42 protein-coding genes (2 of these 42 cut by a window edge) are annotated in these 57,671 nt (G+C 60.9%); 32 read left to right on the forward strand and 10 right to left on the reverse strand.

Going from position 1 to position 57,671, the window contains the following annotated elements; translation table 11 throughout:
- A protein-coding gene (locus tag AC1DXO_RS10660) for a M13 family metallopeptidase (protein WP_476978118.1) crosses the window boundary here: on the reverse strand, window positions 1-488 show its 5' portion. Its footprint begins 1,633 nt before the window's first position; the window shows 488 of its 2,121 coding nt (coding positions 1-488); the start codon lies at window positions 486-488; its stop codon lies off the left edge, out of view.
- 574 nt (window positions 489-1,062) lie between these two features.
- Here AC1DXO_RS10660 and AC1DXO_RS10665 point away from each other — a divergent pair.
- Entirely contained in the window at window positions 1,063-2,943 is a 1,881-nt protein-coding gene (locus tag AC1DXO_RS10665) for a cation:proton antiporter domain-containing protein (protein WP_476978119.1), read from the forward strand.
- 102 nt (window positions 2,944-3,045) lie between these two features.
- Here the strand turns inward: AC1DXO_RS10665 and AC1DXO_RS10670 are convergent, their stop codons facing one another.
- Window positions 3,046-3,414 carry a hypothetical protein gene (locus AC1DXO_RS10670; protein ID WP_476978120.1) on the reverse strand — a complete coding sequence of 123 codons (369 nt, stop codon included), beginning with the start codon at window positions 3,412-3,414 and terminating at the stop codon, window positions 3,046-3,048.
- A gap of 143 nt (window positions 3,415-3,557) precedes the next feature.
- Here AC1DXO_RS10670 and AC1DXO_RS10675 point away from each other — a divergent pair, with 143 nt between their 5' ends.
- The 4 genes from AC1DXO_RS10675 to AC1DXO_RS10690 all read left to right on the forward strand — a co-directional run bounded on the left by AC1DXO_RS10675 (window position 3,558) and on the right by AC1DXO_RS10690 (window position 10,090).
- The gene (locus AC1DXO_RS10675; RefSeq protein WP_476978121.1) at window positions 3,558-4,793 is read left to right on the forward strand and encodes a glycosyltransferase family 4 protein; all 1,236 of its coding nucleotides are present in this window, start codon (window positions 3,558-3,560) and stop codon (window positions 4,791-4,793) included.
- Window positions 4,794-5,123: 330 nt separating this feature from the next.
- The gene (locus tag AC1DXO_RS10680) at window positions 5,124-5,939 is read left to right on the forward strand and encodes an SDR family NAD(P)-dependent oxidoreductase (RefSeq protein ID WP_476978122.1); all 816 of its coding nucleotides are present in this window, start codon (window positions 5,124-5,126) and stop codon (window positions 5,937-5,939) included.
- Between the two features lie 53 nt (window positions 5,940-5,992).
- On the forward strand, window positions 5,993-8,308 hold the full coding sequence (locus AC1DXO_RS10685) for a TonB-dependent receptor (protein WP_476978123.1): 2,316 nt from the start codon (window positions 5,993-5,995) through the stop codon (window positions 8,306-8,308).
- A 513-nt stretch (window positions 8,309-8,821) separates the two neighbouring features.
- Window positions 8,822-10,090: a spinster family MFS transporter gene (locus tag AC1DXO_RS10690; protein ID WP_476978124.1), complete on the forward strand. Its 1,269-nt coding sequence runs from the start codon at window positions 8,822-8,824 to the stop codon at window positions 10,088-10,090.
- A gap of 51 nt (window positions 10,091-10,141) precedes the next feature.
- Here the strand turns inward: AC1DXO_RS10690 and AC1DXO_RS10695 are convergent, their stop codons facing one another.
- Window positions 10,142-11,611: an erythromycin esterase family protein gene (locus tag AC1DXO_RS10695; protein WP_476978125.1), complete on the reverse strand. Its 1,470-nt coding sequence runs from the start codon at window positions 11,609-11,611 to the stop codon at window positions 10,142-10,144.
- An 83-nt stretch (window positions 11,612-11,694) separates the two neighbouring features.
- Between AC1DXO_RS10695 and AC1DXO_RS10700 the strand changes: the two genes are divergently transcribed.
- Window positions 11,695-12,585, forward strand: a complete 891-nt coding sequence (locus tag AC1DXO_RS10700) for a LysR substrate-binding domain-containing protein (protein WP_476978126.1) — start codon at window positions 11,695-11,697, stop codon at window positions 12,583-12,585.
- A gap of 139 nt (window positions 12,586-12,724) precedes the next feature.
- Window positions 12,725-13,573 carry a hypothetical protein gene (locus AC1DXO_RS10705; protein WP_476978127.1) on the forward strand — a complete coding sequence of 283 codons (849 nt, stop codon included), beginning with the start codon at window positions 12,725-12,727 and terminating at the stop codon, window positions 13,571-13,573.
- A 21-nt stretch (window positions 13,574-13,594) separates the two neighbouring features.
- Here the strand turns inward: AC1DXO_RS10705 and AC1DXO_RS10710 are convergent, their stop codons facing one another.
- Window positions 13,595-14,908, reverse strand: coding sequence for an alpha/beta hydrolase family protein (locus AC1DXO_RS10710; protein ID WP_476978128.1), 1,314 nt, complete (start codon window positions 14,906-14,908; stop codon window positions 13,595-13,597).
- A 35-nt stretch (window positions 14,909-14,943) separates the two neighbouring features.
- Window positions 14,944-16,482: an amidohydrolase family protein gene (locus AC1DXO_RS10715; protein WP_476978129.1), complete on the reverse strand. Its 1,539-nt coding sequence runs from the start codon at window positions 16,480-16,482 to the stop codon at window positions 14,944-14,946.
- Between the two features lie 872 nt (window positions 16,483-17,354).
- Here AC1DXO_RS10715 and AC1DXO_RS10720 point away from each other — a divergent pair.
- Window positions 17,355-17,717 (forward strand): helix-turn-helix domain-containing protein, encoded by a 363-nt coding sequence (locus tag AC1DXO_RS10720; protein ID WP_476978130.1) that lies wholly within the window; start codon window positions 17,355-17,357, stop codon window positions 17,715-17,717.
- Complete coding sequence (locus AC1DXO_RS10725) at window positions 17,714-19,564, forward strand: HipA domain-containing protein (RefSeq protein WP_476978131.1); 1,851 nt, start codon at window positions 17,714-17,716, stop codon at window positions 19,562-19,564. Before AC1DXO_RS10720 ends, AC1DXO_RS10725 begins: the two co-directional genes overlap by 4 nt.
- 37 nt (window positions 19,565-19,601) lie before the next feature.
- Here the strand turns inward: AC1DXO_RS10725 and AC1DXO_RS10730 are convergent, their stop codons facing one another.
- Complete coding sequence (locus AC1DXO_RS10730) at window positions 19,602-20,480, reverse strand: hypothetical protein (RefSeq protein ID WP_476978132.1); 879 nt, start codon at window positions 20,478-20,480, stop codon at window positions 19,602-19,604.
- A gap of 384 nt (window positions 20,481-20,864) precedes the next feature.
- Here AC1DXO_RS10730 and AC1DXO_RS10735 point away from each other — a divergent pair, with 384 nt between their 5' ends.
- The 3 genes from AC1DXO_RS10735 (at window position 20,865) to AC1DXO_RS10745 (ending at window position 37,404) form a co-directional block, all read left to right on the forward strand.
- Window positions 20,865-36,158 carry a beta strand repeat-containing protein gene (locus tag AC1DXO_RS10735; protein WP_476978133.1) on the forward strand — a complete coding sequence of 5,098 codons (15,294 nt, stop codon included), beginning with the start codon at window positions 20,865-20,867 and terminating at the stop codon, window positions 36,156-36,158.
- 168 nt (window positions 36,159-36,326) lie between these two features.
- Entirely contained in the window at window positions 36,327-36,725 is a 399-nt protein-coding gene (locus tag AC1DXO_RS10740; RefSeq protein WP_476978134.1) for a YidB family protein, read from the forward strand.
- A 421-nt stretch (window positions 36,726-37,146) separates the two neighbouring features.
- On the forward strand, window positions 37,147-37,404 hold the full coding sequence (locus tag AC1DXO_RS10745) for a hypothetical protein (protein ID WP_476978135.1): 258 nt from the start codon (window positions 37,147-37,149) through the stop codon (window positions 37,402-37,404).
- A gap of 69 nt (window positions 37,405-37,473) precedes the next feature.
- Here the strand turns inward: AC1DXO_RS10745 and AC1DXO_RS10750 are convergent, their stop codons facing one another.
- Window positions 37,474-37,899 carry a helix-turn-helix domain-containing protein gene (locus AC1DXO_RS10750; RefSeq protein ID WP_476978136.1) on the reverse strand — a complete coding sequence of 142 codons (426 nt, stop codon included), beginning with the start codon at window positions 37,897-37,899 and terminating at the stop codon, window positions 37,474-37,476.
- 314 nt (window positions 37,900-38,213) lie between these two features.
- Between AC1DXO_RS10750 and AC1DXO_RS10755 the strand changes: the two genes are divergently transcribed.
- From AC1DXO_RS10755 to AC1DXO_RS10790, 8 genes are all read left to right on the forward strand, one after another.
- Window positions 38,214-38,843, forward strand: a complete 630-nt coding sequence (locus tag AC1DXO_RS10755; RefSeq protein ID WP_476978137.1) for a hypothetical protein — start codon at window positions 38,214-38,216, stop codon at window positions 38,841-38,843.
- A 66-nt stretch (window positions 38,844-38,909) separates the two neighbouring features.
- Window positions 38,910-39,242, forward strand: coding sequence for a transcriptional regulator (locus AC1DXO_RS10760; protein WP_476978138.1), 333 nt, complete (start codon window positions 38,910-38,912; stop codon window positions 39,240-39,242).
- A 361-nt stretch (window positions 39,243-39,603) separates the two neighbouring features.
- Window positions 39,604-40,485, forward strand: coding sequence for a TOMM precursor leader peptide-binding protein (locus tag AC1DXO_RS10765; RefSeq protein WP_476978139.1), 882 nt, complete (start codon window positions 39,604-39,606; stop codon window positions 40,483-40,485).
- Window positions 40,482-41,765 (forward strand): YcaO-like family protein, encoded by a 1,284-nt coding sequence (locus tag AC1DXO_RS10770; RefSeq protein WP_476978140.1) that lies wholly within the window; start codon window positions 40,482-40,484, stop codon window positions 41,763-41,765. The genes AC1DXO_RS10765 and AC1DXO_RS10770 overlap by 4 nt, the downstream gene beginning before the upstream one ends.
- A 10-nt stretch (window positions 41,766-41,775) precedes the next feature.
- Complete coding sequence (locus AC1DXO_RS10775) at window positions 41,776-42,624, forward strand: SagB/ThcOx family dehydrogenase (RefSeq protein ID WP_476978141.1); 849 nt, start codon at window positions 41,776-41,778, stop codon at window positions 42,622-42,624.
- A 15-nt stretch (window positions 42,625-42,639) separates the two neighbouring features.
- The gene (locus tag AC1DXO_RS10780; protein WP_476978142.1) at window positions 42,640-42,861 is read left to right on the forward strand and encodes a hypothetical protein; all 222 of its coding nucleotides are present in this window, start codon (window positions 42,640-42,642) and stop codon (window positions 42,859-42,861) included.
- Window positions 42,862-42,982: 121 nt separating this feature from the next.
- Window positions 42,983-43,615, forward strand: coding sequence for a hypothetical protein (locus tag AC1DXO_RS10785; protein ID WP_476978143.1), 633 nt, complete (start codon window positions 42,983-42,985; stop codon window positions 43,613-43,615).
- Window positions 43,612-43,950, forward strand: coding sequence for a transcriptional regulator (locus AC1DXO_RS10790; protein WP_476978144.1), 339 nt, complete (start codon window positions 43,612-43,614; stop codon window positions 43,948-43,950). The genes AC1DXO_RS10785 and AC1DXO_RS10790 overlap by 4 nt, the downstream gene beginning before the upstream one ends.
- A gap of 391 nt (window positions 43,951-44,341) precedes the next feature.
- On the opposite strand, the gene AC1DXO_RS10795 is transcribed toward AC1DXO_RS10790, so the two are convergent.
- Both AC1DXO_RS10795 and AC1DXO_RS10800 read right to left on the reverse strand, forming a co-directional pair.
- Window positions 44,342-44,524, reverse strand: a complete 183-nt coding sequence (locus tag AC1DXO_RS10795) for a YegP family protein (protein WP_476978145.1) — start codon at window positions 44,522-44,524, stop codon at window positions 44,342-44,344.
- Window positions 44,525-44,692: 168 nt separating this feature from the next.
- Window positions 44,693-45,055, reverse strand: a complete 363-nt coding sequence (locus AC1DXO_RS10800) for a DUF983 domain-containing protein (RefSeq protein WP_476978146.1) — start codon at window positions 45,053-45,055, stop codon at window positions 44,693-44,695.
- 137 nt (window positions 45,056-45,192) lie between these two features.
- On the opposite strand from AC1DXO_RS10800, the gene AC1DXO_RS10805 reads away from it, so the two are divergent.
- From AC1DXO_RS10805 to AC1DXO_RS10860, 12 genes are all read left to right on the forward strand, one after another.
- Entirely contained in the window at window positions 45,193-46,170 is a 978-nt protein-coding gene (locus AC1DXO_RS10805) for an ArsR/SmtB family transcription factor (RefSeq protein WP_476978147.1), read from the forward strand.
- On the forward strand, window positions 46,167-47,078 hold the full coding sequence (gene metF / locus AC1DXO_RS10810; protein WP_476978148.1) for a methylenetetrahydrofolate reductase [NAD(P)H]: 912 nt from the start codon (window positions 46,167-46,169) through the stop codon (window positions 47,076-47,078). Before AC1DXO_RS10805 ends, metF begins: the two co-directional genes overlap by 4 nt.
- Entirely contained in the window at window positions 47,075-48,037 is a 963-nt protein-coding gene (bla, locus tag AC1DXO_RS10815) for a subclass B3 metallo-beta-lactamase (protein WP_476978149.1), read from the forward strand. The genes metF and bla overlap by 4 nt, the downstream gene beginning before the upstream one ends.
- Complete coding sequence (locus AC1DXO_RS10820; protein ID WP_476978150.1) at window positions 48,034-49,098, forward strand: homocysteine S-methyltransferase family protein; 1,065 nt, start codon at window positions 48,034-48,036, stop codon at window positions 49,096-49,098. The genes bla and AC1DXO_RS10820 overlap by 4 nt, the downstream gene beginning before the upstream one ends.
- Window positions 49,099-49,199: 101 nt before the next feature.
- Window positions 49,200-50,753, forward strand: coding sequence for a flavin monoamine oxidase family protein (locus AC1DXO_RS10825; RefSeq protein ID WP_476978151.1), 1,554 nt, complete (start codon window positions 49,200-49,202; stop codon window positions 50,751-50,753).
- Window positions 50,754-50,820: 67 nt separating this feature from the next.
- Complete coding sequence (locus tag AC1DXO_RS10830) at window positions 50,821-51,810, forward strand: D-alanine--D-alanine ligase family protein (RefSeq protein ID WP_476978152.1); 990 nt, start codon at window positions 50,821-50,823, stop codon at window positions 51,808-51,810.
- Complete coding sequence (locus tag AC1DXO_RS10835) at window positions 51,807-52,205, forward strand: hypothetical protein (RefSeq protein ID WP_476978153.1); 399 nt, start codon at window positions 51,807-51,809, stop codon at window positions 52,203-52,205. The genes AC1DXO_RS10830 and AC1DXO_RS10835 overlap by 4 nt, the downstream gene beginning before the upstream one ends.
- Complete coding sequence (locus tag AC1DXO_RS10840) at window positions 52,202-52,801, forward strand: hypothetical protein (protein WP_476978154.1); 600 nt, start codon at window positions 52,202-52,204, stop codon at window positions 52,799-52,801. The genes AC1DXO_RS10835 and AC1DXO_RS10840 overlap by 4 nt, the downstream gene beginning before the upstream one ends.
- Window positions 52,802-52,836: 35 nt before the next feature.
- Window positions 52,837-55,497, forward strand: coding sequence for a methionine synthase (metH, locus tag AC1DXO_RS10845; protein WP_476978155.1), 2,661 nt, complete (start codon window positions 52,837-52,839; stop codon window positions 55,495-55,497).
- Between the two features lie 9 nt (window positions 55,498-55,506).
- Entirely contained in the window at window positions 55,507-56,031 is a 525-nt protein-coding gene (locus AC1DXO_RS10850) for a PH domain-containing protein (protein ID WP_476978156.1), read from the forward strand.
- Window positions 56,032-56,125: 94 nt separating this feature from the next.
- Complete coding sequence (locus AC1DXO_RS10855) at window positions 56,126-56,359, forward strand: CopG family ribbon-helix-helix protein (protein WP_476978157.1); 234 nt, start codon at window positions 56,126-56,128, stop codon at window positions 56,357-56,359.
- A gap of 3 nt (window positions 56,360-56,362) precedes the next feature.
- Window positions 56,363-56,638 carry a type II toxin-antitoxin system RelE/ParE family toxin gene (locus tag AC1DXO_RS10860; protein WP_476978158.1) on the forward strand — a complete coding sequence of 92 codons (276 nt, stop codon included), beginning with the start codon at window positions 56,363-56,365 and terminating at the stop codon, window positions 56,636-56,638.
- On the opposite strand, the gene AC1DXO_RS10865 is transcribed toward AC1DXO_RS10860, so the two are convergent.
- Window positions 56,639-57,671 carry the final stretch of a bifunctional diguanylate cyclase/phosphodiesterase gene (locus AC1DXO_RS10865; protein ID WP_476978159.1) on the reverse strand. Its footprint extends 1,367 nt past the window's final position, so 1,033 of the gene's 2,400 nt are visible here — the last part of the coding sequence; its start codon lies beyond the right edge, outside the window; its stop codon occupies window positions 56,639-56,641. It lies immediately after the preceding gene.

Below are 57,671 nucleotides of genomic sequence, written 5' to 3' on the forward strand. Positions count from 1 at the left end.
CCGATCAGGTTGGGCGCCAGGGGGGCGACGTCGCGCGCCTCGACCGTCTTCGTATCCATCATCGAGTTGTATAGCGCGCCGATCTTGACGTCGTCACCATCGAGGTCCGTGCGTCCGGCAAGGCTTTCGACGATCGCCTTCGAGCGCGCATCGGCCAGGTCGACCAGTTGCCGCGCCACGCCGGCTGACGTCTTGTCGGCCGGAATGGTCATGTTTTTCAAGGCGTTGCCGTTGACATACTGAAAGAAGTTGTCGCCCGGATTGACCGATTTATCGATGCCGTCGAGATCGACGCCCCAGGCGCCGAAACGCGGCGCCGCGGTGATGTCGGTCGCTGCAACATCGTCGCCGGCACCGAGAAAATCATCGAAACTTTCCAGCGACAGTATGGTGCAGCCGGCGTCGAGGCAACGATCGGCGGCCAGAGCCGGCACCGCCAGCAGGGCGCTCGCCGCCGTGGCCAGCAGAAGGGTTTTGAAAACGCGCATGAAGGCCCCACCTCATCGGGATCTCTGTCCCGGTTGAATATGAAACCATCACCCTATCCGCTTTTTGGCCAAGCGAACGTGAAATTTTGTTCATGAATCCGTCATCGAAAAAAACTTATACCGCCCCGTTACGCGGGGCGGGGGACCGCCCGAGTGAAGACCGCTCGGCGCGTTAGCGGCGTGCGAAGTCTTCGCATCGGGTGGTGGTGGGGGTCTTCCATAAGGCTGTGCGCGCCTGTCAGATGAAGTCGAAACACGGATTATACCTGGCATCTTGCTGGTGGTTGTCGCTTGGTAGACAAGCCTGTAAGGCCCCCACCACCACCCGATGCAAAGACAGGCGCCGTAGCTCTCGCTACGGCTTAGTCTTCACTCGGGCGGTCCCCCGCCCCGTTCACGGGGCGGTATAGATTTTGCGATTTGCCAGTCTTCAGGTTTCAAAAACGGTGGATTTCTTGCCTTCTTTGGCCTCTAAAGGCATGTTTTTGCGAAAATTCGTGTTTTTGGGGTTACATCCTCTACCGCCATCCCCCATAGTCTGCTCTTCCACGGAAACGATATTGAAAGATTGCGCATGAATTCTCCCGTCCAGAACCTGTCCGACATGACCACCAACGAAGTGGTTGCGGCCGGCCATTCGGCGGAGACGGGGGCCTATTATATCTTCATCATCGTCTTCCTGCTGGCCTCGGCGGTCATCGTGCCGCTGTTCCAGCGCTTCAAGGTGTCGAGCGTCCTGGGTTTTCTGCTGGTCGGCGTGGCGCTGGGGCCCGATGTCTTCGGCCGCTTTTCGTCGCATATTTCCTGGCTCGACGATTTTTCGATCATGCGCTCGCACGCCATCCATCAACTGGCCGAGCTGGGCGTGGTCTTCCTGATGTTCTCCATCGGGCTGGAGCTGACGTTTGAGCGCCTGAAGTCCATGCGCCGGCTGATCTTCGGCCTTGGCGCGGCCCAGATTATCCTGTGCGCGATCGTGCTGACTTTCGTCTTTATCTTCATGCAGCAGGGCGTGATCGCCGCGACCATGCTGGGCATGGCGCTCGCCCTGTCCTCGACGGCGGTGGTCATCCCGGTCCTGGCCGATCGCAAGGCGCTGAAAACGGCGTCGGGCCGTTCGGTCTTCGCCATCCTGCTGGCCCAGGATCTCAGCGTTGCGCCCATCATGATTACCGTGGTCATGCTGGCCGGCGCCGCCAAGGGCACCACCCAGGGCCTGGGCGGTCTGCTGGCTCTGATTCCGGCCCTGATCGGCATGGCCATACTGGTCATCGGCGGCCGCTGGCTGCTGCGCCCGTTGTTCAATACCGCCGCCTTTTCGAAGAGCCGGGAACTGTTCATGGCGGCCTGCCTGCTTGTCGTTGTCCTGTCGGGACAGGTCGCGGTGATGGCCGGGATGAGCATGGCGCTGGGCGCCTTTGTCGCCGGCGTGCTGCTGGCCGAAACCGAATACCGCCGCGAGATCGAGGTGATGATCGATCCGTTCAAGGGCCTGCTGCTCGGCCTGTTTTTCGTCACGGTCGGCGCCCGGCTCGAATTCTCGACCGTCCTGGCCAATCCGTCCCTGGTGTTCGGCATTGTGGTCGCGTTGATCGCCATCAAGGCCGCCCTGGTCTATCCCCTGGCCCGCGCCTTCGGCATCAGCCCGCGTAGCGCCATCGAAACGGCGGCGGTCCTTGGGCCGGCGGGGGAATTCGCCTTCGTCATCATCGATGACGCCATCGGGCACAAGATCCTGCACGCCGGCTTCGGCCAGGCGGTCATCCTCGCCGCCATCATCTCGATGTTCTGCATTCCCTTCCTCGCCGCCTTCGCCGGTCGCCTGGGCAAGGAGGTCAATCGCGCCATGCCGACGACCGAGGCGCCCGAGGTGGTGGCAGCGCTCGCCGCCGATGGTGAAGCCGCGGTGGCCAAGGTGATCGTGGTTGGTTTCGGCCGCGTCGGCGCCCTGGTCGCGGACATGCTGAAGATCCACCAGATTCCCTTTACCGTGGTCGACTTCAACCCCCAGGTCACCCATCGTGCCCGTGCCCAGGGCATCGAGGCCTGGTATGGCGACGCCTCGGTCGTCGATTTCCTGATGCGCATGGGGATCGACAAGGCGCGCGCCGTCGTCGTCACAGCCTCCAATCCGGCCTTTACCGACCGGTGCGTGGAGACCATCCGTTCCCTGCGCGACGACATCCATATCATCGCCCGCGCCCGCGACGCCCAGCACGCCCAGCGCCTGTACCAGATGGGCGCGACGGACGCCGTCCCTGAAACCATCGAGGCTTCGTTGCAACTGGCCGAAAACACGTTGATCGACTTAGGCGTGCCGATGGGCCTGGTCCTGGCGTCGGTGCATGAACGTCGCGACGTCTTCCGCCAGATGTTCGGCATTCGCGGCTCAGCCTCGGGCTCCATCCTCCGGGCCACCGCCGCCAAGATAGCGGCATCGGGTGAGCCGGTCTGACGGCTTCGCCTTTGTTTCAGCTCAAACGCCGCATGGCTCCTCGCATAAGCTCGGGCGGGCAGTCGCCCTTGCCAAGCGTGATGACTCGTCATCGCGCTTGGATCAGGCGCAGCGAGCGTTAAGCTGGATTTGCATCCGGTTGCGCATGTCGGTGTACACTTCCTTCATCGTCTGGATGTCGGCCAGATCCTCGTCACGCTGAGCCGGGCTTGCTGTGGCGTCGTTGCGGACCAGGTTCTCGTCCTCATCGATCAGCTCGAGCACGGTATTCATATCGTCACGTGCCGCATTCAGGGCCGCACAGCCGGTTGCGTTGTTGCCCGCCTTGAGATCGTCGAGCGCGGCCGAGATATGCTCCTTGCCTTGGCGGGCGGCATCAAGCATACGGCTCTCGACATCGGCGCGGTCACCCGCAAGGACGGGACCGGCTGCCAGAGCCGCGGCAATGACAAGGAACAGGATGGATTTCACGGCGGCCTCCCCGGCGCATTTGCTGTGTCGGCCTTAGCTTATCAGCCATCGTGTCCCTCAACTAATGACAAACCCTGTAATCCCGGCGGGAATGCGCCGGCGCACTTGACAAGGCGGATGCAGACCACGCTATCTCATGCCGCATGAAACTGCTCTTCATCCACCAGAACATGCCGGGTCAGTTCAAGCACCTGGTGCCGCTTCTGGCCGATGCCGGTCATGAAATCGTCTTTCTCACCAAGCAAAAAACCGTCAATATTCCGGGTGTCCGCAAGCTGGTCTATACCCCGCACCGCCAGGTCAGGCCGTCGACCCACCACTATATGCGCCAGTTCGAGAACGGCCTTCTGCACGGTCAGGGCGTGGCGCGGCTGTGCCAGCAACTGGTCCAGGAACGCTTCCGTCCCGACCTGATCATCGCCCATCCTGGCTGGGGCGAGACGCTGTTCGTCAAGGAAACCTTTCCCCATACGCCGCTGCTCAGCTATTGCGAGTTCTACTATTCGGCCACCGGTGCCGATTTCGGCTTCGATCCGTCGGTCGAAGTCACCTTTGACGATCAATGCCGGATACGGGCGCGCAACGCTCACCTGCTGCTCAGTCTTGATCTGTGCGATCGCGGCTGGAGCCCGACCCAGTGGCAGAAATCGCGCCACCCCGCCGCCTATCTCGACCGCATCGACGTCATGTTCGACGGTGTCGACACCTACAAGGCGCGGCCGAATCCAAAAGCCGCTTTCGCCCTGCCTGACGGCCGCATACTGACCCCGAAGGACGAGGTCATCACCTATGTGGCGCGCAATCTCGAACCCTATCGCGGCTTTCCGACCTTCATGCGCGCCTTGCCAAACCTGTTGAAGGCGCGTCCGAACGCCCAGGTCCTGATCGCCGGCGCGACCGGTGTGTCCTACGGTTCGGCGCCGAAGGAAGGCGGCACCTGGAAGGATGTTCTGCTGAAGGAAACAGGTGTTGTGTCGGACCGGGTACATTTTCTAGGGCACTTACCTTATGATCGCTTTATCGCCCTGCTGCAGGTCTCAACGGCCCATATCTACCTGACCTATCCCTTCGTGCTGTCGTGGTCGTTCATGGAGGCCATGGCCTCGGGCTGCCTGATGATCGGATCGGACACGGCCCCCGTGCGCGAGGTCCTGAAACACGGTGAAAACGGCTGGCTGACCGATTTCTTTGACCCGCACCAACTGGTCGAGACCGTGGTGCGCGCGATGGAAGACCGCGATGTCGTACGCCTGCGCAACGCCGCGCGCGCTACCATCGTTGGCCGCTACGACCTGCAGACCTGCCTGCCGCAGCAATTGAAACTGATCGAGCAGATGAGCGGCAAACCGATTCTGCCGCCGAAAGCCGCGTTAGCCTAGCCTTTCCAGACGGTATTCCGCTGACGTTTTCCCCGCTACAAAAAGCACACCCATTTTAAAATTCAACGACTGTTGAAACTATTCATTGACTTTCAACGTCCGTTGAAAAATTATGAATGAAAATACGCAAGCCGAATTTACCATGATCCGGCAGCATGGAGCCCAGGACTACGGTGACGCCTTTTCCAAGGCGCGCCACCAGCCTGCCTCCCGGAAAAGACAGGGCGCAGTGGCAGGGACGGACTTTCAGGATGTGGCGTACTCGAGCGCGGATGGGCGGCTAAAGCTCTATGCGCCCGCCGTTACGCGCTGCCTTGCCACGGTGACATCATGACCGGCGCTGGCGGCTACCTTACCGGCCGAACGGCTCTGGTCACCGGCTCGGTCTCCGGGATCGGCCTGGCCGTCGCCCGCGCCCTGGCCTGCGCCGGTGTCCGCGTCGCCGTCCACGGACCGGCCGAAGCCGACTCGAGCGAAGCTTTGGCGGCAGTTTCCGGAACCCCGGTTTCGGGGCGCGCTTTCGAGGCCGACATGCGCGACCGTACCCAGGTCGCCGGCCTGATGAGGGCGGTAGATGAGTGGAGCGGCGGCGGACTGGACATCCTGGTCAACAATGCCGGCGTGCAGGCGACGAGCGCCTTTGCCGACATCGTCGACGAGACCTGGGACGATATCCTGGCCGTCAACCTGACCGGCGCCATGCTGACCATGCGGCACGTCCTGCCGCGCATGGCGGCGCGCGGTTATGGCCGGGTCATCAACATCGCCTCGGTCCACGGCCTGGTCGCCTCGGCCGAAAAGGGGCCTTACGTCGCCTCGAAGTTCGGCCTGGTCGGCCTGTCGCGCGTCGCCGCCCTCGAATACGCCGCCGTCGGCACCCGCGAAAGCGGTGGTGTCACGGTCAACTGCATTTGCCCTGGCTGGACCCAAACTGCCTTGATCGAGCCGCAGATAACGGCCCGTGCGGCGGGTCATGGCGGCGACCGCGCCGCCGGTATCGCCAGCCTGCTGGGCGACAAGCAACCGAGCCGCCGCATGTCGTCACCCGACGAGATCGGTCTGCTCGCCCTGTGGCTGGCCTCTCCGCTGGCGCACAACATTACCGGTGCAGCCCTGCCGATAGATGGAGCCTGGACCGCCCAATAAGCCTGAAGCGTCAATCCAAAGAAACAATGCCAACACATCTAGGGAGAACAACTATGAAAACATCCACCCGACTTAAGCTACTCACCGGCGCCGCACTCGGTGTCTTCGGCGTCGCGCCCGGGGTCTTCGCGTCAGGGGCCTTCGCGCAGGAAACCGCGGCGCCGGCGGCCCAGTCCCAGGACCAGGTCGAAGTTGTCATCACGGCCCGTCGCCGCGAGGAAACGCTGAAGGACGTGCCGATCGCCGTCACCACATATTCGGCGGAAAAGCTCGGACGTAACGGCGCGCCGGACATTACGTCGCTGCAGCAGACGACACCTAACCTGACGCTGCAGGTGGCGCGCGGCTCGAACTCGACCCTGATTGCCTTTATCCGCGGCGTCGGCCAGCAGGATCCGCTGTGGGGCTTCGAACCGGGCGTCGGTCTCTATGTCGACGACGTCTATATTGCCCGCCCCCAGGGCGCCGTGCTCGATCTGTATGACGTGCAGCGCGTCGAAGTCCTGCGCGGTCCTCAGGGCACACTTTACGGCCGTAACACCATCGGCGGCGCGGTCAAATATGTCACCAAGCCGTTGAACCCGAATGCGCCGGAGTTCGAGGCCAAGGCCAATCTTGGGTCCTACAACAACCAGGACCTCATCCTGTCGGGCTCGGTTCCGCTGGGCAGCACGTTTGCCATCGGTGGCGCGGTTGCCAGCGAAAAGCATGACGGCTACGGCAAGAACCTCTATACCGGTGCTGAGCACTACGACAAGGACGTCCTGGCCTACCGCCTCAACGCCGACTGGCATCCGAACGACGCCTTTTCGGCACGCATGGCCTATGACAACTTCACTGACAATTCCAATCCGCGCCACGGCCATCGCGAAACCGTCGCCAAGGATGCTTTCGGCGCCACCCTCTATACCGGCGCCAATGCCAAATATGGTCTGCCGACCGACGATGTCTACGACACCTATGCCGGTATCGGCGACAAGAACAGCGTCAAGACCGAAGGCGCTTCGGCGACGCTCGCCTACACGATCAGCGACAGCCTGACGGTGAAGTCGATCACGGCTGTCCGCAAGGGGCGCACCGATACCGTTATCGATTTTGACGGCACGCCCCGCGATGCCCTGGATGTTCGCGCCTGGTACGGTGACAGCCAGGCGACGCAGGAATTGCAGCTCCTGTATAGCGGCGAACACTGGAACACGACGGCGGGTCTGTACTACCTCAATTCGGCTTCCGCCGGCGCCTTCGATACCAGCCTGGGCACCTATGATGCCTATGCCGCTTTCGGCGGGGCGTTTGTAAAATACGCCAACGGCCTGACCGCCCTGACCAAGGGAAAGGTGACGACCCAATCCTGGGCCGCCTTCTTCGACTCGAACCTGAAGGTCAATGACAAGCTCAGCCTGTCGTTCGGCGGCCGCTACACCGAGGACCACAAGACCGGCACGGTGTACAAGGCCAACTATTATGGCCGTCACAGCCCGGAATTCGGCGGCACTGTCTTCCTGACGGCGGCGCCCGACCTGAAAACCAACTACGTCAATGATCGCACCTTCTCGGCCTTTACGCCGCGCGCCTCCATCTCCTATGCCTTTACGAAGAATGTCACCGGCTACGGCTCGATTTCGACCGGCTTCAAGTCGGGTGGCTTCGACATGCGCGGCGACGCTTCGGTGACGCCAAGCACGGTCAAGGGCTACGCACCGGAAAGCGTCAACACCATGGAGCTCGGCTTGAAAGGCAGCCTGTTTGACAAGCGCCTGAGCTTCGCCACCGACGTCTTTTCGTCGAAATATACCGACGTCCAGATCACCCGCCAGACCACGGTCGGATCGACGGTTGCGTCACAGGTCGAAAACGCCGGCAAGGCGCATATGGACGGCTTCGAGTTCGAAGGCACGCTGAAGATCACGCCATCGCTGAGCCTGAACAGCACCATCGGCTACATCAAGGCCACCTATGACGAGTTCAACAGCTACAACGTAACGACCGGCGTCACGACCAATATCGCGGCCAATGCCAAGTTCCAGAACACGCCGGAATGGTCCAACAGCTTCGGCCTCAACTGGCGCGGTGAAGTGGCCGGCGGCACCCTGGTTATCACGCCCCAGGCCAGCTACCGCTCGGATATGCAGATGTTCGAATTTGCCGTGCCGCTGCTCGATCAGAAGGCCTTTTGGCTCTACAACCTGGGTGGCAGCTGGACGTCGCCGCAAGGCCATTACAAGCTTGGCGTCTATGGCCGCAACCTGAGCGACGAACGCTACAAGGTCGGCGGCTACAACTTCCCGACCAACGGCTTCGGCAATTCGGTGACGTCGTTCTACGGCCCGCCAAAGACCTGGACCGTGTCGCTTAGCTACAAGTACTAGGGTTAAACCTGTGCAGGGCGGCGGTGAGGAACCTCACCGCCGCCTTCTGCGTCAATGTCCTACGTTCGCTGGTAGTCGATTTCCCTAAGGGGTTCACCCCGGGAGAGCGTGTACAAAACACAGGCTTGGAACGGTTTATCGCCCTCCTCCCTGTGCGAAGCAAGGGGAGGTGGCGGCGCAGCCGCCGGAGGGGTCACTTCATCGACCTGTCAGCTGTTCAGGCATTGCGACATGCTCAACTGACAAGTTCATGTATCGAAACCTGAGAAAACCTAAGCTTCAAGAAATACCCCTCCGTGGGCTGCGCCGCCACCTCCCCATCTTCGCTTCGCTCGACAAGGAGGAGGGAGACAACCTTGCTGGCCCCTGTTGCTGGGTCAAATGTCGAGAGATGTTTGAACATGATGGCCCCGTTTTCGGCGCGGACCGCGAAGCGTGGCTACTGCCGGGACTGGGCGGGCTCTTTGGTTACAGTCAAGATCAGCTGCCGCTATAGTAAAAATGAGGAAAACCATGTCCGACCCAGTCCCAGCCCCGTCCATCACACCGCCCGCCGCGACCGGACGCTGGTTTATCCTGTTCCTGTTGATCCTCGTCTATACGCTGAACTTCCTCGACCGCCAGATTCTCAGCATCCTGGCCGTGCCGATCAAGGCGGAGTTCCACCTCACCGATACGCAGCTCGGCCTGCTGGGCGGGCTGATGTTCGGTCTTGTCTATTCCGTCCTCGCCATACCGGCCGCCTGGCTGGCCGACCGTTTTTCGCGTGTCTGGATCATGACGGGCGCCCTGGCTCTGTGGTCAGGCTTTACGGCATTTTGTGGCATGGCGACCAGCTTCCCGCAGCTATGTATGGCGCGCATGGGTGTCGGTATCGGCGAGGCCGGTGGTGTGGCGCCGGCCTACAGCCTGATCTCCGATTATTTCCCACCCAAGTCCCGCGCCCGCGCGCTGGCCGTCTATTCGTTCGGCATACCTCTGGGCAGCGCCGCCGGCATCCTCTTCGGCGGCCTGGTTGCCAGCCGGATTGACTGGCGCTTCGCCTTCATCGCCATAGGCGCTGCCGGCGTCCTGCTGGCACCGATTTTCCGCCTGCTGGTGCGCGAACCCGTCCGGGCCAAGTCCGTCGTCGCGGCGCCCGGCATTGCGACCACTGCTGGTTTGGTGTTCAAAAAACCGGCCTTCTGGTTCCTCTCCTTCGGCGCCGGCTGTTCGTCCCTGGTCGGCTACGGCCTGATGTTCTGGTTGCCGTCCTTCCTGGTGCGCACACTGGGCCTCGGCCTGGCCGACACATCGAAATTCCTGGCGGCGGTGCTGTTTTTCGGCGGCATCGTCGGCATGTCGCTGGGCGGCTGGCTGGCCGATGCCCTGGGGCAGAACCGCCGCGCCGTCTATCCGCTGATCCCGGCTGTGTCGTTCCTGATCTCCGCCCCGCTCTATGTCTGGGCGGTCATGGCGCACCCGTCACCGAACAATTTCTGGCTGTTCGTTATCCCCCAGGCCCTGGGCCTGGTCTGGCTTGGGCCGGTTCTGACGGCCGTTCAGCATCTGGGACCGGCCAATGCGCGCAGCCAGGTTTCGGCCCTCTTCCTGCTGATCAACAACCTGATCGGCCTGGGCCTGGGGCCCTTCTTCTTCGGCAAGATGTCGGACGTGCTGACGCCGCATTTCGGCGCAGAAGCTATGAAATACAGCTTTATCTCCGGCCTTGCCTTCTATCTTATGGCGGCCCTGCTGCTCATCGCTGCGTCCACGCGCATGAAGAAAGACTGGCACGACTGACGCTATTCTGGAAATTTGTTACACGCCTTAACAGCAAACGCCGATACTCTATCAAGACGGTATTAGCGTAGCTCGTGCCATGTGAGCGATAAAGAAAAGGCCATCATAAAGGCGGGGCGGATAGGGAATGTCATTCTCATCGTACTTCGGCGCCCTCATTGTCTGTGGGCCGCGCAGCTCATTGCTGCCGCCATGGAGGTCGACAAAGGCGTAAGCGTAGCCAAGCGAATTTATTTCGTCTTCAATACTACCAACGCGCGCCGCCGGTATGGGCGAGGTCCAAATGCCTTGCCACCCATCTTCGCCAACATAGGCGGTAAAACCGATCGTATAGAGTTCCCGCCCAAGCCAATCGGCGAGGAACACTCCATGCGGCTTCATTGTATTTGGCGACGGACTGAGCCGGATCGTCTTCCATGCGGGAGCTTCATAGTAGGCGTTCATCACATGGGCATTGTGCGCCCAGATGACAATCTTGCGCCCGGGGTAGCCTTGCTCGATTAGCCAGCGCAGGTTTTCGGCATTGCAGGCATCGCGCCGGTTCTGCATAGAAAGGCCTCCGTCGGTTGACGGTGTTACATCCGTGCCAAACCTTTCGTAAAGATCGGCACCGCGCGCGGCGAGGCTCTCAACCACGCGCTCCATAAAGCCGCTGCGTCGGGCTCCGACGATGTTCGAGAGTTCCGTCTTGTGAGCGCGTAGGAACTCCGCCGCCCTGGATTGCGCCGCTTCAAATCGCGTCAGCGTCTGGTGGTTGGGACGTAACGCCGCGCCGACTTCAGTCTCCCATCGCGCAACTGCGTCCTCATGCGCCTTCCCGAGTATTTCTGTAAGCTCAATCTCGAGCGCGTCGCGGGCTTCGGCATAACTTGTGAGTGGAATGAAAGACTGGATCAACGCCTCTGTTATTTTTTCTCCCTGCCTCCTCAGACTCTTGCGCTTGAGTGAGGCAATGTAGGTTCGGAGCTCGGCGGCAAAGTTCGTGAACGGAGATGACATTGCGGAATCGAATCCGGCCATAGCGATGGGGCGGGTCGTTGCGTGACTCTGCTGCGCATAGGAAAAGAGCGGGCGACACTCCTGGCTCCCCGACCAGTTGCGCATAATGCCGCGTTGCGCCGCCGCTGCTGGCTCCTCACCTGCGCGCAGGGCGGCCTCGACAAGCTCAACGTCATAAATTCCTGATTCCCAGATCACGACCTCGAAACTGAGTCGTTGGTGGAGAAACTTAATTATCCGGGCCTTTGCAGCGAAACAGCTTCCCGCGTTGTGGCTGGGTTCGCCCAATTGGACGACGCGGGCATTTCCTATCGCTGCCGCGAGAGGCTCTAGATCACCGAAGTCCTCATCCAGAGGATCAATTGTCCCGACAGCTTTTGCGTTAGTTACAAGCCAGTCTCGAAGCGAATATGTTGATTGCGACGCAGAGGGCGAGGCAAATCCAGATGCTCCCATCAGTGCAGTAGCGCTGATCCGGGCTATAATGGCACGTCGGTTCAAGGGGGCGGTAGAACGGGTCATGGGCATAAGGTAGGGGTGAATGGCAGGACGTAGCCAACGATTTTTTATTTCGGAAAGTTGTTAGAAATGCTAACAACTAAGGCATGCCAACCTTACCGCCCCTCGTAGCTTTTCGCGCCCTGGAAGCGGCGGTGCGGCATCGTAGCTATAGTCGCGCTGCAGACGAGCTGAATGTCACCCATGGCGCAATCAGCCAACAAATACGCCGGTTGGAGGAGCAATTGGCGGTACCTCTTTTCCAGAGGCGAGGCAACGAAATGGAGCCGCTGCCGGCAGCTTCCAGAATTGCGGTAGGCGTTGCGGCTGCCCTCGTTTTGCTCGGGCGCGTGATTGAGGAGGCAGGGCCAGGTCAGGGCCGCGAGCCTTTGGTTATCTCGCTGGAGCAGGGCTTCGCCCGGCGGTGGCTTTTGCCCCGCCTGATGCGCTTGTCCGCGGAGACGGGCGAACACGATCTCGATTTACGCCTTGAAAATCGGCTCGAGAACTTTGTTGGTGACGGTATCGACGGTGCGATACGTTACGGCGAAGGATCCTGGCCAGGACTTAAAGCCGAGCGCCTGTTTCCCGTCCGATTTTTCCCGGTGTGTAGTCGTGCGTTCATGCGATCCCGTCCGTTGGCGCACATTACGGATCTTTATAACTTGCCGCTTCTGCGGCACACACATCCTCTATGGTCATGGTCGCACTGGTTCCACGCGCTCGGATATCCGCCGGCCGCTAACGAGGGGATGATGTTCGACGATTCCTCCTTAATGCTCGACGCGGCGGCTGAGGGCGCTGGCGTAGCGTTGGCGCGCGATATTCTGGTTGAGGACGATCTAAAGAGCGGCCGACTGATCCGACCGCTCGGCGCGGAGGTAGAGAGCCCGTGGAGTTATTTCTTCGTTTGGCATGCCGATCGGCCGCGGTTGAGCAGAACGCTATGCCTGCGGGACTGGTTGCTTGACGAGGTTTCGCACGACCAAAATGTCTAGGGCGAAATGACTGTATCGAACCCCTTAACAGATATTGCCTTCGTCCGCTCGACGCGTTTAATTTTGCAATTCTGATGGCGTTACTGATAGTCTCTGACAGCGCCGGACACAAAAGCAAGCGAAAGAGGAGGACGTGCTCATGGATTTCCGCCTTATCAGGCCCGCGCTGCGACAGGCGATCGGTGCCGTGCCCTACGCGGTCATGATCGCTGTCTCCGTCCTGGCCACAAGCGTCGATGCCGCCGACCCACCCCCAGCCGCATCGCCCGGCCAGGCGCCGGCCTGGGCCCAGCCTGGCTCGGCCACGCATGTGCAGGTGGCACCCCCCGGCGACTTTCACCGGCCCACGACGACGGTCATGGAACCGATCGGCATTTTCGACGGGCAGTCGGATGTCGGAGGCCCCATGGTGGCCGGCAGCGCCAGCTTTGATCCGGTTGCAAAGGCCTATTCGATCACCTCGGCCGGCTACAATATCTGGTATACGCGTGACGAGTTCCATTATCTGTGGAAACCCATGTCGGGCGACGTGTCTCTGGCCGCCGATATCGCCTTCCCGAATCCGGGCTATGAGGACCGCAAGGCCGTCCTGATCATTCGCCAGAGCCTGGATGACGACTCGAAAGAGGCCATTGTCGCGTTGCACGGTGGCGGCATGATCCATCTGGCGCAACGTCCCGAAAAGGGCGCGCGCGTCAAGGACATGGAATATCGCATCGGCGGTCGCGGCCGCCCCGGCGGCGCCAGCCCCGATAGCCTCGTCCTCGTCACGGCGAAGCGCATCGGCATCGAAAAACACGGCGATTCCTTTGCGCTTTTTGTCAGCCTTGAAGGCGAACCGATGCACCAGTTCGGTCCACCGATCACGCTTCATATGGACGGGCCCTTCTATGTCGGCATCGGCTTCTGTTCGCACCTGCCCGACACAGCCGACTCAGCCGTGCTGTCCGAGGTGGTGCTCGACAATGCCGCCGGCAAGCTGAAATAGCGCCCGCCGTCTGTTTCCGTTTTACTCTTGTTTGCCGGACAGCGAACGACCACGCCCGTAAGGACCCTCTGTCCTGCCAATTATCCAGTCGCCTATGAGCCTGAAATACCCGTCCGTGACGCGCGTGTTGCTGCGGCTTCCGTCAGGTTTTTCAACAAACTCATACATGCCGTGGTCGGTGTCCGGGAACACGTAAACGTCGAACGGCTTCCCCTGTTTTTGGAATCCCCTCAACGAAGCCACCGTCTCATTTATTGGCGCTTCCCGATCTTTCTCGGCGATCGTCCAGAGCAGGGGAGTTTTCAACTGGTTCAAAACGGATGTTGAATCGTAGTTCCATATGATCTCCAGATTATCGAATACAGCGCGGCCAACGCGACGAAGATCGTTGTCGCTCATTCGCAGCATGTCTCCGCTATATTCCCCGTTGACCAGGCGGGCCCATTTTTCGACGCCGGCTTCCTTGCGCAGTTTATCCAGCACCTCGAAGCCAGATGTGAAATGTGACGAAACGATCTTTGCCGTGGCTTGCGACAATCGTTTTATCTGCGCTTTGTCGTGGTCGTTGAGCCCCAGGGTTTGCGCTTCCAAAAGCATTTGGTCGAGATCCTCGTCGATCGGCGAGGAGACCAGGCCAAATCCGACAGCGACAAAGTCGACCTTCGACCGCGTCGCTGCCAGGGGCGCCACCCAGCCACCCTGGCTTTGCCCCCAATATCCGGACCTGTCGAAGCGACCGCCGGCCAGGGTTTGGGCATGCTTCATCGCCGCCGCGGCGTCGTCAGCCAGCAGCTCGAAATTTTGCGTGTAAAACCCGCCGGATTGCCCGGTGCCCCTTTTATCATAGGTGAAGACCGTCACCCCTTGCGCCGCCAGCAAATAGGCGCGGTTATTGTCGATCGCCGGTTCGGTTTCCGAGCCATGGACCATCACGACCAGAGGCCGGACAGGGTGAGTACCTTGCCCCACCGGCTCAAGCAAATTCCCGACAAGAACGGCACCGGCCACCGGAATCTCTTCGCGCGTCCGTTTGAAATCTCTCTTCTCAAGGCGGATCTGTTCAGCGTTTTCGGTCTTCAGGACAACATATCCCGCCCCGCACGTGACGGGACTCGCTGGGGACAGCGTACTTCCGTACCGACCGTCCAAAATCAGATAGCCCATCCCAGGGGACGCTATCCAGTCCTTTGGCTCCAGTACCACAATATCCTGATCCGGCGCTCCGTAGGCGCCGGCTTCGCAATCAGCCCCGGCTGAGTGCGCCGGTGTGGCGGCTGCCAGGATGAGCAGTGCGGCTGTTATGACATGGCGCATGTTTTTTATTGAATGGCGCAAGATAGAATACTCCCCCGATCTTTTCTTTTGGCGCTCTAATTAACGAGCGAGTCCTTCGCCACCCTGGCAAGCCGCATATGTAAATCGTCGGCTGAGTACCATTCCCCATGGGTAAACACGCCGCGCACATCTGCCGCATTCTGGATATCGTCAAGTGGGTTTGCGCCAAGCAGAATAAAGTCGGCGCGTTTGCCGACTTCCACGGTGCCGGCGTGATCGTATTCTCCCAGGTATTTGGCTGGGTTGACCGTCGCCGCCTGCAGGGTTTCATAAGGCGTCAGGCCGGCTTTGACAAAGAGTTCCATTTCCTGGTGCTGGGCAAATCCCGGAACCAGTGCGCCGAAAGCGTCGGAACCGACCAGAAGGGGAACGCCTGCGTCGTGAAGCTCCTTGGTCAAGGTGAGCAGGCTCGAAATGTTATGATCGAAATGCGCCTTCAAACTTGAATGATCGCCTACGGACTGAAGGAAGGTCGAAAAAACAGGGACGAGACCGACGCGGTATTCATTCTTGTCTTTGTCCAGGCTTTCGCGACGCATGCTTTCCGGCAGATATTTGAGCCGCGGATCGTTGGCGAGCGCCGCAAAGGACTCATCCGAAATATAGGTCGGGATTATGGAATAGATGACGATTGTCGGGTCCCAATATACACCGGATTTGGCAACATCCTTCACGACTTCAGCGCGGTAAGCATGGTCTTCCAGGCGGGAAATATTGTGATAGTAGGCCGTCAGGAAATGATTGATATTTCCGGGTTCTTCCACACCGAATTTCGCCTCTTCGCCGAAAGTCGCATCGCGCGATATGTAGAGCAATTCCTCGATATGCTCGACGCAATCCATGCGAAGCGTTTGGGACAGTGGCATCATATGCTGGCCATGCCCCCGTATACGGAAGCCGCGTTGGCGTGCGCCGGTGATCAGGGCGTCATAGAGCTCCGGTGAAAAATCACCGTGAATCTTGATGGCGTCGAAGTGGCGTTCAGTGGCTTCCTGCAAGGTCTTGTTGACGTCATCCAGTGACTTGACGTTCCAGCTTTCAAGTTGCGGGCCGCTGACCAGATAACGAGGACCATCCATAGTTCCCGCCGCCAGGCTGGCGCGCAGGGCGAGGTGGTCAATTTTGCCGTCACCGTCGGCCAATCCCATATTGAAGACGGTTGTGACGCCGGACGCCAGGTTGAGGTCGAAAAAATCTTGCGGCGGCATGCGCAGATGGACGTGCATATCCGACAATCCGGGCATCAGATATTTTCCGCTGCCGTCGATATGTTTTGCGGACCGGTAACGGCTGGCTTTGCGGCCCTTTACGATCGCAACTATTGTGCCGTCGCGCACCACGACAGACATATCGGGTTGCGCGATTTCCCGGGTCATCGGGATGACGGTGACGTGGTCAAAAACGAAATCCGCATGCTTTTGCGGAGCTGCGTGAACGCCGCCTGGCAGGCCTCCGACCATAAGAAAAAGCAATGCAATGCGTAGCGTTTGTAACATGAATATCCAGCCCCTCGATCTTGTATGAAGTTCGTCCGGTTGGTTCCAATTTACTGAAACCTGCAGTTGCTCGACCATCCGTACGCCTTCTTGCATATTGAAGAGGCGACAACGGGCCATATCGGATGCAAAAAAAAGTATTAAACTTTTGTAATTTCACGATTTGATCGCCCCCGGCACATCGAATGCCTACGAAACGGGGCCTTGCGGAGTAGCGGTATTATTGCCGCGGGGGTCGTGATCCCTGGCAATGTCGTGGACGCCGGCATCACAATTTTGGCTTGCATTTTCTTTCGTGAAGAGTCGGTGACGGCATACCAGGCTTTTCGTGACCAGATGCGATCGGACCCGGATGTCCTGCAATGCTATTCCGTCGCGGGGCAGTATGATTTGTGATGGTCGTCACGGCACCGTCTCTGGAGGCCTATGAGACGTTGGGAGAGGCCGTACTTACGTCAAATCCGGCTCTGCGCCGGTACGATAGCTATGTGACATGGTCTACCGTCAAGTTTACGACGCAACGGCCCGTCTTCGCTACGCCCTAGAGTCTGGATGCGTTTGACCGCGTTTCATCAGCACGAAATCCAGGTCGATTGACCGGATTAATTTTGCAATCCTTATGGCGTCACCGAAATTTGCGTTCCTCTATATCGAACGTAAGACGAAATATTTGCGTGTGCATTGGCATATCGCTCGATTTCACCGATGAGGCCCATGTCACCGGCGATGACGGAACAGGGCTCAGCGGCTAGGGTCCTCGCTGTGAAATGCCTGTAGTTTAATGTGTCAAATATGGCATCTTAAGCGATGAATTTGAGCTTAACGTGCCATTATTGGCGTGTTATATGCGTTATAGAGGTTCGCTTCCTTCACCGGCTGTTATCATATCTTGCATATAAGATGTCAAATGTGGCATGTTAATGCCCAAAATTCCCTCTAATGTGCCAGATATGTCCACTAATCCAGACCGCATCATTGAAAGCGTAAGCCACCTGGAAGCGCAGCTCGGCGAGCGTCTTGCCAGGCTACGGCTAAGCCGCAACCTGACGCGCGACCAACTCGCAAAGGTAACCGGGGCGTCGTCTCGAACCCTTGCCCGGCTGGAAGCCGGCGAAGGCGCTTCCCTCGACTCCTTTATCCGGGTGCTCCTGGCCCTCAATATGGAATCGAACCTTCTGGCCATGCTGCCAGACCCGGTCGTCCGACCGATCGAACGGGTCAAGCTGCAGGGGCGTGAACGTCAACGCGCGCGGCCCATACAGGCCGAGACCAAGCCCGCTTCCGAATGGGCATGGGGAGATGATGACGAATGACCGACGCCCACGTCCGCCTATGGGGCAAGAATATCGGTGCAGTCAGTTGGCTCAGCGATCGTCAGATCGGTGTCTTTCAGTATGAACCCAACTTCCTAGCCAGCGGCATCCAGCTTGCGCCGGTGACGATGCCGCTGATCGCCGATCCTTACGAGTTTCCGAGCTTGTCGCGGGATGCTTTCAAGGGACTGCCCGGCATGCTCGCAGACTCCTTACCTGATAAGTTCGGAAACGCTCTGATTGATGCGTGGCTTGCCCAGCAAAGCCGCTCTGCCGCCAGTTTCAATCCGGTCGAACGCCTTTGCTACATAGGAACGCGCGGCATGGGTGCTCTTGAGTTCCACCCGGTCATTGCCCAGGACCAAAAGGGGTCGCGCGCCGTCGAGATCGATGCCCTGGTCACCCTCGCCAACCTGGTCCTGAACAACCGGCAGCAATTGTCCGGCGTGCTCACCGGCAAGGACGACCATGAAACCTTGCAGGACATCCTGCGTGTCGGCACCTCCGCCGGCGGCGCAAGAGCGAAGGCCGTACTCGCCTGGAACCCCAAGAGCGGGGAGTTTCGGTCCGGACAGATCGAGGCCGGCGAGGGCTTCACCTACTGGCTTGTGAAGTTCGACGGCATCAGCAACAACAAGGACAAGGAACTAGCCGATCCTCAGGGCTTCGGGCGGATCGAATACAGCTTCTATCTCCTGGCCAAGGCCGCCGGCATCGACATGACCGAGTGTCGCCTACATCTGGAAGGGGGGCGCGCCCACTTCATGACCCACCGGTTCGACAGGGCCGAGACTGGCCAGAAGATCCACATGCAATCCCTGGCGGCCATGCGCCACTACGACTTCAATGCGGCCGGCGCCTATTCTTATGAGCAGGCTGTTGAAACCATCCGCATGCTTGCCCTGCCGCAGTACGATATCGAGCAGCAATTCCGTCGCGCTGTGTTCAACATCCTCATCCGAAATCAGGATGACCACGTCAAGAACATCGCCTTCCTGATGAACCGGAAAGGCGAGTGGCGTTTGTCGCCGGCCTTTGATATCTGCTACGCCTATAATCCGTCCGGCCCCTGGACCAGCATGCACCAGATGAGTCTCAACGGAAAACGTGACGGCTTCCATCTGAGCGACCTGCTCGATTTCGGCGAATTCTGCGGCTTGAAGCGGCCGCCCGCCGAAAAGCTGGTCCGCGAGCTTCATGACGTGGTGGAAACCTGGCCCGATCTGGCGCGTCAGGCCGGCGTCGATGACGACAGCCTCCGGCGCATACGCAACACAATGCGCCGCGAACTGGTGCTACCGATTCCGGGCGAACGACAGGCGCGCCGGGGAAAGGCACTTGAAGCCTTCGCTTTGTCGGTACGTGACACCAGCGGAAGGCCTGTTGTCGGGGCGGAGGTTGTACTTCAAGCCGGCAATGGCACGACGATCGAAGGGACAACCAATGCTTTGGGCCTTTGTCAGATAGATGTGCCGACCAAGGGCCCCTTTACCCTTCTCATCGCCCATGGAAATCATCCGGGCGAGATCGTCGATAGGGTCGACCCAAATTTGCCTGTATCGATCGTCGTCCGGGATGAGGCGGGCACCGGTTCGCTGATCGTCCATTCGACCGGCAACATACCGGGCCTGGCCGGTCGGCTGAACCCTATCCTGGATACAAGCAATCGCACCTATCTCTATGCCGACAACATAGCGATCGACAGCGGAAAGCCTCAGCCGACACCGTTTACAGTGGACGAGCCCATCGAGTTGGAAGATGCGTCAGGCGAGCATATGCGCGTCACCGTCCGACATATCGCCAGCCGGACCGCGCTGTTGGACTATATGCGCCACGACGGCGAATAGTCTTGGTCGTTTGAAAGACAGATAGGGCCCGCAGCATTCAATTGAACGTATCCGATTCCGCGTTCGGACGGGCTATATGTTGGGGCTTGCCGTTGTGCATGACGACAAGTTCCACCTTAGTCGGCTCGGGCAAGACCAACCGCATGACGCCCCGGCTTCCGGACTTTTCACTCGTCCATCGAAAGGCGCCACTATTCAATGTCAGAGCGGGTGCTTCTTCATCACGGTAGTGATAGCTGACACCGAGCGAAACCTGTTCCGGAGCGAACCCGCTCCGAGTCCTAATTTCAATCTCGGCCCCCGCCTGTTTCTTGTCATGGCGCGTCAATTCCGCGATCGGCAACCTTACGAACCAGACCAGGGCCGCGCCAAAATCCTGGACCGGACCTTCGGCTCTCAAACCGTAAAGTCGGAGCAATTTGTCCAGGCTGCCATGAAAATCAGTCACGCCTTTCAGGTCGAGTTTGACCGCCGAATAGTCGATCACCTTGTGGTCCTGCTGTCCGGCGATCTGCAATCTGTGCTCGACCGTTTGGTTCAGACTGTTCCCGTTGAAGTCGGGCCTGTCGAAAACCGTGTGGTGCGATCCGTCGCCCTTGGCGAATTCATAATCGCCGTCGGGGAGGGAGAGGGCGTCCGCGAACAATTGATCCAACAGCGCCTCAGGCGTGACCCCAATGTCGCGAAGATTGATCGTCCCGGAACGTACAAAATCGGAAGCTATGCGTGGCGGTTCAGTCTGCCGGGGCACGGGATTGAAATCGAGCCGGCCACGGTACAAGTGCCATGTCTCCCCCTTCTTCAGTGCCACATAGGAGAAACGTAACAGCTCGGCTGTCCGGTCGATCTCCGTAAGGGCAGCGAAGAAGGCGGCAACCTGACTGAGGTTGTGATCCGGTTGAATGATGGCGTTCATTGGCGATCCGTCTCGGGACACCTCCGTTGCCCTTAAACTCGTGGGCGACACGAGTCTAACGGAGTGGGAAGTTTGCCCGACATACTTACGGGGACCATTACTTGGAAAGGCCAAACCGTCAACCTGATACCGAATATGAACCGGATCAGCTATAAGTAGCGACAGTTGCTGAAAAACCCCTGACAGCCATTACGTCCATACCCCCCTGTTCGGGGGTTGTCGGATCTTCATATTACAGCATTTGTAAATATTAACCCGTTGTTAATACGGCTAAAACCGACGGGGCTGGGGGAATTCCCATCTGACAATAGGTAATAAATTACCTTTGGATTCGGCGGCGTGGGGCTGCCGGATCCTTGTGGCATAAGGCAACAGGGACGTATTATGGTCGATTATAATGGCAGTGGCTCCAACGACACCCTGAGCGGCACGTCGGAAGACGACAACATCCGCGGCAATGGCGGCAACGACCAACTGTCAGGCAGCGGGGGCGACGACAGTTTCATTTTTGCCGTCGGCGACGGCAATGACGTGATCATCGTCCAGGACTTTGACGCCGGCGACCATGACGGCATCGTTATCGAAGGCGACCTGACCCTCGACGATGTCTGGATGGAACGCGTCGTCAGCTACGATCCCTATTACGGCTACTGGCATAACGACCTGGTCATCCATTACGGCGACCAGGGCGACAGCATCACCCTGCGCTATCAGTTCCGTAATGACGCACTGGGCTCCACGGCGTGGAACTATATCCGCAACCTTACGGTCGGCGGCGTCACCTACGACATGGCCGACGGCCTCAACCTGCGCGGTGACGGCAATGGCCAGGAGATCCTCGGCCAGAACGGCGACGACACCATCTCGGGCCTGGGCGGCGGCGATAATCTGTACGGCTATGGCGGCGACGACTCGCTCGATGGCGGCGCCGGCAACGATAACCTGTACGGTCACGGCGGCAACGACACCCTGATCGGTGGCACGGGCAATGACCAGCTGAATGGCGGGGCCGGCAATGACCGTTTTCTCGTCTCGGTCGGTGATGGCGCCGATGTGGTCAATGTCCAGGACGCCGACGGCACCGACATCGACGTGGTCGAGATCCTGGGCAGCCTGACCCTCGCTGACGTCTGGTTCCAGCGCACCTATTCCTACGACCCCTATTATGGCTACGGCTATAACGACCTGACCATCCATTACGGGCCGAACGACGACACCGTCACCCTGCGTTACCATTTCCGCAACCAGATGCTGGGCAGCTCGGCCTATAACGAGATCCGCACCCTCGTCGTCGGCGGCCAGTCCTACAGCCTGACGGATGCGCTCAATTTGCGCGGGACAGATAACGGCGAGGACCTTTTAGGCACCGACCAGAGCGATACCCTGACGGCGCTGGGCGGCAATGACAATATCTATGGCTATACCGGCAATGACCTGATCGACGGCGGCGCGGGCAACGACAACCTGTATGGCCATCAAGGTGACGACACGATCACCAGCGGCACGGGCAATGACCAGATCTATGGCGGCACGGGCAATGATCGTTTCATCTTCCACGCCGGTGACGGCAGCGACATTATCAATGTCCAGGACGCCGCCGGCACCGACCAGGATGTTATCGAGATCCTGGGCGACCTGACCATCAACGACGTCTGGTTCCAGCGCACCTTTTCCTACGATCCCTATTACGGCTACGGCTATAACGACCTGACCATCCACTATGGTCCCGACGACAGCACCCTTTTGCTGCGCTACCATTTCCGCAACCAGATGCTGGGCAGCTCGGCCTATAACGAAATCCGCACCCTGATCGTCGGCGGTGTCGAATACAGCCTGACCGACGCGCTGAACCTGCGTGGCAGCAATGACGGCGAAGACGTCATGGGCAACGACCTCAACGACACCCTGGTGGCGCTGGGCGGTAACGACAATCTCTATGGCTACGAAGGCGACGACGTCATGGACGGCGGCGCCGGCAATGACGGCCTGTACGGCTATGCCGGCCAGGACACCCTGACCGGCGGTACGGGCAATGACACCCTTTCGGGTGGAGCGGGCACCGACCGCTTCGTGTTTACCGTCGGTGACGGCCAGGACCGCATCGACCTGACCAGCGGCGGCGCGTCGGATCACGAAACCATCGAAATTTCCGGCACGACTTTTGCCAGCATCTGGCTGGAACGCGCCTTCACCTATGACCCCTATTACGGCTACGGCTATGGCGACCTGATCATCCACTATGGCGACCAGGGTGACACGCTGCGCCTGGTCAGCGAATTCCGCAACCAATATACCGGCACCAGCAACTACAACATCATGTCGGACATCGTCATCGGCGGCGTCCATTACGACTTTCTGACCCACCTGAAGCTGCGCGGCAGCGACAGCGCCGAAGACGTCCTGGGCTGGAGCGGCAACGATACGCTGCAGGCCTTCGCCGGCAACGACAACCTGTACGGCTACGAGGGCAATGACAGCCTGGACGCCGGCGCAGGTAACGACGGCCTTTCCGGCCATCAGGGCAATGACACCCTGGTCGGCGGTACCGGCAACGATACCTATTACGGCGGATCGGGCAATGACAGCTACGTCTTCAATGCCGGCGATGGCCAGGACCGCATCGAGGCGCAGGACTATGCCGGCGGTGATGTCGACACGATCGTGCTTGAGGGCGATTTCACACCCGGCGACCTGTGGGCCGAGCGTATCTATACCTATGACAACGTCTTCGGCTACGGCTGGTTCAACCTGTTGCTGCACTACGGCGCAGGCGACGATTCCATCTATATTATCGGCCAGTTCCGCAACGAACATAGCGGCACGACCAACTATGGCGAACTCGACGCCATCGTCATCGGCGGCACGACCCATCACCTGTCCGACGGACTCCATTTCCGCGGCAATGACAGCAATAACGATGTCGTGGGCGCCCGCGGTGACGATACGGTCGAAGGCCTGGCGGGCAACGATAATGTTTACGGCCAGGACGGCGACGACACCCTGATCGGCGGTCTCGGCAACGACACCCTCTATGGCGGCACCGGCACCGACGTCGCCCTGTATGACGGCCAGGCCTCCGACTACACGGTGATCACCGACATCAATACCGGTATCATTACCGTCACCGACAACCGCGTTCACTCGCCCAACGGTACTGACGTCCTGCACGATGTCGAACTGGTCCAGTTTGCCGAACAGGACGCCTCGACCGGTTCGGTTACGCGCATCGGCAATGACGGCAACGACACCCTGACCGGTGGCGACTACAACGATACCCTCTATGGCTATGCCGGCAACGACGTGCTGAGCGGGCTTGGCGGACGCGACGTCGTGGTGGCCGGTGACGGCGACGACAGCCTCGACGGCGGCGATGGCAATGACAGCCTGTATGGCGGCGACGGCAATGACAGCTTTGCTACCGGTGACGGCGACAACTACGTTTTTGATACGTCCGGTGCCAGTACGGTCACGGGCGGCCTCGGCAATGACAGCATCCAGGCCTTCGGCACGATCGACAGCGGCGCGGGCAACGACACGATCGACGCGTCCGGCGGCACGGGCAGCCAGATACTGACCAGCGGCGACGGTTCCGACTCGGTCAAGGGCGGGCTGGGCGATGACTCGTTCAGCGGCGGCACGGGCAACGATTCGATGGACGGCAGGGCCGGCCAGGACAGCTTCGATGGCGGCGACGGCGCTGACTATATCTATGACGACTCGGGCCGCAGCACGGTTTCCGGCGGGGCCGGCAATGACAGCATCTGGGCGGCGGGCGATCTCCAGGGCGGATCGGGCGACGACTATCTCGACGGCGCCTACTATAACGGCAGCGGCCAGACCACGGGCGACAACCTCGATGGTGGCGACGGCAATGACACGCTTTTGGCCAATACCAACAACAGCGCCGGCGCCAATACGCTGAGCGGTGGCGTGGGTAACGACAGCCTGACCGGCGGTGGCTATATGGACAGCCTGCTGGGCGGCGACGGCGACGACACCGTCGTCGCGGGCGCGGGCAATGACACGGTCGACGGTGGTCTTGGTCTGGATATCGTCCGGATCTCAGGTAATCGCGGCGACTTCACCCTGACGCGCGACGAACTGACCGGTGTCATTAACCTGGTCGACAACCGTGCCGGCTCGCCCCAGGGCACGGACAGCATCGTCAACGCCGAGGTCCTCCGCTTCAACGACCTCGACGTCACCTATGAAGGCCGCGTCATCACCGGCACCGAATCCGCTGAAACCCTGGATGGCTCGATCGCCAATGACACCATCACGGCTCTTGGCGGCAACGACTATGTCCGCGGCAATGGCGGTGCGGATTCCGTCGACGGTGGCGATGGCAACGATTCCGTCTATGGCAGCTATCAGAACGACAGCTTCGCCGGGGGCGATGGCAATGACTATCTTGCCGGCGACCTGGGTAACAACAGTTTGTCGGGTGGAGCGGGCCAGGACAGCCTGTATGGCGGAGCGGGCGATGACACTTTCAGCGGCGACGACGGCAACGACTATATCGCCGCCGACTACGGCCACAACAGTGTCAGCGGCGGCATTGGCAATGACACCGTCTATGGCTCGGGCGCGCTGGATGGCGGTGACGGCGACGACTATCTCAATGCCGACTATGCGGTCACCTTCGGCGCCTCGATCACCGGCGGTGCGGGCAATGACTATCTGGTCGCCACCCAGAACAATACAGGTTCGGCCGACACCCTGGATGGCGGCGCCGACAACGACACCCTGGTCGGCGGCAACTATGGCGACCAGCTGTCGGGTGGCGCGGGCAATGACCTGATCTACGGCTACGGCGGCAACGACACGGTCGACGGCGGTGACGGTATCGACGTCTTCCGCGTCAGCGGCAGCCGCGCCGACTATACCATCATCGAAGACCCGGACACCGGCGCCATCACCCTGACCGACAATCGCGCCGCGCCGAACAATGGCAGCGATGCTCTGACCAGCATCGAGGTCATCCGCTTTGACGACCAGGACGTGTCGTACCAGGGCCTGAGCCAGACCGGCTCGGCCGACGGCGATACAATGGACGGTTCGGCGGCCGGCGATACCCTGGACGGCGCCGGCGGCAATGACGTCATCAACGGCCTGGGCGGGGCCGACAGCCTGCTGGGCAGCGCCGGCGACGATACGCTGGATGGCGGCGGCCAGGGCGATACGCTGGATGGCGGCGCCGGCAATGACAGTCTCTCGGGCGGAGCAGGCAACGATACGCTGGGCGGCGGCGCGGACGACGACCGGCTATACGACGTCACGGGCCGCAACAGTTTCGACGGCGGGCTTGGCAACGACACCCTCGAAGGCGCCGGCACCCTGGCCGGTGGCGCGGGTGACGACGTCCTCACCAGTGGCGACCAGGCGGACTCCCTGTCGGGCGGCGATGGCAACGACAGCCTGACGGCCAATGGCGGCGACGATACGGTCGACGGCGGCGCGGGTCGCGACACCCTGTATCTCAGCGGCAATCGCGCCGATTTCAGCCTCAGTGTCGACAGTTTGAGTGGCGCGGTCACCTTGACCGATCTGCGCGACGGCTCGCCCTATGGCAGCGATGTCCTGAACCACGTCGAACTGATCGCGTTCAACGACGGCTATGTCAGCCTGGCCGGCAATACGGGCGAAACCTTCCCGGGTACGGTCTTCTCCGATACCCTGACCGGCACGATCGGCGACGATACGATCAGCGGCAATGACGGTGGCGATATCCTCTCCGGCGGCATTGGCAATGACAGTCTGTCGGGCAACGACGGCCAGGATACGGTCTCGGGCCAGGACGGCGACGACCAGGCGTCGGGTGGCCAGGGTAATGACTACCTGTATGGCAATGCCGGTCACGACAGCCTGTCAGGCGACGCCGGCAACGACACGGTCGAAGGTGGCGCCGGACGCGATACGGTGTCTGGCGACGAAGGCGACGACGTGCTGTACGGCCAGTCGGGTAATGACAGCCTGGCCGGCGGCGACGGCAACGACAATCTCAACGATTCCGAAGGCTCGAACAGCTTCGACGGCGGCTTGGGCAACGACACGCTCACCGGCACCGGCGATCTTGGCGGTGGTGACGGCAATGACCGGATCACGGTTGTCGCGGGTTCGGGCCATGGCGACGCCGGCAACGATACGGTAACAGGCAGCGGTGGCGCGGAAACGCTCAGCGGTGGCGCCGGCGATGACAAGCTGATCGGCAATGGCGGCGGCGATGCGCTGGATGGCGGCGACGGCAATGACCTGCTGTACGGCGATGCCGGTCTTGACGGCGACGATACCATCACCGGCGGCACCGGGTACGACGTCGCGGTCTATAGCGGTAATCGTTCCGACTACACGATTGCCACCGTGGCCGGCGTGACCACGGTCACCGATAACCGCGTTGGCGCACCGGAAGGTACCGACGTCCTGACTAACGTCGAACTGCTGGTCTTCGACGACGCCGAATTCGCCATTACCGCAACCACGACCGGACAGGTCGTCATCGGCAGCGGCGCGGACGACGTCATCCCGGGCGTGGCGCCCTATGAAAACCTCGATCTCAACGGCAACGATACCTTGGACGGCGCTTCCGGCGGCGACCACGTCTATGGCGGCGCCGGCGACGACGTTGTTCTTGGCCGCCTGGCCAATGACGTGCTCAGCGGCAACTATGGCGACGATACCCTGATCGGTGGTTCCGGTGACGACACCCTTCTGGGCGCCAGCGGTGAAGACGTCCTGTACGGCAGCGACGGCTCGGCTGGCGGCTATAGCGACGATGCCGATGGCAACACGGATGGTCATCCCGACTTCGACCGCGACAGCCTCGATGGCGGCGCGGGCAATGACACCCTTTACGGCGGCAATGGCGAAGACCGCCTTACCGACTCCGTCGGCATCAACCACCTCTATGGTGGCGATGATGCCGACGTCCTGATCGGTACCGGCACGCTGGAAGGCGGAGTCGGCAATGACAACCTGACGGGCAGCGGCCTGCTGTTGGGCCAGGAGGGCGACGACGCCATTACCGGGGCCGGCACGCTGGATGGCGGTATCGGCAATGACAATCTCGGCGTCTATGCCGGCGCCATCGGCTACGGTGGTGAAGGCAATGATGTGCTGAGCGGCGTCTCGCCCTATGGCGGAGCTGACGGTGCGCAGACCTTTGTTGGAGGTGTCGGCAACGACACCATCTACACCAATTACGGCGACGACACAGCTTCGGGCGGTGACGGCAATGACGCGCTGGACGGTTCTTACGGCAGCGACAACCTGTCGGGCGACGCCGGTAACGACACCCTTACCGACCTTTTCGGAACCAATACCCTGGCTGGCGGCGTCGGCGACGACGTTCTCACCGGCGGTTACGACAATGACACCCTGCTGGGCGGCGACGGTAACGACCTGATCATCGAGCGCGACGGCGCCGACTCGATCGACGGCGGCACGGGCGACGATACGATCGCGGCCGGCAACGGCAACGACAGCATCGATGCGGGCGACGGCTATGACGTCGTCGTTTTCGGCGGCAATCGCCTCCAGTACAGCATCGTCGACAATGGCGCGGGGGGCTACGACGTCTATGACAACCGCGGGGCGGGCGGTCATGACATGGTCTCGGGCGCCGAGGTGCTGCGCTTCGTCGACGCCGACCTGACGGCGGCGACCAACAACGCCGGTATCATCCTGGGCGCCGATGCCGACGGCCAGCCGGTCAGCGGCACGGCGGGCGATGACCTGTTCACGGCCGGGGCGGGGGCCGACACCTATCTCGGCGGCGCCGGCAACGACATCATGAATGGCGGCACGGGCAGTGACGTGCTCGACGGCGGCACGGGCTGGGATGTGCTGGACGGTGGCGCCGGCAGCGATACCCTGCAGGGCGGCGCCGGCGAAGACACCCTGTCTGGCGGCGACAATGCCGACAGCCTCGATGGTGGCGACGGCAATGATGTGGTCAGCGGCGGCGCGGGCAATGACACCGTATCAGGCGGGGCGGGCAACGATGTGCTGGCCGGCACGTCTGGCAACGACTCGGTCGACGGCGGCCTGGGCAATGACACGATCACAGGCAATGGCGTACTGCGTGGCGGTGATGGCAACGACCGGATCGATGGTTCGGGCAATCTGTCGGGCGAGGCGGGTAACGATCTGCTCATCAGTTCGACCAACGGTTCCGACGCGTTGGATGGCGGCGCGGGCGACGACACCCTCTATGTCTACAACACGGCAGCCCAGGGCGCAGAAGGTAACGACACCCTGTACGGCAGCGACTATCGCACCGGCAATTCGGGCAACGAATATCTCGACGGCGGTCTCGGCAACGACGCCCTGTATGGCAATGCCGGCAACGATACCCTGGTCGGTGGGCAGAATGACGACACGCTCGTCGGCGGTACCGGCAACGATATCCTGTATGGCGGTTCCGGCTCCGACAAGGCCTATTTCAGCGGCAACATGTCGAGCCATACCACCACGGTCGATGACGACAACCATGTCCGTATCGAAAGCGCCGACTATGTCGTCACCTATACGGTCGATGACGACGGCTTCGTCGTCGGCGGCGCCCTGGTCTATGACAAGCGCGGCAGCGACGGCAGCGACGTCCTCTACGGCATCGAACGCCTGGTCTTTGCCGATACCGAACTGGAACTGCGGCCCTATAGCAATGCCGGCCTGGCGCTCAACGGCACGGACGGCGACGACATCATCATCGGCGATATCGGCAACGACACCCTGACGGGTTTTGAAGGCAATGACCGCCTGTTCGGCGACGACGGCAATGATTCCCTGCTTGGCGGCGTGGACAATGACGTCCTGTCGGGCGACAGCGGCGCCGATACCCTGATGGGCGGCGACGGCCTCGACCACCTCTATGGCGGCGAAGGCGATGACCGCATGGATGGCGGCGCCGATGACGACACGATCGACGGCAGCCATGGCGGCGACAGCATCACCGGCGGCGTCGGCAATGACATCGTCACGGCCGGCAGCGGCAATGACACGGTGGCGGGCGAAAGCGGCAATGACACGGTCGAGGCCGGCACCGGTACCGACGCCATTTCCGGCGGTGACGGCGACGACTACCTGACCAATGCCGAAGGTGGCACTTTGTCAGGCGACGCCGGAAACGACTATCTCTATGGCTCGGGCACCCTGTCGGGCGGCGCCGACAACGACATCATCTTTGCCCACAATCTGGGCCAGGGCGATGCCGGCAACGACACCCTGTACATCAATGGCGGCGGGACGGGCGAAGGTGGCACGGGCGACGACGTCCTGGCCGGCTGGAACCCCTATGCCTATGTCGACGGCAGCCAGACCCTGTCGGGTGGCGACGGCAATGACACGCTCTTCGGCAACGGGAACAACGATTCCCTGGCGGGCGACGCCGGCGGCGACGTCATCAGCGGCGGCCAGGGCAGCGACACAATGGACGGCGGTGCCGACAATGACACCCTGTCCGGTGGTCTGAACGACGATACCCTGACCGGCGGCGCGGGCGACGACCTGGCGACCTGGGGCGCCACGCGCCTCTACTACTCGGTCATCGCCGATGGTTCCGGCGGCTATATCGTCGTCGCCAATCGCAGCGACGAAGGCCAGGACGCGCTTAACGGCGTCGAAACCGTGGTCTTTGCCGACCAGACCTTCGGCCTCAGCAGCGGTACGGCGGGCGCCATCCATACTGGCGCGACCGGTCCGGACAGCCAGAGCGGCGGCGTCAATGACGACAGCCTGGTCGGCCTGGGCGGCAGCGATACCCTGGTGGGTCTGGGTGGCAACGACATCCTCCGCGGCGGCGATGGCAACGATTCGCTGGACGCCGGCGACGGCTATGACGTCGTCTATGGCGATAGCGGCAACGACCGGGTCAGAGCCGGCAACGGCGAAGACCAGGTCTATGGCGGCGCGGGCGATGACACTGTGGCGGGCGACGCCGGCAACGACAGCCTGACCGACAGCGACGGCGCCAACAGCCTGTCCGGTGGCGACGGCGACGACCAGATCTTCGGCACAGGCGAGCTGCATGGCGGGTTCGGTGCGGACGTCCTGTCGGGTACCGGCACCCTGTCCGGCGACGTCGGCAACGACCAGATCAATGTCTATGGCGCCTCGGTTGCCATGGGCGGTGACGGCAATGACAGCATCGCGCAGGTCTGGCCCTACGATTCCAACCAGTTTATGGACGGCGAAGCCGGCAACGACGTCCTCAGTGGCGGCAATGCGTTCGACACCCTGTACGGTTCGGATGGCGACGATACGCTGAGCGGCGGTGGTGGTGACGACTCGCTGGCCGGCAATACCGGCAACGATGTGGTCAGCGGCGGCTCGGGCTATGACGTCATCGACGGCGACACCGGCAATGACAATCTCTATGGCGATAGCGGCGATGACCGGCTCAACGGTGGCCTGGGCAGTGACAGCTTCCATGGCGGTGGCGGCAATGACCGCGTCTACGGTGGCGGCGCTTCGGAGGAATCGCCTGACATCGCCTATTACAGCGGCAACCGCAACGACTACACGGTGGTCGAAACCAATGGCCACATCGTGGTCACCGACAACCGCGGCGGCAGCCCGGAAGGCGAAGACACACTCTACGGCGTCTATACCCTGGTCTTTGCCGATGGCGACTATATCGGTACGCCCAACTTCGGCTACAGTTATGATGGATCGGTCCATAACGACACCATTTCGGACCATTCGAGCAGCGAGGTCACCTCGTCGCGACTTGGTTCGAACGACGTCAGCTCCGGCGACGACACCATCCATGGCTGGGACGGCAACGACTATATCAATGGCCTGGCGGGCAGTGACGAAATCCACGGCGACGACGGCAATGACACGGTCGACGGCGGTACCGAACCCGACCTGATCTATGGCGACGCCGGCGACGACATGCTGAACGGCGGCGACGAAGACGACCTGGTCTCGGGCGGCGATGGCAATGACGGCATCACCGGCGGTGGTGGTGAAGACTACCTGACCGGCGGGGCGGGTACCGACAACATTTCCGGCGGCGACCAGGACGACCTGATCCAGGGCAATGACGGCAATGACAACCTGACCGGCGATTCCGGTGCCGACACGATCAGCGGTGGCGATGGCAGCGACAGCGTGACCGACGGCGTGGGCAGCAACGTTTTGCATGGCGACGACGGCAACGACACCGTCGCGGGTTCCGGCGCGCTGTACGGCGATGGCGGCGAAGACACTGTGAACGGCACCTCGGGCAACGACAGCCTGTATGGTGGCGACGACAATGACAGCCTGTCGGCTTCCGGCAGCATCAACCGTCTCGACGGTGGAACGGGCAACGATACCCTGTCCGGCGCCGGCACCTTGCTTGGCGGCGAAGGCGACGACGCTATCGAGGCCAACGGCGCGGGCTCCGACGAGATCGACGGTGGCGCCGGGACCGACAGCCTGAACCTGGCGGGTAATCGCGACGATTATTCGATGGTCCTGCTGGGCGACGGCACCTACGCCCTGGTCCGTCATGACAACCTCGCGGTCGACCATTTTGCCAATATCGAGACCCTGACCTTCGATCATGAAGCAGCCGTGATCATGGGCGGCTATGTCGTAGATGGCACGGCCTATGACGACAATCAGCCGGGCACCAGCCTGGATGACTCGATCACCGGAGGCGACGGCAATGACACGGTCAGCGCCGGCAATGGCAACGATCTGGTCTATTCCGGCAATGGCGATGACACGGTCGATGGCGGCTATGGCAATGACCGCGTGGAAACCGGCGAAGGTAACGACACCATCACGGTCGGCGACGGCGATGACACCGTCCTGGGCGGCGGCGGCCAGGACACGATCGACGCAGCTAATGGCAATGACGTACTCGACGGCGGCTCCGGCGACGACACCATTGTCTCCGGCTCCGGCAATGACACGACCGACGGCGGCGACGGCGCTGACGACCTGTATGGCAATGACGGCAACGATGTCCTGAACGGCGGCTTCGGCAACGACCAGCTGCTGGGCGCCGAGGGCGACGACACCCTGGCTGGTGGCGATAACAACGACGCACTCGACGGCGGCAATGGCGACGACAACGTCACCGGCGGCGCGGGCAATGACAACCTGTGGGGTCATGCCGGCAATGACGTGCTGAGCGACACTTCGGGCGCCAATAACCTCTATGGCGGCATCGGCAACGATACCCTGGGCGGCGCCGGCGTTCTGAACGGCGAAACGGGCGACGACGTCATTACCCTGATCTCGGGCACGGCCTCGGGCGGCGACGGCAACGATACGCTGAGCGGCTCGGGCACTCTGTCGGGCGGCAATGACGACGACAGCCTGACCGGGGCCGGCAGCGACGACAGCCTGGACGGCGGCACGGGCCATGACACGGTTTCCGGCGGCGCGGGCAGCGATACCCTGCTGGGCGGGGACGGTAATGACGTGCTCACCGGCGGCCTGGGTAATGATACGCTCGATGGCGGCCTGGGCAGCGACACGGCCGTCTATGGCAATGTCCGCGGCCAGTTTACCATCGCTGCCGACGGCCTGGGCGGCTATGTCGTGGTCGACAACTTCCCGGAAAATGGCGATGAAGCGACCGATCACCTGAACGGAGTCGAATATGTCCGCTTCAACGACATCACCGTCGACTTAGCTACGGCGCATATCGGCGTCATCATCGACGGCAGCCTGATCAATGATACCCTGACCGGCACGTCCGACAATGACAGCCTGCGCGGTTTCGGCGGCGAAGACAGCCTGTCGGGCCTCGGCGGTAATGACCTGCTGGTCGGCGACGACGACAACGACACCTTGGACGGCGGCGACGGCGACGATCGTCTCGACGGCGGCTCGGGCCACGACCTGCTGATCGGCGGCCATGGCGCCGACACCTATTATGTCGACGACGCCGGCGATGTCGCGGACGAACTGACCGGCCAGGCTGTCGACGACGGCGCGATAGACCTCGTCATCTCCGAGGTCACCTTCACCCTCGGCGCGCGGATCGAGAACCTGACCCTGGATGGCCCCGGCGCCATCGACGGCACGGGCAATGCCCTGGCCAATCTCATCACCGGCAATGTCGGCAATAACGTCCTGACCGGTGGCCTGGGTGACGACTCAATCGACGGCGGCACGGGTAGCGACACTGCTGTCTTCGCTGGCAACAAGTCGGCCTACCGAGTTACCGAATCGGGCGGGGTCTACACCGTCACTGGGGCCGACGGCCGCGACCAATTGACCGGCATCGAGTATCTGCGCTTCGACAATGGCACCTTCGCCATCGCCGGTACGATCGAGCAGGCACCGGTCGCCCATGCGGCCAACGCCGCGGGTCCGATAAACCACAGCCTGTCGGGCACGGTCACGGCGAGCGACGCGGAAAACGACCCGCTGACCTTCGCCATCGTCACCGGGCCAAGCCATGGCACCCTGACCAGTTTCGACGTCCAGACGGGTGCCTGGGTCTACACGCCTGACACCGGCTATTTCGGCGGCGACAGCTTCACCTTCCGCGCCAATGACGGCGACTATGACGGCACGGTGGCGACCATCACCCTGTCCATCGCTGCCGCCATCACCGGCACGCCCGGCAATGATGTCCTGACCGGAACGTCGGCGGGTGAATATTTCTACGGCCTCGGCGGCGACGACAGTATCAATGGCGGCGCAGGTAACGACAGCATGTTGGGCAGCTCGGGCAACGACACCTATATCGTGGCGCAGACCGGCGATGCAGTGATCGAAGACACCGGCGAAGGTATCGACACGGTCCTGTCGTCGGTGACCTTCACCCTGGGCGCCAATGTCGAGAACCTGACCCTGACCGGAACTGCCAATCTGCGCGGCACCGGCAATGCGCTCGACAACGTCATCACCGGTAATATCGGCGGCAACAGCCTGTTCGGTCTCGACGGCGACGACACTCTGGATGGCGGCGCCGGTGTCGATACCTTGATCGGCGGCCTCGGCGACGACACCTTCCATGTCGACAGCCTCTCCGACGTCATTCGCGAATACACGGGCGAAGGCAGCGATACCGTCCTGGCCGGTCTCAGTCTCTCGCTGGCGGCGCTTGGCGCCATCGAGAACCTGACCCTCGAAGGTACCGGCGACTTCACCGCTACCGGCAATAACCTCGCCAACCTTCTGACCGGTAATGCGGGCGCCAACCTGATCGATGGCGGCAGCGGCGCGGACACCCTGGTCGGCGGCGCCGGCGACGACACCTATATCGTTGACCGCTCCACTGACGTGATAACCGAACTGGCGGCGGGAGGCAGCGACGTGGTCATGGCTGCATCGACCTACGTCCTGTCGGCCAATGTCGAGACCCTGGTCCTGACGGGTTCTGGCAATACGCGCGGCACCGGTAACGGTGACAACAACAGCCTGACCGGCAATAGCGGCAGCAATCTGCTGAGCGGCCTGGGCGGTAACGACATAATCGATGGCGGTGCAGGCGCGGACAGCCTGTACGGTGGCCTGGGTGATGACAGCTTCTATGTCGACGACACGGGCGACCAGGTCCGCGAATACAGCGGCGAGGGCAACGACACTGTCTATGCCTCGGTCTCCTTCGCGGCTGGCGGCAGCTATGTCGAGACGATCGCCCTGACCGGCAGCGCCGATATAGACGCCACCGGCAACACCCTGGCCAACACCCTGTCCGGCAATGACGGCAACAACCATCTCGACGGCGGTGCCGGCAGCGACTCGATGGCCGGTGGCGCAGGCAATGACAGCTACTATGTCGACAGGATGACCGATATGGTCACCGAACTGGATAGCCAGGGCAGCGACACGGTCTATGCCGCGGTCAAGTATGCCCTTAGCGACAATGTCGAAAACCTGGTCCAAACCGGCGTTTACGACCTGCGCGGCCAGGGCAATGCGCTCGACAACCATCTCACCGGCAATACCGGGGCTAGCCTGCTCTATGGCCTGGAGGGTGACGACGTCATCGATGGCGGGGTGGGTATCGACAAGATGTATGGCGGCCTCGGCAACGACAGCTACTTTATCGACGACGCCAGCGACGAGGTTCACGAATATAAGGATGAAGGCACGGACACAGTCTATGCCAGCGTCTCTTATTCGATTACGACGATGGTGGAAAACCTGGTCCTGACAGGCTCGGCGCTCAACGCGACCGGGAATAGTCTGGGCAACAGCATAACCGGAACCGCCGGTAACAACCTGATCGACGGCGGTGGCGGCTACGACACAATGGCCGGTGGTCTCGGCGACGATACCTACATGGCCGATCGCGGCGCCGATGTTGTTGTCGAACTGGCCGACGGCGGCACTGACACGGTCATCGCGCTCAACTCCTATACCCTGGCGGACAATGCCGAAAACCTGGTCCTGATCAGCACCGGCAATATCGCCGGGGCAGGCAACAACCTGGATAACGTCATCACCGGCAATACGGGTAATAACCGCCTGACCGGTGGCGGCGGGGCCGACCATTTCGTCTTCGGGCTGTCGAGCGGCCTCGACCGGGTGCTGGATTTCTCGGCCGCCCAGGGCGACATGCTCGATATCTCGGCCTATACCCATGGCGTCGATCACGGCGGCGGCGTCACCCTGACGACCTCGGGCGCCAATACCCTGATCGACCTGGGCGGCGGCAATGTGATTACGGTCGTCGGCATCAAGGCCGACAATGCCGGCCTGCTGAGCCACATCATCTGGTAACCAGGGGCGCGCCCCTGGACCCGGAATCGCTGCAGCGCTGACCAGCGCGGAATCCACTGCGAAAGCGGTGGGTTTTGCGTTATTACATCCATGTGATTGGCTTTCGGGGGCTTGCGGCGGTAACTGCGCTTTCTGGATCGTGGCCAGCAGCCGGCATTGGAGACGAAGATGGGACTTTTTGAAGAAGCCTTGGGCGCCATGGAGGGCGGCAAGTTCGACGGTATTTTGTCACAGGCCGCGGGCGCCCTGGGCAATGGCGGATTGCAGGACGTGGTCGCGAAATTCCAGCAGGGCGGCATGGGCGAACTGGTCCAATCGTGGATCGGGACGGGCGCCAACCTGCCGGTGTCGGCCGATCAGTTGCACGCGGTCCTTGGATCGGACACACTGCAGAAGCTGGCCGGTCAGTTCGGTATCGATGCCAGCCATCTGCCGGCCCTGTTGCCGGAAATCGTCAGCCGCCTGACGCCGAACGGCCACGTGCCGGATAATCTCGGCGATGTGCTGAGCAGTCTGGGTGGCAGTGAAGGTGTGGGCGGTCTGATCGGCGGCCTTTTCAAAAGCTGACAGAATATTGCAAAGCGGGCCGGCCACGATGCTTTTCATGGCCGGCCGCCATACACACGGCGCAAAATTGACACAATTGTGCCATATTTGACCTAACATCGGTCATCTTAACCGTATAAAATTTCCATAAAGACAGAATATTTTTGCGATAGTTAGCGCTATCACGGGAAAAAATTTCGAAAATTTGAAATATTTAATATATTTTCGCTCAACCGGCTCAAATATCGCTGGTATTACAATTACATGACAGATTTTTGCAAAAAAGTGGTAGCGGGCTAAAGTCTAGCTTTCGTCACATTCAGACTTATAATTACACTCAACAAGACTTGCGTTTGTCTCCGGTTGGCGTGTGTGTGTTTGCCGCTCGTACAGAGACGTTAGTAGATTACCTGTATTCACGCCCATGCCCAAAAAGAGAATGATGGCTAATTCCTCCCCGAATGTGGCCTCGCGTCTGTATGCCCTGGCTGTCGCACGCGACACCGCCAATCTTGTCGACGCTGATGCCGCCCTGGCCCTGGCCCGTGCCTCGACCCGCACCCTGATGGCGTTGTCGCCGCAGGCTGCCCAGTTGATGCGCAGCTTCGCCCAGGAAGAAATCGACCGTTTGTCGATGGACTGCACCGAAGAGGCCCAGGGCTCGATCGCCCTGATTCAGGACGCCCTGACCATGGCGTGACCTGATTATGGTCCTGCAACAAAAAAAGCGCTCCCGACAGGGAGCGCTTTTTTCATGGAAGAGACAGGGTCAGTGGGCGTCGTCGGTCTCGGCATCGCCATTGCCCAGCGAACGGACGAGGTCGAGGACCTTTTGGCGTTGCCGGCTGCTGCGAATGCGCGGGAAGGCGGTCGCCAGCTCTATGCCTTCGGGTGTCATGAGAAGGTTTTGTGCGATCTGTTGCGCATCGGCTTCCGTGGCTTCGGAATCGACTTCCGTTCCGCCGTAGCCCTGGAAGAAATAGTCCACGGGCACCTTCAGGGTATGCGCGATGTCATACAGTTTCGACGCGCTGATGCGGTTGGAGCCGCGTTCGTACTTTTGCACCTGCTGGAAGGTGAGGCCTATGGAAACCGCCAGATCCGTCTGGCTGAGGCCCATAAATTTGCGCCGTGTCCGGACGCGGCCGCCGACATGAACGTCAACAGGATTGGGGGCATTATCTTCGCTTGTCATGAACTCATTGTCTTTCGTTGCGCAACCCTGAGAAGCGACAACAACTTTCGGATGTGCGCTCGTCGGTTTTATCAGCATATAAGGGATGGTATGATGATAGAACGCGAATCTATGCAAACAAATATGCGGAAAACAAGATGAAAATCGCCCGTCGATTGAAAATTTTCTTGTGCTTTGATCCAATTATTGCGGCTCTGCTACCCAGACAGCCAGATTTATGCTTAATGGAATCGGGGAATTAACAGGTATTTCCGTGGTGGCCTACGCGCCGGGGGATGGGCCAAGAGACTGGACCAAGGGACTGGAAACGCGCCATGCAGCATAGTGATCCCCTCAAGGATATCTTTCCATCACTTACGCATGACGATGTTCGCCTGATGGGCAGCGAACTGACGCAACTGCGAGCCATGGTTGGCCGTGGTGAGGCGGTGGTCATGAACGGTGCGCCCGTGGCGGCATGGTGGGGGTTGTGTATCGCTCTGGGATCCCTTTGGACCGCCTTCGAAAATTTCGGCCTGTTGCCGGTGGTGGCGGTGGCGCCGCTGGAGTTGCTGGCCGGAGGGATCGGCATGCTGATCCTCAAGCGATGGCTGAAGTTGGAGAAGGTGCTGAAATTCTGGCGCAACGAAGCCATTTCCACGGCGTGGTTCGTCGGTGTGATCTCCATTCCGATTTTTGCCGTGGGCACGATCTTTCGCAAGGTGATCGATCTGTTCCTGATGTCGGGCTATGAATGCATCATTTTTGCGCTTGTAACGGCCGTGTCCGCCACGGCCAGTCACAATCGATGGTTGCTTTTCCCGGCCGGAGGGTGGATGCTGACAGCTGTGGCCATCCTGTTCGTCGCCGATGAACATTGGCGGCCTTTCCTGTTTTCCTTCGGGTGTCTGGCTTTTATGACAGCGCCTTGTGTATATTTGTATCTAGCGGACAAGAAGGCATAATGGCATGTGCGGCAGAGTGTGCGGGCGTGCGATGGGCCGGCGCGTAATGGGTAGACTGAATCTGGTATGAGCCTTTATCAACCGACGCAAATCGATGATGTCATCCATGGACGCAATCGCTTCCTGGTCCTGACCGCCCTGTCGAACGAATCTTCGATGGAGTTTGTCGAACTGCGCGACCGTTTGGGCCTGCAGGATGGCAGCCTGCATCTGGCGCTGAAAAAGCTTGAAGAGGTGCGTTTTGTCGAACTGGCCAAAGGACGCAGCGATGCCGGACGCAGTCGGACAACCGTCAAGATTACGTCAAAAGGGCGCAAGGCCTTCTACGCCTATCTTGACGAACTGAAGGAACTTATGGCGACCATTCCCCATGAGGATCGTCCGCCGACGGAAGAGTAGTCACTCGCAAAAAATATTTTTTCCAGGCCAATAAATAAAATAGATACAGCTTGTTATTCAAAGTATAGTGTTATCATATTACCGTATTACTTAAATTATTTAAGTTCTTAAGCTTGATAAGTTAATCGATTGCAGATAGGTTAACCATGCCGGTCATTGGTGGCTGGTTACAGTGAAGGGGACTGGATATGGCTGGATATTTCGAAATCGTCGAACTGGACGGAAGCGCTGATGACGGGCTGCTCGGCGGGTACGATCTCTGCTGTTGCTGCCTGTAAACTGCGGGGCGTTTCCCGGTCGAGAGGGGGGAAACGCCTTTTTTCTTCAGTGCGGATCTTGAAGGCTATCTGGGGGCCATTCCATGGATACGGCGAGACTGGTCATCGACCCTGCGGTCGATATTCTTGAACATGACGATGGGACAGTGCGGTTTCGGGCTCCGGGCAGCGATTTTGCCATGCGTGATCCAGTGGGGCTGGTGCGCCGTGTAACGCGGCAATGCCGCGAAGGTGCCACCGGGGACGCCCTGGTGGCCTTGTCGACCGAGCCGGACGAACGGCAGGCCGTGGAGGCAATGGTCGGCGTCCTGTGCCAAAGACGCATCCTGACGACAGATACGCACTGCGCCACTCAGGAGCCGCTGGTCGAGTGGCTGCGCCATTATGCCGGCGTCCAACGAACCTCGGTTCTGCCCGACATGCAGATAGAGGGAAACGGGCGTCTGCACGCAGCGCTGACCCGCAGCTTGCGTGGCGCCGGTTTCACGGTTCGCAACGAAGATGAGCTGAATGCCGGTAAGGTCGCGGCCTGCAGGATCGCGGCCTGTGACCATGCCAATATGGACTGGCTGCGCGAACGTAACCGGACGGCCGTGGTACAGGGGCAGGCCTTCCTGCCGGTATGGCTGGACCGGTCCAGCGTGCATTGGGGGCCGATGATCGTGCCGGGCTCTACGGGCTGCCTGGAATGTGCCTGGCATCGCGGCCAGGCCTTGCAGCGGCAAGGTTTTGTGGACATCGCTTGCGAAACCGCCGGATCGTCGGCCAGTAGTCCTTGTCTCGCAGAGTTTGCCGCCCTCCTGGCCGGAACGGAGCTGTTACGCTGGGCCCTGGGCGCGCATGTCGATACCGAGATCGGCATGGCGTGGTGTTTCGACATGCTAAAGATGAACTTTTCGGGGAGCAAGGTCCTGCGGCTGCCGCGTTGTCCGGTCTGCGGCTCAGTATGTGGGGACGCGTCATGAAAATCGCCGCGGCTGTCGGCGCCTTTTCGCGCGAGTTGGTCAGTGTCATGGAGCGGGCCGTGTCACCGCGCTATGGCTTGATCGAGCGTATCGTCGAGGAACCACCCGCCCGCGAAGGCCTCGGCATCCGGCTGGCCCATGCGGTTATTGCCCCGCCGGCCTATTTTCGGGCCAACCGGCGCAGTACCGTCCGCACGATCGAGCGCGGCACAGGCGCTGCCTTTGCGCGCCAGCCCGCCTGCTGGGCCGCCATCGGGGAGGCGCTGGAACGCTATGCCGCGTCGATCTACTGGCCCGACCAGTTGGTCACGGCCAGTGCCCGGGCTCTCAACGCGCCGATACTGGATCTGGCGCGGCTGATCCGCCCCGGGCGAAGCGACGTCCAGGCCTATTGTCCGGAGTCACCGCGGGCGTGGACGCAAGGTGTCGACCTGATGCACGGCCATGCGGTGATGGTTCCGGCGGCCATGACCTGGCTCGGCTACGTTCCGGCCCAGGACGGCGAAGTGATCTGCCAGAACGACTCGACCGGCCTGGCCTGTGGCAATACGACGGAAGGGGCGTGTCTCAGCGCCCTGTGCGAAATGATCGAACGCGACGTCTTCGCCAGCTTCTGGCTGCTGCAGCGCAAGCCGCCGCGTCTCGATGCCGCCACGGCATTAAGCCGGCTGGACCTGGCGGTGCGCCGGGCGTTGACATCCGATCGGCTGTCCGTGCGGCTGTATCACCTGGCCCGGAGCTGCGGCGTCCATGTGGTGATGAGCGTCGTAACGTCCCAAACCGGGCATGGCGTGGTGTCGGCGGCGGCTTCGCCGTCGATAATCCGCGCCGTCGAAAAGGCCGTGTGCGAGGGCCTGTACAGTTGGACAGCGTCGGGGCGCGATATGTCGCGGATCCAGGAGGCGCGCGATATCCGCCAGCCGTCGGACCACCTGGTCTATTACCGGCCGCCGGAACGGTTTCGGATCGTCGAGGGCCTGCTGGATTCGCCCGACCGTGTCGTGCTCGACGACCTCATCCGTGATCCCGTGCCAGCCCTGCGCGACATCGTTGCAGCGCTGAACAGGGAAGGTTTTTCGCCGGCGATGGTCAATGTCACGACGGCCGACGTCGAAACGCTGGAGATGCAGGTCGTGCGCGTTGTCGTGCCCGGACTACAGCCGCTTATCTTTGGGGCCGACTGCGTAGGCGTGCCGCATACGCGTCGCCTGGCGCAGTGGCGGCGGGCCTGGGGCCTGGGTGACGGGCCGCTCAATCCGCATCCCCATCCGTTTCCGTGAAGGGCCGATCATGACGCTGAACACCCAGACCTTGATACCCCTGGCGCTTCACCCCAGTAGTTTTGATCTGGAGGCGCACGTCCACGAACAGGTCGAGATTACGCAGGAACTGACACGCTTTCACCGCGCCGATATGGATCGGCGCAAACGCCGGATCGCCCAATATCTGCGCGACCCCAGGCACATCCACAGCGCCCTTGAACTGCGCCGGCCCGGGGCATTCGATGTTGTAGAGCCGCTGCCCGAGGTCGAGGCGTGCGCGACCTGCCTCGGTGATGGTCTAGGCGCGGTCCTGGCACAACGGCGCTCAGCGCGACGGCGCGATCTTGGCGGAACGATAGAGCGCGATCAACTGAGTGCGCTGCTGGCCCTGGCGGCAAGGACCAATGCAAAGCAGCCTGTACCGGGTGTGGCTGACGCCGCTTTTGACCTGCGCCCCTATGCCTCTGCCGGAGCGCTGTATCCGTGTGAGATCTATGTCGTGCAGCCGGGGTGCGCCGCGCTGCGTTACGACGCCCGCACCCATAGTCTGGTCGACTATGGCGCGCCGGTTGGGGATTTCGCGGCGGTGGAGGCGGCGAAGGATGTGACAGCGCCGCCGTGCGCGTTCATCATTACGGCCGTTCTGGCGCGGACCATGACGAAGTACGGCGCGCGCGGCTACCGTTTTGCCGTGCTTGAAGCTGGTCACATCTGCCAGAACCTGCTGCTGGCGGCGACGGCGCTGGGCCTGCCGTCCCTGGCCTACGGCTCATTCTATGACGCGGAACTGGAGCGGCTGCTGGCCGTCGATGGTGCCGACGAGGCCGTTGTCGCCGTGGTTCTGGCCGGCGGCGGTGCCGCAAGACCTAATTCATAAACCGGGGAATTTTCTATGAAGACGTCTGAACAATCGGATCCGGATGAAGGCGGCACCACCGCCTCGGCCACCGCCATCCTTGACCTGCTGCGCCACGTCCAGGTCCTGGCCAGGGAGGCCGGCATGGTCGACATGGCCGTAATTGTCGAGACCGCTTTCAGGCGCTGCGTCGATATCCATGTCGCGAAAATGCGGCGGTCCATCGACGACTCGACCGTTCGGGGACCGATGCAGTAGGCGGTCCGTTCCAAAGCCGGGCTGAATATTAAGATTGCCTAGTGGCGGCCGGCGGAGTCATATTATGTGACGACGGACATCAAGACGTGTCGGGGCATCAAGCGTGGCGGGGCATCAAAACATGGCGGGGCACGACCCATTCAAGGATCTCATTCCCAAGCCGACAGCGGACGATCTCTACCTGATGGGCGACGAATTAAAGGAGCTCAGCCAGCTCATTCGCCGCAATGACGAGGTCGTTATCTCCGGCGGTCCGGTCATCGCGTGGTGGGGTTTTGTCAGCGCCCTGGCCGGTCTGTGGAACTTCTCGGCCCAGATTATTGACCTGCCCGACCTGCCTATATTCATTATCAATGGCCTGGCGGGCTATATCGGCAGTTTCGTTATCGTCAGGGTCATGGGAACGGCCAAGATCCTGAAACAAGAGTTCCAGGCGATCACTGCCGTGTGGACGGCCATATGTCTCAGCATGCCGGTTCTGGTCGGCGGGATGATGTTTCGCCATGCCGCCGAGCCCGTGGTGGTGAGTGGAATGCAAAGCCTGATGTTCGCCAGCGCCATGGGCGTGACCGCCATGGCCAGCCGCAAGACATGGCTGCTGATTCCGACCTGGGCATGGGGCGTCGTGGCCGTCCTCTTCTTTTTCGTGGTCGACAACTTCTGGCGGCCTCTGCTGTTCGCGTCGGCATGCCTGACTCTGCTGACCACGCCAGGTTTGCTGTTCTGGGTGGGCGCACGCAGGGCCGTCCGGTGAGTTCGCCTGATCCCTCCCGCCTGAATGAGATTGTCCACGGCCGGACGCGGCTGAGCATCCTGACTGTCCTGGCCAATGTGTCGGTGATGGATTTTGTCTCATTGCGCGATCAACTGGGCTTGTCCGATGGCGCCCTGTCTGTGGCCATCAAAAAACTCGAAGACGCAAAACTGGTCAAGACCTCGAAATTTCATATCGACAACAAGAGTCGCACCTCGATCCAGCTGACGGCGCGTGGCCTGAAGCAACTGCACGACTATCTGGACGCCTTGCGCGCGATTATCGATGCCGTCCCCGAGGTGACAAAGGACCACGTAACTCGCAGTAAAAAATAAATTTTCCTATTGTTTTTACTATATTAAATTTAGAATTTGCGGTGTTATAATGACGCTAAACTTTCATTTGAAAAGTTCTTTGACTTGAAAAGATTTTCGGCTTGGGATAGGCTCACAGGGCTGGTTTTCCGGCACGCCTGAAACCAATGGGCGTTTCCTGGTTCTGGGGGGCAGGGGGACGGGCAACGCCCGGCGCAGTCTGCGGGCTGCGGATAAAAAAGACGGACGCTTCCCGGTCGAGTGGGGGGAAGCGTCCGCCTTTTTGTTGTTTTTGGTTATTCAGGACGGATTAGAGCGCAATCCGATAAAGTGGACGCCACTTTTCGGTTAAATTGCGCGACAAAACAAAAAGTTAGAGCGAAATGACGATTCTACCTAAAGTCATTTTGCTCTAGTCGACCGTCTTGTCTTCAACTTCCGCCTCGGGTCCGTTCTTCTTGACCGATTCGATGGCGTTCTTGGCCGAGGCCTTGGACGAATAGCCTTCCGTCCAGAAGATGCTTTCGCCGTTATACACAAAGTAGGCGACGAACTCGCCGGCCTTGTTTTTGCGGATTTCGAACTTGTGGGCCATGATGGCACTCCCTGTCGTGAAACGGACTCTCGTTTCGCGCCGATGGCGAAGACTGTCAAGCCGTTACGAGATGAAGATTCCAGGTCCGATAGGACTTGGCAAGGCCGACCGGCCGCCGCGCATGTTTGCGCGAGCCATCGGGGGCGCCCGTGCGACGGCGTTTGAGCTCTAACGAATCTGTTTCAGCCCCAGATACCAAAGCAGGCCGAGAAAGGCGCCCTTGACGAAGGGCAGGGCGATCAAGGTCACCGCGCCGATCGCGCCAACCAGATAGGGGACGATGGTCAACGGGCTTTCCCAAAAGGCGGGAAACAGGAAGGTCGGCGCAATGATCAGGTGGCCGATCAGGATAATGGTGACATAGGCCGGGCCGTCATCGGTTGGGTACAGGCTGAGCGGCGTATCGCAATGGGCGCATGAATCGACCACCTTGAGATAGCCGCGAAAGGCCGGCGCCTGACCGCAGCACGGGCATTTGCGTTGCAGGCCGCGCATAAGTGCAGTGCCGAGCTTGATGCCGTCCCTGGCCATGAGTTCAATCCTTTGAGTCGTTGCAGGCCATTATATAGGCCGCGACGCAGCCGTTCACCATGTGATATGCTGCCGCAGGCAGGGTAGGAATAAAAAACCACTTGCAAAATCATATAAAGATATCTTTATATGATTATATGACTGATCCGTCGCCCACCGATTTCAACAGCCTGCTCGAAGCGCTCAAGGCCGCCGGCGAACCGACGCGCCTGCGTTTGCTGCGATTGCTGGCGCGCGAAGAGCTGTCGGTGATGGAACTGGTCAATATACTGGGCCAGAGCCAGCCGCGTATTTCGCGCCATCTCAAGCTGATGAGTGAAGCTGGGCTGATCGAGCGTTTCCCCGACGGCGCCTGGGTGTTTTACCGCCTGTCCGGCGCGCCGGGCGTTCGGCCGCTGCTGGATGCGATCCTGAAACTGCTGGATGACAGCTTTGCCGGTGACCTGAAGGCGCTGGAAGCCGTTCGACAGACGCGGCGCCAGTCGGCCGAGGCCTATTTCGAAACCATCGCGCCGAAATGGGATGAGATTCGCCGCCACTATGTCGGTGAAGCAACGGTGGAGCAGCGTGTCGTCGAGATGGCGTCGCGCCAGCCTTACGATACAGTGGTCGATCTGGGCACGGGGTCGGGGCGCATGCTGACCTTGCTGGCCGACAAGGCGAAAATCGCCATCGGGCTCGATCTGTCACAGCAGATGCTCAACATCGCCCGCGTCAAGGCGCACGACGTGGCGCTGGATCACGTCGAGTTCCGCCACGGCGACATCTATGACACGCGGCTGGAAAGCGGCAGCGCCGACCTGGTCGTTATCCATCATGTGCTGCACTTCCTCAGCGATCCGGCGCGCGCTGTAGCGGAGGCCGGGCGGATCACGCGTCCGGGCGGACGGCTGCTGATCGTCGATTTCGCCCATCATGATCTCGAGGTCATGCGCGAGAAGTACCAGCACCGTCGTCTCGGGTTCAGCGAGGACGACATGCGTCACATCATCGTCGCCGCTGGATTCGCCGGCGACGGCACAGTCACATGGCTGGAAAGCGACACGCCGGACGGACTGACCGTCGGCCTGTGGTGCTTCACCCGCTCTCCCGTTTTCAGTCAGGTTGCCTCATGAGCCCCGCCCTAAATCCAAAACTGGCCCCCATAGCCCGCGCTTTGGCTGTGGGCGGCGCCAATCTGAAGGTGTCGTTCGAATTCTTCCCGCCCAAGACGGAAGAGATGGAACAGACCCTGTGGGCCTCGATCGCGCGCCTGGCGCCGCTGACCCCCGCCTTCGTGTCGGTCACCTACGGCGCCGGTGGGTCGACGCGTGAGCGTACCCACCGCACGGTCAAGCGCATCCTGGATGAGACGGGGCTGAAGCCTGCCGCCCACCTGACCTGCGTCGAGGCGTCGCGCGAAGAGGTCGACGAGGTGATACGCGGATACTGGAACGCCGGTGTGCGCCATATTGTGGCATTGCGCGGCGACCCGCCCTCGGGCTGGGGTGATTACACGCCGCGCAACGACGGCTATCAGAACGCCACCGAACTGACGCAGGCGATCCGGCGCATCGGCGATTTCGAAGTCAGTGTCGGTGTCTATCCCGAAAAGCACCCGCAATCGCCCAGCGCTGCCTTCGATCTCGACGTGCTGCGCCAGAAGGTCGACGCCGGTGCGACGCGCGGCATCAGCCAGTTTTTCTTCGAACCGGAGACCTATCTGCGCTATCGCGACGCCGTGGCCGATGCCGGTATCAAGATCGAACTGACGCCCGGCATCATGCCGGTGACCAATTTCAAAGGTCTGCGCCGCATGGCCCAGGCCTGTGAGGCGCAGGTCCCCGAATGGCTGGAAGGCCTGTTTGATGGCCTTGATGATGACGCCGAGACGCGCAAACTGCTGGCGTCGGCGGTCGCGGTCGAACTGTGTCTTGAACTGGAGCGTGAAGGCGTAGAGAACTTCCATTTTTATACCCTCAACCGCGCCGATCTGGTATTCGCCATCTGCCGGATACTCGGTCTTAAGGAAGCGTCTCTATGAAGCCCGCCTTTTTCACGAAACAAGTCTTTTTCGCTCTTGCCCTGCTTGGATTGACCGCGCCCGCCGTCGTTGCGCCCGTATTTGTGGCGCCTGCTCAGGCCGATGTCCTGCCGGACGATCCTGCCTGGCGCGCCCCGCATAAGCCTTATCGCATCGTCGATAATATCTGGTTCGTCGGCACCCAGGGCGTCGGGGTCTATCTGATCACCACCGATCAGGGGCATATCCTGATCGATTCCGGCCCCGACGGCGTCGCGGATCAGGTCGAAGCCAATATCAAGGCACTCGGCTTCGAGCTAAAGGACATCCGCTATATCGTCGAGACCCACGCCCATTATGACCATGTCGGCGCCATGGCGCAGATCAAGGCCGATACGGGCGCCCAGGTGGTGTCCAGTGCCGGCGATCGCTTCGCGCTCGAAAACGGCCGGCGCGACGGCGACAATATCTACGGTCCGGGACCTTTTCCGCCCGTCAAGGTCGACCGCATCGTCGGCGAGGGTGACACCTTGAACCTGGGGTCGATGACCCTGATGGCGCACCTGACACCCGGCCATACCAAGGGTGATACCTGCTGGACCATGACGGCGGTCAATAACGGCACGCCGCTGCGTGTGCTGTTCTACGGCTCGACGACAGTGGCCGGCAATGTGCTCGTCGACAATAAGGACTATCCCACCATCGTCCGCGACTATCGTATTACCTTCGATCGCCTTGCCGGCATCCGGCCGGATATCTTCCTGGCGAACCATCCCGATATTGCCCATATGGAAGCCAAGTATCAGGCCAGCCTGAAGGCGAAATATCCGGAAGACAAGGCCCTGCCGTTCATTGATCCGGACGAATTCCAGGCCTTTCTGCCGACGGCAAAGGCCGCTTTCGAGGCGGAGCTGAAGCGGCAGCAGGACGCCTCTGTGCTTAGGCAGATCGGTGTCAGCGCATCGGAGATACAACAGTGACAAGAGCCGAACGCATTGCCGCGCTGAAGCAGGCGGCCAGGGAACGTATCCTCATCCTCGACGGATCGTGGGGCGTGATGATCCAGCGCCGTGGCCTGGACGAAGCGGACTTCCGCGCTGACCGCTTTGCCAGCCATAATGGCCAGTTGAAGGGCAATAACGATATATTATGCCTGACACGGCCGGACATTATCGCTGACCTGCATGAGCAATATTATGCCGCCGGCGCCGATATTTCGGAGACCAATACCTTCTCGGCGACCACCATCGCCCAGGACGACTACGGGCTGTCGCTGCAGGACTGCATCGATATCAATTTCGAAGGCGCGAAGATCGCTCGCCAGATCGCCGATCGCTGGACGGCTGAGCATCCTGACAAGCCACGCTTTGTGGCGGGCTCGATCGGGCCGCTCAACAAGATGCTGAGCATGTCGTCGGACGTGAATGATCCCGGTGCGCGACTGGTCACATTCGACCAGGTCTATCAGGCCTATCGCGAGCAGATCGCCGCTCTCTATGCCGGCGGGGTCGATATGTACCTGATCGAGACCATCACCGACACGCTGAACTGCAAGGCGGCGATCAAGGCTATCCTCGACCTGGAGGATGAGGCCCAGGACGCGCTGCCGATCTGGATTTCCGGCACCATTACCGACCGGTCGGGGCGGACCCTGTCGGGTCAGACGGCCGAGGCCTTCTGGAACAGCGTCAAGCACGCCAAGCCCTTCGCCGTCGGTTTCAACTGCGCTCTGGGCGCCGACCTGATGCGGCCGCATATTGCAGAACTGTCGCGGGTCGCCGACTGTCTGGTCGCCGCCTATCCCAATGCCGGCCTGCCCAACGCCATGGGGCAGTATGACGAGCAGCCGCACGAGACGGCGCACGAACTGCACGACTGGGCCAAGCACGGGATCGTCAATATTCTGGGCGGGTGCTGTGGCACGACGCCCGACCATATCAAGCATGTGGCCGACGAAGTCCGGGGTGTGACGCCGCGGCAGATACCGGAACGACCCAGGGCCTTGCGCCTGGCCGGACTGGAGCCTTTCGAACTGGCGTAAAATCTGGCGAAAGGTCGGCGATATTTGGCGTCAGTAAGGCTGGTCAGGCTTTCGCCGCTGCGATAGCGATCGATCACAATCGTAATCAAAAGGGGCTGAACATGACAACACGACGGCAGATATTGATGCGTTTCGCGGCAGTAACCGGCAGCGCGGGACTATACAGCGCCATGCAGGCCATGGGCTTTGCCAGCGTGGCCGAAGCGGCGACGGTTCCCGACCTTGCGCCGGGTTCGGGCAAGGGTGTCAAGGTCGTGATCCTGGGCGCCGGACCGGCGGGTTTGTCTGCAGCCTATGAACTGGGCAAGGCGGGCTATCAGTGCACCATTCTGGAAGCGCGCAATCGCGCCGGCGGACGTAACTTCACCGTCCGCAAGGGTACGGAGATCGAATTTACCGACGGCACCAAACAGATCTGCCAGTTCGATGAAGGGCAATATTTCAACGCCGGTCCGGCGCGGATTCCGAGCCATCACAATCTGACGCTCGGCTATTGCCGCGAGTTCGGCGTCGCCATGGAGACCGAGGTCAACTGGACCGGTCCGGCGCGCATCCAGTCCGATCGGCTCAATGGCGGCAAGGCGATTTCGATGCGCCAGGCCATCTACGACTATCGCGGCCATCTCGCCGAACTTCTGGCCAAGGCGACCAACAAGGGCGCGCTGGACGACGTCTTTAGCGGCGATGACCGCAAGAAGATGCTTGACGTGCTGAAACCCTGGGGCGGATTGACCGAGGCCCTGACCTATACCGGCGCCGAAAGTGCGGGCTATGGCGTACCGCCAGGCGCAGGCGCCCAATCAGCCAAACCCAATCCCGCCCTGCCATTCGATGTGTGCGGCGACGGCTTTGTCCAGGCCATGGCGTGTTTTGCCGACGACGTCTCCTTCCAGGCGACCATGCAACAGCCGGTTGGCGGCATGGATCGTATCCCCGTCGCCTTCGAGGCGCGGCTGGGCCAGGTGATCCGCAAGGGTTGCGAGGTCAAACGCATCCGCAAGCGTGGCAAAGGCGTCGAGATCTATTACTACGACAAGGTGGCCGGCCAGCCCGACATGATCGCCGCCGACTACTGTATCTGCACCATACCGCTGCCGGTGCTGGCGGGGATCGAGAACGATTTCTCCAAGCCGGTCAAGGCGGCGATTGCCAAGAACAAGGACATCTATTTCGACGGCTACAAGATCGCCTTCCAGAGCCCGCGCTTCTGGGAACGCAATGACGAAATCTACGGCGGCCTGTCCTTTACCGAGCGCGATACCTTCATGACCTGGTATCCGTCCGACCGTTTCCATGCCGAGCAGGGCGTGCTGATCGCCGGCTATGCCTTCGACGGTCGTATGGCCGCGCGGTCCATGCCGGATCAGATCGCCTATGCCCGCGACACGGTCGAACGACTGCACCCCGGTCAATCCGCCCAGATGAAGGCGCCGACCATCGTGCACTGGGGCCAGATGCCCTATACGCTGGGCCTGGCCGGTGATCTGGCGACGGATGACCGCGCGGCCTATGACCTGCTCAGCGAGCCCGACGGCCCGATCTATTTCGCCGGCGACCACCTCAGCCACATCACCTCGTGGCAGCAGGGCGCCTTCCTCTCCAGCCACCGCGTCGTCAACCTGATCGCTCAACGTCAGGCATCGCTGAAAGCCTGACAAAACGGGGTTGTGGCGACAGGATCCAGTCTCTAATAAGGCTGCGCCACAAGCCTTGGAACATAGCATGCGTACAACCCTTCTTTTTGGCGGCAACAGCCGCGAAGCCCTGGTCTCCACCGCCACCGCCCAGGCGATCGCCGACGCCTTGCCGGCCGCCGATCTGTGGTTCTGGGACGCTGACGGACGGGTTCACGCCACGTCGCGCGAGTCGCTTATGGGCCATCAGCGGCCGTTCGAGTTCGCCTTTACGGCCGATGGCGAGGTTCTGGGCACGGTCGCCCAGGCCATGGACCGGGCATCGGACGAGGGGCGTGTGCTGGTATTGGCACTGCATGGTGGATCGCCGGAAAACGGCGAATTCCAGGTGCTGTGCGAAATGCGCGGCGTGCCGTTCACCGGATCGGGGTCGGCATCGTCGAACCTGGCCTTCGACAAGGTGCGCGCCAAGGTTTTTGCGGCGGCGGGCGGGGTTGTGGCGCCCGCCGGTATCGCGCTTGAAGACATCGATGAGGCGTTGAGTCACTATGGCAAGCTGGTTGCCAAGCCGTCGCAGGACGGGTCGAGTTTTGGACTGATCTTCGTCAATACGACCCAGGACCTTGACGCCGTGCGCCGGGCCGCCGCCGCAACGCCCTATGTCATCGAGCCGTTCATTACGGGCGCGGAATCGACCTGCGGCGTGCTGGAACAGGCCGACGGGTCGCTGATCGCCCTGCCGCCGGTCGAGATCGTGCCGGCGGATGGCGTATTCGACTACAAAAGCAAATATCTCGCCAGCGGGACGCAGGAAATCTGCCCGGGGCGGTTCGCGCCCGAGATCATGGCGCAACTTCAGGACCTGGCGATCAAGGCGCACAGGGCGCTGTCGTGCAGCGGTTATTCGCGTTCGGACTTTATCATTTCGGATAAGGGGCCGGTCTATCTTGAAACCAACACTCTGCCGGGCCTGACCAAGGCGTCACTGTACCCGAAGTCACTGAAGGCCCAGGGGATCGCCTTTGTCGATTTTCTCAATGGGCAGATAGAGTTGGCTGTGAAAAGGGCGCGGAAGTGACGGATCACGCGGATTGGGCGGCAGAATTGATCGCCAGGGCAGATGACCTCAGGTCTTTAACGCCGGCCGACCTTGGTGCAGACCTCGATCTGGAAGACCGGTTTTGTCGCGCCATCAACCGTTTTGAGATACCCGACGTAATCTATCGCACCATCGAGGACCGAGTCGTTTACCCGCCGGACTGGGAGCATCTCGACGCGGCAGTTGAAGTCGATAATCCCTACGTGCTGTGGGCCAATATGTCGGCCTGGGTGTCTCAGGGACGCTGGTTCGACGGCCCCCTGGCCCTGGTGCACGATAAGGGATGGCTCGAGCCGGCCTTTCGGCGGTTGGCAGCGAGCGTAGGCGTTTTAGAGACAGAGCCTGGCATGTATGAGGAAGACCAAACCCCATGATGTCTGACCACCTCATCTTCATGATGACCCTGATGTTCACCGGCATCTACACCACGGCGGCTATTTTTGCCATTCTCCTCGCCTATCGCCAGGTCAGAGCCGGGTTCGACATATCAACCAAAGAAAAGTCGCTGGATGCCTATCTGACGTTTTCCGAAAAATATGCCGAACTGACACGGCTCAGTCACGACATAGACCTTCGCTTTTACCGCTCGGACAAGACCCTTTCCGAATACGACATCAAATACTTCTTTAACAGTTTCTGGGTGTTGCAGCTGCAGGAATGGGAATTTCTTCAGGCCGGCATCCTGCCTGTACGTATCTTCGCCCAGTGGATGCTGCACACCCATGAATACCTCATGAGCGGCAAGACCAAGTCCTATTACGACGCCAAGGGCAAGCCCGCCCGGATCAGCGCCAAGGAGGGCTTTGAAACCTACGGGCTGCGTGTCCTGCGCTTCCACCCGGATTTCCTTGCCTTCATTCGTGACATGGAGGCCGTTCCCTACGCTTCGGACGACTGCAATGCCGCCTATGCGCCAATTGAAAGCCTGGCGCGCAGGTATAAATCCGGAAATCCTTATTGGCAGCTTTGACGGGCCGCCCCACACGACGACGCGAAAGTCCCTTCATGACCCCTACCTTCATCAATATCGGCGAGCGCACCAACGTGACCGGGTCGGCCAGGTTCCGCAAGCTGGTCGTCGAGGGCGACTATGCCGCGGCTTTGGACGTGGCGCGCCAGCAGGTCGAGGCCGGGGCGTCGGTGATCGACATCAATATGGACGAAGGCCTGCTCGATTCCGTAGTGGCCATGCGGACCTATCTCAACCTGCTGGCCGCTGAGCCCGATATCGCCCGCGTGCCGGTGATGATCGACTCGTCGAAATGGGAGGTCATCGAGGCTGGCCTGAAGTGCGTCCAGGGCAAGGCGATCGTCAACTCGATCTCGATGAAGGAAGGCGAGGAGATCTTCCGCCACCACGCCCGCGAATGCCTGAAATATGGTGCTGCGGTGGTGGTCATGGCTTTCGACGAAACCGGCCAGGCCGATACGGCGGCGCGCAAGGTCGAGATATGTACTCGCGCCTACCGTATCCTGGTCGACGAGGTCGGTTTTCCGCCCGAAGATATCATTTTCGACCCGAATATTTTCGCCGTCGCCACCGGGATCGACGAGCACAATAACTACGCCGTCGACTTTATCGAGGGCACGCGCATCATCAAGCAGACCCTGCCCTATGCCCGGGTATCCGGCGGGGTGTCGAACGTGTCGTTTTCCTTCCGCGGCAATGAACCGGTGCGCCGGGCGATCCACGGGGTGTTCCTGTATCACGCCATCCAGGCCGGGATGGATATGGGCATCGTCAATGCCGGCGATCTGCCGGTCTATGACGCCATCGACCCGGAATTGCGCCAGGCTGTCGAGGACGTCATCCTCAACCGGCCGCAGCGTCACAATATCAGCAATACCGAATATCTGGTCGACATCGCGCCGAAGTACAAGGGCGAAAAGGGCCAGGTCCAGGTGGTCAATCTGGCGTGGCGCGACGGTTCGGTCGAGGAGCGGCTGAAGCATGCCCTGGTCAATGGCGTTACCGAGTTTATCGATAGCGATACCGAGGAGGCCCGGTTGCAGGCCGAGCGGCCGCTGCATGTCATCGAAGGGCCGCTGATGGCCGGTATGAACGTCGTCGGTGACCTGTTCGGCGCCGGCAAGATGTTCCTGCCCCAGGTGGTCAAGTCGGCCCGGGTGATGAAACAGGCCGTGGCCTGGCTGATGCCCTATATGGAGGCCGAGAAGGAGGCCCATGTCGCGGCCGGTGGCAGCTACCAGGCAGCCGGCAAGATCCTGATGGCGACCGTCAAGGGCGACGTCCACGATATCGGCAAGAACATCGTCGGCGTCGTGCTCCAGTGCAACAATTACGAGGTCATCGACCTGGGCGTCATGGTGCCCTGCGACCGCATCCTGGAGGAGGCGCGCAAGCACAAGGTTGACATGATCGGCCTGTCGGGCCTGATCACGCCGTCGCTGGACGAGATGGTCTTCGTGGCGCGCGAAATGCAGCGCACGGGCTTTGAGGTGCCGCTGTTGATCGGCGGGGCGACGACCAGCAAGACCCATACGGCGGTCAAGATCGAGCCCGGCTATCTCAACAACCAGGTTGTCTATGTGCTGGACGCATCGCGCGCCGTCGGCGTGGTGTCGAACCTGCTCAGCGACACCGAACGCGATGGTTTTGTCGAGGCGACGAAAGCCGAATATGTCAAGGTGCGCGAGTCCTACGGCAAGGGCAACAGCGCACCGCGTTCGAGCCTGGGCGATGCGCGGCAGAACCATTTCCGCATCGACTGGGCGGCGGAAGCACCCGTGGCGCCGTCCTTCCTGGGGCTGAAGACGTTTTCGCCCTATGACCTGACCGACCTGGCCGACCATATCGACTGGACGCCGTTCTTCACCACCTGGGAACTGGCCGGGAAATATCCCGCTATCCTCGAGGACGATGTCGTGGGCGAGGCGGCGCGCGGTCTGTTCAAGGACGCGAAGGAGATGCTGAAACAGATCCTCGACGAAAAGTGGTTTACGGCTTCTGGCGTGGTCGGTTTCTGGCCGGCTAACAGCACTGGCGACGACGATATCGAGGTCTTTGCCAATGAGGACCGGTCGCAGGTCATCGCCACCCTGCACACCCTGCGCCAGCAGATGAAGAAGCCACGCGCCGACCAGAGCAACCTGGCCCTGTCCGACTTTATCGCGCCGAAGGGCACGCCGGACTGGATCGGCGGTTTCGCGGTGACCGCCGGCCATGGCGAGATGGAGATCGCGAAAAAGTTCAAGGCAGCCGGCGATGACTATAACGCCATCCTGTCGACCGCCCTGGCCGATCGTCTCGCAGAGGCCTTCGCCGAGGCGCTGCACAAGAAGGTGCGGCGTGAACTGTGGGGCTACGCCGCCGACGAAGACCTGGATATCAACGGATTGATCGCCGAACAGTATAAGGGCATTCGCCCGGCGCCGGGTTATCCGGCCCAGCCCGATCATACCGAGAAGTGGACGCTGTTCGATCTGCTGGATGCGCGGTCGCGGACGGGGATGGAGTTGACCGAAAGCCTGGCCATGACGCCGCCGGCCTCGGTGTCGGGGCTCTATTTCGCCCACCCCAGGGCCCACTATTTCGGCGTCGGCAAGATCGAGAAAGACCAGGTCGCCGACTACGCACGCCGCAAGGGCTGGACGGTTGAAGAAGCCGAGCGGTGGTTGAGTCCGATTCTCAATTATGTGCCTTAGAGGCTGTCTATGATCGACTATCGACACTGGTTCGAGGTCTCGGCTTTTCTCGGCGGCGAAGCGACCAGTGTCGTATTGCCCATATGGCTGACGCCGCTGCTCGCCGGCGGCCGGTTGGACCATGTCGTGCGTCAGCAACGCAGTTGCGCCTATGTCGCCGTCGTCACGCTTCTTCAAGCCGTCCTGTATTTTTGCCTCGGCATTTATGGTGACATTTTGCGGCGAGGCTGGGATCAGATTCTGCCCTGGTCGGGCACGGTGGCGGGGTTCGCCTTGTTTGGTGTGGTCATGCTGCACTGGTACAATGCGGAAAGCGTCACAATTTCCCGGTCAGGCCTGCATTTGCGCCGGTGGTTCCGAAAACCGAGGGACATTGCCTGGCGAGCGATTGCGTGCCTGGAACTCAAGCAGGACAGGCTTGTTCTGCGGCTGAAGGATGGCGCCTCGGCATGGTTTTCGACTTCGGCCGAAAACCTGGAGATGCTGGTCGACGCAGCGCGGGATTATGAGGTCAGGTTGGAGGGCTTCGTGTGACGACACAACCGCTTGATTACATTTGAATCGTAAATAATCAGATTGACGAAACATGATTTTAAAGTGATCGTGTTTCGTCCAAGGAAACACGATCATGCAAACCCGCACTGTTACCGCTCATATTCCGCTTGACCTGGCAGAACAGGTCGACGCTGCGGCTGAGCGTCTGGAGCGACCGCGCGGATGGATCGTCAAACAGGCCCTTCGGGATTGGGTGAGCCTGGAAGAACGCCGTCATCAGATGATACTCGAAGCTTTGAAAGAGGTTGATGAAGGGCTTTTCATCGAGCACGCCGAAATAGAGGCTTGGGCGAAGGGGCTTGAATAGCCGATGAATATCCAGTGGCTGCCGGCCTCTCGGCGCGACCTGGCGCGACTTCACACGTTTCTGAAGGATGCCAATCCGCACGCTGCCGGCCGACGGGTCCGAGCGATTGTGGCAGCTGTCGAAAAAATACCTGACAATCCGCGGGCCGGTCATCGGGTAGAAACATATGCGCCGCGCGAGGTAAGGTCGCTATTCGTGTCCGACTACGAACTGCATTATGAAGTCCTGCCGAATGCACTGGCTATTCTACGCATTTGGCACATGCGCGAAGACCGTTAGTCAGCCCACGTCCTTCATACGAGCCTCGGCGGCGTCGATGCCTTCCGGGCGGCCGAACAGGTAGCCCTGGGCCTCCTCGCAGCCTTCCAGCTTCAGAAGTTCGAGCTGTTTGCTGGTCTCCACGCCTTCGGCCAGGACCTTGATTTCCAGGCTGCGACCGAGCGCCAGGATGGCACGGATGATCGCCTTGGACTGAGGATTGCTTTCGCTGTCCTTGAGGAACGAGCGGTCGATCTTGATCTTGTCGAAGCGGAAGGCATTGAGTGTATCGAGCGACGAGAAGCCGGTGCCGAAGTCGTCGATGGCGATGGTGACGCCCAGATTCTTCAGTTGCCGCAGGATGTGCAGCGCCCGCGTCCGGTCGGCGATGATCATCGATTCGGTGATTTCCAGTTCCAGACGGCGCGGCGACAGGCCCGTGCGGATCAGGGTCTCATGAACGAAGGTCGCCAGTTCCGGATCTGTCAATTGGGCGGGCGACAGGTTGACGGCGATCTTGATGTCGCCGCTCCATGAGGCCGCATCTTCACAGGCTTTTTTCAGCACCCATTTGCCGATATCGATAATGGCGCCGCAATCTTCGGCGATCGAGATAAAGTCGATCGGCGGGATCAGGCCGCGCGTCGGGTGCTGCCAGCGGACCAGGGCTTCGTAGCCGATGATGATATTGTCGGTGACCGAACGCTGGACCTGGTACAGCAGGCGCAATTCCTCGTTTTCCACCGCCTGCCACAGGTCACGGGCGATGTTGCGACGATCGCGCGCCATTTCGTCCATGCTGGATTCGTAATAGCACACCTTCTCCGTGGCGCTCGACTTGGCGCGGTACATGGCCAGGTCGGCATTGTTGAGCAGGACGTCGCGGCTATCGCCGTCGCGTGGATAGATGGCGACGCCCAGGCTGGCACCCGGACGGACCTCGAAACCACCGATCGCCATGGGTTCGTTCAGCGCGATGGTCAGCCGGTCGAGAAAGGCCTGCAGGTCGCGCATGTCGTTGTGACGCTTGGCGGCCACGAACTCGTCACCGCCG

It is taken from the genome of Asticcacaulis sp. P2_C5, from assembly GCF_056404555.1.

Excerpts from the sequence above, each read along its gene's own strand:
- AC1DXO_RS10725 (WP_476978131.1), top strand. The coding sequence starts at position 17,714 with ATGACCGACGCCCACGTCCGCCTATGGGGCAAGAATATCGGTGCAGTC.
- AC1DXO_RS10785 (WP_476978143.1), top strand. The coding sequence starts at position 42,983 with ATGGCGGGGCACGACCCATTCAAGGATCTCATTCCCAAGCCGACAGCG.
- AC1DXO_RS10720 (WP_476978130.1), top strand. The coding sequence starts at position 17,355 with ATGTCCACTAATCCAGACCGCATCATTGAAAGCGTAAGCCACCTGGAA.
- AC1DXO_RS10780 (WP_476978142.1), top strand. The coding sequence starts at position 42,640 with ATGAAGACGTCTGAACAATCGGATCCGGATGAAGGCGGCACCACCGCC.
- AC1DXO_RS10760 (WP_476978138.1), top strand. The coding sequence starts at position 38,910 with ATGAGCCTTTATCAACCGACGCAAATCGATGATGTCATCCATGGACGC.
- AC1DXO_RS10680 (WP_476978122.1), top strand. The coding sequence starts at position 5,124 with ATGACCGGCGCTGGCGGCTACCTTACCGGCCGAACGGCTCTGGTCACC.
- AC1DXO_RS10740 (WP_476978134.1), top strand. The coding sequence starts at position 36,327 with ATGGGACTTTTTGAAGAAGCCTTGGGCGCCATGGAGGGCGGCAAGTTC.
- AC1DXO_RS10830 (WP_476978152.1), top strand. The coding sequence starts at position 50,821 with ATGCGTACAACCCTTCTTTTTGGCGGCAACAGCCGCGAAGCCCTGGTC.
- AC1DXO_RS10675 (WP_476978121.1), top strand. The coding sequence starts at position 3,558 with ATGAAACTGCTCTTCATCCACCAGAACATGCCGGGTCAGTTCAAGCAC.
- AC1DXO_RS10795 (WP_476978145.1), bottom strand. The coding sequence starts at position 44,524 with ATGGCCCACAAGTTCGAAATCCGCAAAAACAAGGCCGGCGAGTTCGTC.
- AC1DXO_RS10850 (WP_476978156.1), top strand. The coding sequence starts at position 55,507 with ATGATCGACTATCGACACTGGTTCGAGGTCTCGGCTTTTCTCGGCGGC.
- AC1DXO_RS10805 (WP_476978147.1), top strand. The coding sequence starts at position 45,193 with ATGACTGATCCGTCGCCCACCGATTTCAACAGCCTGCTCGAAGCGCTC.
- metH (WP_476978155.1), top strand. The coding sequence starts at position 52,837 with ATGACCCCTACCTTCATCAATATCGGCGAGCGCACCAACGTGACCGGG.
- AC1DXO_RS10825 (WP_476978151.1), top strand. The coding sequence starts at position 49,200 with ATGACAACACGACGGCAGATATTGATGCGTTTCGCGGCAGTAACCGGC.
- AC1DXO_RS10690 (WP_476978124.1), top strand. The coding sequence starts at position 8,822 with ATGTCCGACCCAGTCCCAGCCCCGTCCATCACACCGCCCGCCGCGACC.
- AC1DXO_RS10840 (WP_476978154.1), top strand. The coding sequence starts at position 52,202 with ATGATGTCTGACCACCTCATCTTCATGATGACCCTGATGTTCACCGGC.
- metF (WP_476978148.1), top strand. The coding sequence starts at position 46,167 with ATGAGCCCCGCCCTAAATCCAAAACTGGCCCCCATAGCCCGCGCTTTG.
- AC1DXO_RS10755 (WP_476978137.1), top strand. The coding sequence starts at position 38,214 with ATGCAGCATAGTGATCCCCTCAAGGATATCTTTCCATCACTTACGCAT.
- AC1DXO_RS10715 (WP_476978129.1), bottom strand. The coding sequence starts at position 16,482 with ATGGTCGAGCAACTGCAGGTTTCAGTAAATTGGAACCAACCGGACGAA.
- AC1DXO_RS10750 (WP_476978136.1), bottom strand. The coding sequence starts at position 37,899 with ATGACAAGCGAAGATAATGCCCCCAATCCTGTTGACGTTCATGTCGGC.
- AC1DXO_RS10700 (WP_476978126.1), top strand. The coding sequence starts at position 11,695 with ATGCCAACCTTACCGCCCCTCGTAGCTTTTCGCGCCCTGGAAGCGGCG.
- AC1DXO_RS10695 (WP_476978125.1), bottom strand. The coding sequence starts at position 11,611 with ATGACCCGTTCTACCGCCCCCTTGAACCGACGTGCCATTATAGCCCGG.
- AC1DXO_RS10735 (WP_476978133.1), top strand. The coding sequence starts at position 20,865 with ATGGTCGATTATAATGGCAGTGGCTCCAACGACACCCTGAGCGGCACG.
- AC1DXO_RS10730 (WP_476978132.1), bottom strand. The coding sequence starts at position 20,480 with ATGAACGCCATCATTCAACCGGATCACAACCTCAGTCAGGTTGCCGCC.
- AC1DXO_RS10745 (WP_476978135.1), top strand. The coding sequence starts at position 37,147 with ATGGCTAATTCCTCCCCGAATGTGGCCTCGCGTCTGTATGCCCTGGCT.
- AC1DXO_RS10860 (WP_476978158.1), top strand. The coding sequence starts at position 56,363 with ATGAATATCCAGTGGCTGCCGGCCTCTCGGCGCGACCTGGCGCGACTT.
- bla (WP_476978149.1), top strand. The coding sequence starts at position 47,075 with ATGAAGCCCGCCTTTTTCACGAAACAAGTCTTTTTCGCTCTTGCCCTG.
- AC1DXO_RS10665 (WP_476978119.1), top strand. The coding sequence starts at position 1,063 with ATGAATTCTCCCGTCCAGAACCTGTCCGACATGACCACCAACGAAGTG.
- AC1DXO_RS10770 (WP_476978140.1), top strand. The coding sequence starts at position 40,482 with ATGAAAATCGCCGCGGCTGTCGGCGCCTTTTCGCGCGAGTTGGTCAGT.
- AC1DXO_RS10855 (WP_476978157.1), top strand. The coding sequence starts at position 56,126 with ATGCAAACCCGCACTGTTACCGCTCATATTCCGCTTGACCTGGCAGAA.
- AC1DXO_RS10705 (WP_476978127.1), top strand. The coding sequence starts at position 12,725 with ATGGATTTCCGCCTTATCAGGCCCGCGCTGCGACAGGCGATCGGTGCC.
- AC1DXO_RS10765 (WP_476978139.1), top strand. The coding sequence starts at position 39,604 with ATGGATACGGCGAGACTGGTCATCGACCCTGCGGTCGATATTCTTGAA.
- AC1DXO_RS10775 (WP_476978141.1), top strand. The coding sequence starts at position 41,776 with ATGACGCTGAACACCCAGACCTTGATACCCCTGGCGCTTCACCCCAGT.
- AC1DXO_RS10800 (WP_476978146.1), bottom strand. The coding sequence starts at position 45,055 with ATGGCCAGGGACGGCATCAAGCTCGGCACTGCACTTATGCGCGGCCTG.
- AC1DXO_RS10685 (WP_476978123.1), top strand. The coding sequence starts at position 5,993 with ATGAAAACATCCACCCGACTTAAGCTACTCACCGGCGCCGCACTCGGT.